A 57517-nucleotide genomic window follows, 5' to 3' on the forward strand; every position below is an offset into this window, starting at 1 on the left:
CGTGCTCATCGTCGTATGCAGATGAAATTCGACCCGCTTCTCCTCCGCCGTATCCTTCGGTTCGGGCGGCGCCGGAATTTCCCGTATGTCGTTCGGGAACATAACCAGCTCGGGGGGATTAAGAAAGCGGTCATACTCGATTTTTCCCCGCATTTTCACCCACTTGCCGTTGGCGAGCAGACTGAGCATCTTGATATCTTCTTTATTTTTGCCGAAGATCTTGATCGACAAGGAATCCGTAAAATCAGTAATATAACATTGGAATAACGTGCTGCCCGTTCGCAGCTCCTTCGTCTCCAACCCGAAAATGACGCCTTGAACCGTTACCTTCTTCTCTTCTTCGCGAATCTCCTGAATCGGCACGGGCGGCTCTTTAATCTCGTAGCCATGCTGCAGCACTTGCGGCGCTTCGCCTTCCTCGACCGCTGGTGCTTCTTCCCGCGCGCTAGCCATAATCTGCTCGATTGCGGCGCGGTTCTCTTCTTCGATCTTCTGCGTAAATTCCGTATACGTGTCCGCCCGCGGTTCGCCGACGGTCAGCTTCACGCGGAACGAACGCCGAAAACACTCTTCGAAATAGTTGGCAGCATGCGTATCGATCTCTTTTTTGCGGGCCAATTCGAGGTTCGTCTCGTTCAACAAAGCAATCGTCAGCACTCCGCTAGAGTAGCCGACATCCGCTTTCGCCAGCCATCCGTTGACCGAAGCGACTTCCTGCTGCAGACGTTCCACGAAAGCCAGCCAATATTCGCGCACGATCGTTTCCGTTGCGACCTCTTGCGAATAATCGACGGCGAGCGAGATATCCGCAATATGTCCGAGCTTCGTTCTGATCCGTTCGTTCAATCCTATGTAAATCGATCTAGGAAGCAGAGCTTTCTTGCCGATATGGATCGTCCACTGTTTGCGGGAACGGCTAATTTCCACCTTCTCGATATGTCCGTCCCGAAAATGCTGCCCCAGCCACTCGGTCGGCAACTCCGCCTGCTGTAGCAGAACCTCGAACCGTTTGCGTCTATCATCCATCGGCTGCACCCCCACATCCCTCTCTTACTTATGTCGCTATGAAATACAAAAGCTTCCGTGAAAAAGGCCGCCGCGGATTCCAATTCCGCATCCGGACACCGTCTTCCATCAGAAGCTGACGCTGCGCTTTCTCTCTATTTTACCTGAACGCTATCGAACCATCAATAGAATCTCCAGCGGAAAAATTGACCGGTTATAGGCCCCCTACGCTTCACGCATCCCAAGTCATTGTGGCAGAATTGTTCGACTTTTTCGAGTTACTCTCTCCGTTTCCCGCTGTCGTGGCAGAATAGTTCGACTTTTTCGAGTTACTCCTTCCGTTTCCCGCTGCGGTGGCAGAATAGTTCGACTTTTTCGAGTTACTCCTTCCGTTTCCCGTTGCCACAGCAGAATAGTTCGACTTTTTCGAGTTACTCTCTCCGTTTCCCGCTGCCGTGGCAGAATAGTTCGACTTTTTCGAGTTACTCTCTCCATTCCCCGTTGCCGCAGCAGAATAGTTCGACTTTTTCGAGCTACTCTCTGCGTTTGCCGTTGCCACGGCAGAATAGTTCGACTTTTTCGAGTTACTCTCTCCATTTCCCTCTGTCGTGGCAGAGTAGTTCGATTTTTTTCGAGTTACTCTCTCCGTTTCCCGCTGCCGTGGCAGAGTAGTTCGACTTTTTCGAGTTACTCTCTCCGTTTCCCGCAGCCGTGGCAGAATAGTTCGACTTTTTCGAGTTACTCCTTCCGTTTCCCGTTGCCGTAGCAGAATACTTCGACTTTTTCGAGTTACTCCTTCCGTTTCCCGCAGCCGTGGCAGAATAGTTCGACTTTTTCGAGTTACTCCCTCCGTTCCCGTAGCTAGCGCGAAAAAAAGCCGCCAACTCCATATGGAGTGGCGGCGTGTGCTTCACGCGCTTAGGTAATATTGTTGCTTAATAAGCTCTTGCGAAAACGACCGTGTGCTCCGCTGCGTCACCGCAGACGAGGCATTTCGTTTTATTCTCCGCAGGCTCGAACGGAATGTTACGGCTTGTCGCGCCGGTTTCTTCCTTCACCTGCTTCTCGCAAGCGTCGGAACCACACCAGCCCGCCAGAGCGAAGCCTCTCTTCTCTTCCATCGCCGCTTTGTACTCGTCAAGCGTATCGACCGAGAAGAAATTGTCTTCGCGGAACGTACGCGCGCGTTCGTACATATCGCCATGGATTTGCTCGAGCAGCGACTGTACTTCGCCGACCAGATTGTCCAAGGCAACCGATTTCTTCTCGCCGGTAACGCGGGAAACGAGCACGCACTGTCCGTTCTCCAAGTCGCGAGGTCCAAGCTCGAGACGAATCGGAATCCCGCGCATTTCGTATTCGTTGAACTTCCAGCCCGGGGAGACGTCCGCACGATCGTCGACGCGAACGCGAATGCCCGCGGCTTTAAGCTGTGCATACAGCTCGTCCGTCTTGCCGATGACGACTTCCCGCGTCTTCGGCGGGCCGATCGGAATCATCACGACTTGGGTCGGCGCGACCTTCGGTGGCATTACAAGCCCGCGATCGTCCCCGTGAACCATGATGAGCGCGCCGATCAGGCGCGTGCTGACGCCCCATGACGTCGTATGGCAAAATTGCTGCACGTTCTCGCGATCCAAGTATTTGATGTCAAACGCAACGGCGAACTTCGTACCCAAGTAATGGGAAGTGCCCGCTTGTACTGCACGCCCGTCTTTCATCATCGCTTCAATCGAATACGTGTCCACCGCACCCGCGAAACGCTCGGAAGGCGTCTTCTGCCCTTTGATGACGGGGATGGCCAGCACGTTTTCCACGAAATCCGTGTAGACGTCGAGCATCTGCATCGTTTCTCTGCGCGCGTCCGCTTCGTCTTCATGCGCGGTATGTCCTTCTTGCCATAGAAACTCGCTAGTCCGTAGGAACGGCAGCGTTCTTTTCTCCCAACGAACGACATTCGCCCACTGGTTGATCAAGAGAGGAAGATCGCGGTAGGAATTAATCCACTTCGCGTACATATGGCCGAACATCGTTTCCGATGTCGGGCGAATCGCCAGCTTCTCTTCAAGCTGCTCGCCACCCGCTTCGGTCACGAAAGGCAGCTCGGGATTAAAGCCTTCGACGTGCTCCTTCTCTTTCGTGAAGAAACTTTCGGGAATAAACAGTGGGAAATACGCGTTACGGTGCCCCGTTTCCTTAAAGCGTCGATCGAGCTCCTTCTGCATATTTTCCCATAGTTCGTACCCGTCCGGCCGAAAAACGATGCAGCCGCGAACCGGCGAATAATCCATTAATTCCGCTTTTTTAATGACGTCGATATACCAGCGGGAGAAATCCTCTCCTTGCGGCGTAATCTCCGTAACGAATCCTTTATCCTTCGACATGACGGTTCTCCAACTCCCAGCTTATGCTTCCGAAGTGCGTTTCTCCCGAAACGCTTGAAGCGGCTTAATTTCTTACCAATCCAACAATATCGTTATACGTGACAACGATCATCAGCAGCATGAGCATCGCGAATCCAACCAAGTGCACCATGCTTTCCCGGTTCGGATCGACCGGCTTGCCCCGTACCGCCTCCAATCCAAGGAACAGAAGACGGCTTCCGTCCAGCGCCGGAATCGGCAGTAGGTTAAAGATTCCCAAGTACAAGCTGAGCACGCCCGCCCACAAAGTCAATTGAGCCAATCCTTGCTTGGCAATCTCCACGGTAACCTGCGTCGTCTTCACCGGCCCGCCGAGATCGTCCAGCTTGAACTCTCCAAAAATAAGCTTGCGGAAGCCCTCAAATATACGCTCGGTCATCTCTACCATCGTCGTGCCGGCAAAGCTGATCGTCTCGCCGACGCCGGGCTTTCGCATCTCTCCGGACGGATAGATGCCGATTTTTCCCGTTGCCGCGTCCGGCGTCACTTTAATCGGCAGTTCCACTCCGCCCCGTTCCACAATGAGACTTAAAGGCTTTCCTGCCGACGCATTAATCTTGTCTACGAAAGTATTCATATTCCCGCCCACGGGCTCGCCGTTAATCGATTTTACCCAATCTCCCTTTTCCAGGCCGGATTGGGCGGCCGGAGCACCGGCCACGACGTCGGAGATGTACACTTTCGAGGAATTCTCGACAGGAACGCCCTGCAGCACCAAATAGAATGCGAAAAGCACGAAGGCCAGCAGAAAGTTCATGACCGGCCCGGCAAAAATCGATAAGGCGCGCTGCCCTACCGTTTTGTGACCGAATTGCCGATCGAGCGGCGCGATCTGCGTATCCCTTCCCCTTGCGATGATAAGCGCTTGGGGATGAACCGGGTAACGTTCGACGTCGCCGTCCAAATCCAAAGCGATGAACAAATCCTTCTCCAAATCAAGCGACTTTACTTCGCCGCGGAGCACGTCCGAGCGTTCATCCAGACGATCCAAGTAAATTCTCGTGACCGCATTGTCTTTCACTCTTACGGCCAAAGTCTGGCCCGGTTGAACTTCGACCACCTCGGGATCTTCGCCCGCCATGCGCACGAAGCCGCCGATCGGGAGCAATCGCAGCGTGTAGCGCGTCTCCCCCCGTTTAATGGAGAAGAGCTTTGGCCCGAAGCCAATCGCGAATTCCCGCACGAGAATACCTGCTCTACGGGCAAAGTAGAAATGACCCCATTCGTGCAAAGAGACGAGCAAAAAGAACATCAGTACGGTCAACAGTGCAACCTGTATGTTTTCCATCCTTCCAACCCCTTTGTAAATCGAAAGACCGGCGACATCCGCCAACATCTCGAAACGGCTGATCTTAGATTAACATTATTCTCCGCGCCGATTCAAGGGAATACTCCTGAGGGAGGTTACCGGTACGACGCCGCTTCGGTTCGCGCCCAGTCATCCGCCTCCAGAATCGCTTCAAGAGTCGGCGACGGAACGGAAGAATGCTTACTTAGCGCCATCTCGATCGTATCTTCGATCGCAAGAAAAGAGATTTCTCCTCGCAGAAAACGGGCGACCGCTACTTCGTTCGCCGCATTGAATACGGTCGTCGCCGTTCCTCCGCTGCGTCCGGCCTCGTATGCGAGTCGCAGGCAAGGATAACGTTCAAGGTTCATCTCCCGGAAATGTAGCGTCCCTTGCTTCAGCAAGTCGAGCGGCGATGCGGGCGAAGCCACCCGCTCCGGATACGTCAGCGCGTATTGGATCGGCACCCGCATGTCGGGGTTGCCTAGCTGCGCCATTACGCTTGTATCGGTGAATTCCACCATCGAATGCACGATGCTTTCCGGATGAAGCACGACGTCGATCTGATCGTAAGGCAGGCCGAACAGCCAATGCGCCTCGATAACCTCTAACCCTTTGTTCGCCATCGTGGCCGAATCGATCGTCACTTTTGCACCCATGCTCCAGTTCGGATGTTTTAAGGCATCTTCCACGGTCACGTTCTTGAGCTGATCCCGACTTAAATCGCGAAAGCTGCCTCCGGATGCCGTCACGATCAACCGTTTAATCGCTTTGGCGTTCTCGCCGTTCAGACACTGGAAGATCGCGGAATGCTCGCTGTCCACCGGCAGGATCGATACGCCTTTCTCCCGGGCTCGCTGCATAACCAGATGTCCGGCAGTGACGAGCGTCTCCTTATTGGCCAGACCGATATCCGCTCCCGCTTCGATCGCGGCAAGCGTAGAGGTAAGGCCCAAGCTCCCGACCAGCGCGCAGACGACGTAGTTCGCGCCCGCTTCGCTTGCGACTTGCTTAAGCCCAGTCTCACCCGAAACGACGATGACATCGGCGGGCACTTCCGAGCGAATTCGATCCTCGAGTGCTCGCTCCTCGACGGAAATCCATTTAGGCTTGAATTGCCTCGCCTGCTCAAGCAGCAAATCCACGTTGCTGCCGGCTGCCAGGCCGACGACTTCATAGCGCTCCGGCTGTCTGGATATGACATCGAGCGTCTGGGTGCCTATTGAACCCGTACTGCCGAGTACGGCGATTTTTTTCATGACTGCTCCTCCGCTTGCTCTTTATCTTTATGTAACCAAGGACGAGTTTATCCTGCCAATAATCCGATTAAATGAACGAAAGGAAACACGATCAGCCAGCTATCCATCCGGTCCAGCACGCCTCCGTGCCCCGGCAGCAGCCGTCCGGAATCTTTCACTCCGCGGAAACGCTTGTAAGCGGATTGCACAAGATCCCCCAATTGCCCTGCGACAGCCGCCGTTAAGCCGATAAGCGCCGCTCTGCCATATCCGACCCATTCCGGTTCGAAAAACGCGAAGATCAAGCCGACGATCACGGCTATGACCAGTCCCCCGAGAGCGCCTTCAATCGTTTTGTTCGGACTGATCGACGGCCAAAGCTTCGTTCTGCCGATCGCTTTGCCTACGAAATAAGCGCCTGCGTCCGAGGCCCAGATACAAGCGAACGTCAGAGCCGACCAGAAAATGCCGTGCTCCAGCTCCCGCGTGACCGCCATGTAGTGAAAACCCGCGCCGACGTAAACCGCTCCAAGGAACAACACGCCTACATGTTCTAATTGAATCCGGTTTTTGCTGAACACCGTTCCGCTAAGCAGAACGAACATCAGAATCCAAACAATCGCCGTGAACGAAGGTAGTTCCCAATCGAAAGGCAATTTCGGCAACGCGATCAGACCCGTCGCCGCGAATCCGACCAACACATCCAGACGTTTCCAGGGCTGTCCGTTGAGACGGACGAACTCCCAATAACCAATCAGCGCCAATAGAAACAGCAGGCATGCATAGTACCAGCCTCCTGCAACGAGCAGGCCGATGAATGCCGCTCCGGCCACGATGCCGGTAATGATCCGTTGACCCATAAGCTACAGCCCTCCGTAACGACGTGCGCGCCGTTGGTATTCTCGAACGGCGTCATATAGATGTTGATCGCTGAATTCCGGCCAATACACTTCTGTAAACCAGAACTCGCTGTAGGCAAGCTGCCAGAGCATAAAGTTGCTTAACCGCAGCTCGCCGCTGGTACGAATCAGCAAATCCGGATTCGGAAGCCCGCCGGAGAGCAGGTGGCGCTCGAAATCTTCCTCTTCGATCTCGTCGGGATTGATCTTGCCAGCTGCCGCCTGCCGGGCTAATTCCTTCGCTGCTTCCAGCATCTCGTGCCGGCTGCCGTAATTCAGCGCGAAATTTAAAATAAGTCCGGTATTATGCGCGGTTTGCCGAACCGCATCTTCGACGGCTGCTATCGTATGGTCCGGGAGAAGGTTCCGGTTCCCCATCATTTTCACTTGTACGTTGTTTTCTATGAGCTCGCCTAGTTCAAGCGACAAAAACTCCTGCGGAAGCTTCATCAAGAAATCGACTTCCGCTTTTGGACGTTTCCAGTTTTCCGTGGAAAACGCGTACAACGTCAACACTTCTACGCCGATGCGATCCGCCGCTTTCGTGATCCGCTTCACGGCTTTCATTCCGCTATGATGCCCTGCGATGCGAGGGAGTCCCCTCTCCTTCGCCCAGCGGCCGTTGCCGTCCATAATAATGGCCACATGCTTTGGGATGTTCTCGCCACTCGGAACCTCGCCGGTTCTCATTTGCTCTATGTCGTTTTTCGTGTAATCTCGGGCACGCAACTTACGGAGCCACTTTCCGAACAAACCCATCGCTCTTCCCCCCAATAGCGGCAACGATACCCTATAGCTTACTAAAAGCGAATAAACCCCACCTTGCGGAGGGGCCTCGCATTTGCGAATTAAACTTCCATGATCTCTTTTTCTTTGGCCGCCAAAATTTTATCCACTTCAGCGACGAAGCGATCCGTCAGCTTCTGCACGTCGTCTTGATGACGACGCGATTCATCTTCGGAAATCTCGCCTTTTTCCTTTTTCTTGATCTCGTCATTGGCGTCGCGGCGAATGTTGCGGATCGCGACTTTCGCCTCTTCCCCGAACTTCTTCGTCTGCTTCGCCAGGTCCGAGCGGCGCTCTTCCGTCAGCGGCGGGATGTTCAAGCGGATAATCGTACCGTCGTTGGCCGGAGTCAGACCAAGATCCGACTTCTGAATCGCCTTCTCGATCGCGGACAAAGCCGTTTTGTCCCACGGCGTAATGATAAGCGTCCGGGAGTCCGGCGTATTGATTGCACCCATCTGGTTGAGAGGCGTCATCGTGCCATAATATTCGGCTTGAACCCGATCCAGCATCGCGGCCGAAGCACGGCCGGCTCTTAACGTTTGTAGGTCGCGTTTTAACGCGCCTAATGCTTTTTCCATGCGCTCTTCGGCGTCTTTCTTAATGGCCTGCGGCATTAGTCAATGCTCCCCTTTACGATCGTGCCGATTTTCTCGCCCATGACGGCACGTTTAATGTTGCCTTTCTCGGTAATCGCGAATACGAGAAGCGGGATATCGTTGTCCATGCATAACGAAGAAGCAGTGGAGTCCATTACGCCTAAGTTTTTGTTAAGTACGTCCAAATAAGTGAGCTGTTCGTATTTCTCGGCATCGGCATCTTTGAACGGATCGGCGCTGTATACGCCATCGACTTTGTTCTTGGCCATCAGGATGACTTCGGCCTCGATCTCCGCCGCGCGCAAAGCCGCGGTCGTATCCGTCGAGAAGAACGGATTGCCCGTTCCCGCCGCGAAAATGACGACGCGCCCTTTCTCCAAATGACGAATCGCGCGTCTGCGGATATAAGGTTCCGCGATCTGTTGCATGGCGATCGAAGTTTGAACGCGGCTAGGCACATCCATTTGCTCCAATGCGTCCTGCAGCGCGAGCGAGTTCATGACCGTTGCCAGCATGCCCATGTAGTCCGCCGTCGCGCGGTCGATGCCCTTCTGGCTTCCTGCGATGCCGCGCCAGATATTGCCACCGCCGCATACGATCGCGACCTCGACGCCGAGCTCGATCACTTCCTTAATCTGTTCAGCGATCGACAGGATTGTCGTCGCGTCGATGCCATAACCGTTGTTGCCCGAAAGAGACTCGCCGCTCACCTTTAATACCACGCGTTTGTAAAATGGACGTTCCAACGTTTTGTACCTCCAACATGCTTTTTTTAACCCGGGAAACCTGTAAATTCTTAAAAAAGAGGGAACACGCCGTGTTCCCGATAGGGTGTTGCTTATTGGTTAACTTGCGCCATAACTTCTTCCGCGAAGTTTTCTGTTTTCTTCTCCAAGCCTTCGCCAAGCTCGAAACGAGCGAATCTGCGGATGGAGATTTTTTCGCCGATCGCGGCGATTTTTTCGTTAAGCAGCTGCGTGATCGTCTTGTCTTGGTCTTTCACGAAGATTTGTTCCAACAAGCAGTTTTCTTCGTAATATTTGTTCATACGGCCTTCGACCATTTTGTCGACGATTTTCTCCGGCTTGCCTTCGTTCAGAGCTTGGTTGCGAAGAATTTCTTTTTCCTTGTCCAATTCGGCTTGGGAAACTTCTTCGCGGCCCAGGAATTTCGGGTTGGCCGCCGCGATTTGCATCGCGATGTCTTTCACGAAAGTACGGAATTGCTCGGTTTTGGCAACGAAGTCGGTTTCACAGTTGACTTCGACGAGTACGCCAATACGGCCGCCTGCGTGGATATAAGATTCAACGACGCCTTCCGTAGCGATACGGTCGCCTTTCTTCGCCGCTGCCGCAAGACCTTTCTCGCGGAGAAGCTCGCTTGCTCTCGTCAGATCGCCGCCTGCTTCCTCCAACGCCTTTTTACAATCCAACATCCCTGCACCGGTTCTTTCGCGAAGTGTTTTAACGTCTGCTGCACTAATTGCCATGAAGACTCCTCCTAAAGGTATGCTCCCCGCGCCTAATCGCGCGAGAGATGCGATTCGATTTTTGGAAAAAAAGGGCGGTGAGAAGTTACCCTTCTGACCACCCTTTGATTGTACTTGTATGAAATTCGCGTCGCTTAAGCCGTCGTTTCTTCGCCTTGACGAGATTCGATAATAGCATCAGCCATTTTCGCCGTCAGAAGCTTAACCGCACGGATCGCGTCATCGTTACCTGGGATGACGTAATCGATTTCGTCCGGATCGCAGTTCGTGTCGACGATGCCGACAATCGGAATACCCAGCTTGCGAGCTTCCGCAACAGCGATACGCTCTTTGCGAGGATCGATGATGAACAGAGCGTCAGGCAATTTGCGCATATGCTTAATGCCGCCGAGGAACTTCTCGAGGCGCTCTTTTTCTTTGCGAAGGATGATAACTTCTTTCTTAGGCAGCACTTCGAAAGTGCCGTCCTGTTCCCATTTGTCCAATTGGTGCAAACGGTCCGTACGCTTCTGAATCGTAGAGAAGTTCGTCAGCGTACCGCCAAGCCAACGTTGATTGATGTAATATTGGCCGCTGCGCTCAGCTTCCTCTTTAACGGAATCTTGAGCTTGTTTTTTCGTTCCGACGAACAGCATCGTACCGCCGTTCTCGCCGAGCTGACGCACGAAGTTGTACGCCTCGTCGACTTTCTTAACCGTTTTCTGCAAATCGATAATGTAAATGCCGTTACGTTCAGTAAAGATGTACTTATCCATTTTCGGGTTCCAACGACGTGTTTGGTGACCGAAATGCACGCCTGCTTCAAGCAGTTGCTTCATGGAAATGACTGCCATCTTCCTGCACCTCCTAGTGGTTTTTGGTGAATCTCCGCCGCTTTTCGCGCCTTCCGCCAAAACTTCACCCGATTTTCGCGGGTCAAGCACCGTTGCCGGAATTGAAAAGCGTGTGTTTTTTACACCGAGAAATAATATACCATATCGACAAGCGTCGCGCAATGGCGCGGGGGCAATATTCTTTCAAAAAAACGTCGACTTTACGAGTTCGGCTTTATTTTTTGCGGGTAAGCTCGTTCATGATCTGCTTATACGTGGGTTTGCTTGTAAAAACGATCGTTCCTACCTTCATTTTTTTGGAGACGTCCCTCGTCTTGTCGATAAAATCGTTCACATCGTCTATAACGCCAAGCTTCTTCAATTCTTTCCCGACTTCGGTTAGCGACATGCCATACTTGACATCCAGCTTAACCGGTTTCTCGTATTTCTCGGGCATCTCCTTAATCGAAGCTTCTTTCTCCTCCGGAGTAGCAGATGTTGCTTTCTCGCCGGATACGGCTTGCTCGCCGACAGCTTCAATGTGTTTAGGCGCTTCGCTTTCCTTCGTTCCGCCGTCAGCTTCTTCTTCGCTTTTCCGGGTTGCTTGATTAACCGCCTCTTCGACCCGCGCGTTCAACTGATCTTCCGTCAGCAATAACAATCCAGCTTTTCTTGCTTCGTCGCTAAGCTCTTCTGCCGTTAACGATTCCCGGGTAGAGATGGTAGAGATGTCCGACTGCTTCAGTCCGATCAAAATCAGTTGCAGCATCGAAGCTCCCAGAATCAAACCGACTCCCAGCCCCATTAACCAGAGGCGATACTTACGCATGCTGCCGTTCCTCCCTGCGAGCAAGCTGCAAAATCAATTGCACCTCGCCTTTGTTCATTCCCGTTGCTTTGGCGATTTGCTCGATTGACTTTCCTTTGTCGTGCAACTCCAACAGCTCGGGATATCTGCCGCGAATCGTAATCTCCGGAACGATCGGTTCTTCTGACTGCTCATCTACCGTTTCTACGTCTAGCGATCCGGATCTGCTCTCCGATTCTGCCGATGTGACGGCCGGATCGCGGCCTTCGTCAGATATAGGGAGCGAAGATTGTTGAAAAATCTGGGGCGTGGCGCTCTCTAGCGCAGCGATCGATGGGGAATGCAAAACCGGAGGGCGAGAATCCATTGCAACTGCAGATGGTTGTTCCGACCATTTCTTCATCTGGTTCTCTAGTTCGACGACACGGCGGCTTAGTTTCCCTGTTGTATCGTCGTGCTCCTGCTTGAACTTGGCGACCGCATCGAACAATTCTCGATTTTCCGCCTCCAAATCCTCCAGCAGTTGAGTATAAGCATCTTCGCTGACGAAATTCGTTTCCTTGTCTTTGCCTTCGTTTCTGGGCAGCATCCACGCGTAAACCGTAATCGCTGCGCCGAGCAGGACAATGTATAACCAAGGTTGTTCCATCCGGATTCCCCCTTCTTGCGATTTAGCCCATAAAATCGATATGTTTCCCTTTGTAGGGGTGCTCGGGAAGCTTGTTTTCTTCTTCGGGAGACTCTTGGTTCTGGTTCTTCGATGGCGACTGCTTATTCCGCCCACGCGGCTGCCGCTCCGAGATCGTGCCGTTCGATGCGGATTCCGCCTTCGTGCTACGGGCGGCGTTATGCTCGGCCTCTTTCATGGACTGTTGCCCGAGCAAGGTTTGTTCCGTCGCTGAACGCTGCTGCTGTTGCTGCTGGAGAGGGGTCAGCTCGACAGAGCGAGGAAGGGATACTTGGAAATCGATCGGTTTATAACTCACGGCATTCACCTCGGATTAGGGATGAAAACGCGTATTCGGAAATGATCGTCTCCGATCAGAAGTACGGAACCATCACGATATCGCCGTCCGAAAAACGGAAGCTTACGCGCTGAGTACTGTCTTTCATAAAACGGGTATACCGGCCGATGACGATTTTCGTGCCGCCCCATAACGTATGAACCGCGTCTACCCTGGCCGTCGTAGCATCCTCGAGCGTTTTCTCGATCTCTAGCGCACGCTCTTTGGTCTCTTGCAGTTCATCCTGCGTCTGGCGTTTCGTCGACGTTAGTTTAATCCGAAGGGCAAGCTTATCGCCGGTCAATTGACCAACGGAAGCCATCTGATCCAAAAGGGACAGTGCTTTCTCGGATTTGTCCAAGCTGTCTGCCAGTTGTCGTATGGAGGCACGAAGCTCGCCGAGCTCATGGCGGAGCTCCGGACGTACGCCGACCTCGATGACCGTCGCGGTGGACATCGAATTGCCGATCATTCTAGCCGTTACGCGTTCTCCGGCTTGAATGCTTCCTCCGACGATCAACCCTTTTGTTCCGACGCATTTTACCGTTTTTCCGGCTCTGATGTTCGAATGCATAATACTTTGGTTCACGAGAATATCTTCGCCCGCGATCACGTTCCCTTCCTGGATGAAGGAGCAGCGAACGTTGCATCCTGCTTTGACGTGACCTTTGTTGCTGCCGATGATCCCGCCGGAAACTTCAATCGAGCCCTCGGATTCCACCTCGGCTCCCTCGATTCCTCCCGTTACGCGGATATCGCCCGACGCCTTTACGCGAAACCCCGTGAGAATATTGCCTCTAACGACGACGGTCCCGACAAAATCGATGTTTCCGATCTTATAGTCGACATCTCCGTTCACCTCGTATACGGGAAAGACGTTCAGTTTGTCTTTATCGGTTTTAGTCACGAGTCCGTCGATGGCCGCGTACATGCCGATTTTTTCGGGATTGATGACGACGTTTTTCCCGATTTTGAAGTGAACGTCTTTGCCGTCCTTCGCGCCGATCTCATCTCCTGTGACGGCTTTCCCCGGGATTCCCGGCTCGGCGGGAATCCTAGTCGCAATGAGTTGCCCTGCTTTTACATTGTCGAGTTTGGCTACTTGCTTGTAATCTACGCTGCCGTCTTCCCTTTCCGCCGGACGCTTCTCCTCGTCGTCCGAATTACCGATCAACACGTTGATAAAACCGTCTTTACCGGCGACGGGCGGGGTTCCAACCGCGACGATGTTCTGTGTAAAGTAGAAATCTTGAGGTCTTTGCGCGATTAAATACAACGTGTCCGATTGCAGGCCAAACCTAATTCCTTGCGACAGCAAATATTGCTCTAGGTCGCGAGAAGTCAATTTCAGATCGTCCTCTACCTGTCTAAAGATCAGGTAGGCTTGCATCTTATCGTCGGAAATCGTTACTTGTAAACATTCCGCCAATGGCAAGCTCGCACTGTCAGACATGATTAGCGCCTCCTATTATCCTTTTTGAAGCAACTGTTCCTTTTGCTTTGCGAGCGCCCCGCGAAGTCTAAGAATCGCTTTGGAATGCAACTGTGATATTCTCGAAGGCGACAGGCACATGACTTCCGCAATTTCGCTCAAAGACAAATCCTCGTAATAAAACAGCGAGATCACGGTCCGTTCCTTCGCCGTCAACTTGTCGATGCCGAACTTCAAAGACTCCTTCAAGAAAGTTTCATGAACTTTGGATTCCGGGCTCACCGCTTTGTCATCTACGAGCAAGGTCAGGCGCGTCTCCGATTCTTCCTCGCGGATCGGATCCTCGAGCGAAAATACGGCCGCGACCGCCACTTCCTGAAGCATCTGCTGAAATTCCTTGTTGCTAATATTCAAATAGTCGCATATTTCGTCATCCGAAGCAGACCGCAAATTTTGCTGCTCCAATACCGCATAAGCGTCCTCGATTTTTTTCGCTTTATCACGAACCGATCGGGGTACCCAGTCTCCTTGGCGAAGTCCGTCGATAATCGCTCCGCGGATTCTCCAAGAAGCGTAGGTTTCGAATTGAAGCCCCCGTCGGTAGTCGAATTTCTCAATCGCATCAATAAGGCCCATGGCCCCGTTGCTTGCCAAATCGTCTTTCGTAACGTTCTTGGGTAAGCCTACTGCCATCCGGCTTGAGACATAATCCACGAGCGGCAAATACTGTTCGATCAGTTGCTTTCTCGCATCCGGATCCTCGTCTTCTTTCCAGCGTTGCCATAAATCTTGATGGGATAACCGGGAACGTGTTTGATCGACCATTCTAGCCTCACCATCCTTATTCGTCCGTCAGGCGGCGTATCGCCTGAACCACTTCCTCCGGATTGGGATTGTCAAGCGATACCAATCTCTTGGGCTGCAAGGGCTGAAAGCCTTTGATCGCTTCCCCTTTGCCGTCCGTCCATTGTTCCTTCATCATCTCCGATAACGAATCGCCATCATCCGGAGTCGATATATCCAATACACTTCCGCGTTCTTCGTGGCTGTCCGGAAGTTCAATCTCGGGCTGACGGCCCGGAATCATCAAATTTCGCAGAACGAAGCCGACGAAGAAAGCCAGAAACGCGAATGCGGTAAATGCGTAAAAGCTTCGGATCAGCGTCGTCTCCAGCGGATTGCTCGATAAGGAAAACAAAAAAGTCAGAATCGCGCCGAATCCGCCGAACCCGATATTAAAACGCCAGGAACCCTTCATTCTAAATCTCCTTTACTCCGAACTGCACGCTGCGAATCACGAATATGCCCGAATCGCTGTTCAATTCCACCGTTCGGCCGTAGTTCCCTCCCGTATCTTCGGAGAGAAGACGGATGGAGAACGTCTCCAGCACCTGTTTCGTCGCTTCCACGTTGCGAGGCCCGATTCTCATCGTATCCGATCCCCCCATGAACGCGAACATTTGCGCTCCGCCGGCCATTTTAGCGACCATGCGCTCGACCAAAGCCCCTTTGGCCTTCATTCTCTCAATGAGCTCGGGCACGGCTGTATCGGCGTATTTGGCGATGTTTAGTTGGCCTTCGCGGGCAATATCCGAGGACGGCAGCATAATATGCGCCATGCCTCCGAGCCGCAGAGCGGGATCGAACAAGGTCAATCCGACGCAAGACCCCAACCCCGTCGTCTTAAGCACCGCTCCCGCGTCTCCGATGTTCAAATCTGCCATCCCGATTTTAATTAAGGTGCCTTCGGTCATTAGATCGGCACTCCTAACGCACGGAACAGTTTCTCGAACGAATCGGGATCTGGGATCAGGAAGAAGTGACCCTCAGAATCTTGTTGACCTTCGATAAATGCCGTTTCGATTAGCAACGCATCGTCTCCCATCGTGCCGAATTGAAGAAGACCGTAGCTTAATATTGCTCCCGCCATATCAACGGCTAACGAAGGGACCGTCGGGGCCAAGTTGAGCCCCGTAAAGTCGGCAAGAGAGGATAGATATGAGCCTGCAAGAATATTGCCGATCTCGTTTAGCGCCGACAACTCCAGCTCGCTGTATGCATCGTTCTCGGCGGCGTTAAAACCTAACAAGCCTTGCAGAATCCGACGCGCCGGTTCGCGATTGATAATAAAAAACATATTGCCCGGCGCATCTCCCTCGACGCGAAGAAAGATCGCGACGACTACGGCCTCGGAACCGCCGACGCGTTCGGCGATTTCTTCGAACGGCAGCAAATTGACGGTAGGCACAGCCATGTCTACGGGTTTGTTAAGCAGCGTCGACAATGCCGTCGCCGCGTTGCCTGCGCCGATATTCCCTACTTCCCGGAGAACGTCCAACTTGAAGTCCGCGTTGTTCCTGAATAGTTTCACGACTTAGTCTCCGAACTGTTCCAGTTGAATGATTTCGCTCCGGTTCAGCACTTCCGCCAAATGGAGCAGTATGAGCAGACGGCTCTCGGAGATTTTGGCCACGCCGCTAATATATTTGGCCTTAATGCCACCGACGACTTCCGGAGGATTCTCGATGGCATCGCTCATCACATCGATGACGTCGTTGGCCGAATCTACGATAAAGCCGACTTCCAGATCGTTCGCAGCGACGATAATAATCCGGGAATTCTCGGTATATTCGCTTTCAACGAGCCCGAAACGTCCGCGCAGGTCGATCACCGGGATGACCACTCCGCGCAAATTGATGACGCCTTTTACGAACGCAGGCGTTTTCGGCACCCGCGTAATCGGAACCATCCGTTCGATCGTGCGCACTTTGTCGACCTCAATGCCGTACTCTTCATGCGCGAGCGTGAAAACGATAACCTTCATTTCCTCTGCCATAAAATGTTTCCTCCCTTGGAGTCCGGTTTATTATTTGATAATCGTGTTTGGATCTACGATCAAAGCCACTTGCCCATCCCCGAGAATGGTCGCACCCGAGACGACGCTTCGATGGCCGGACAAATATTTGCCGAGCGGCTTCAGCACGATCTCGCTCTGACCGATAAATTCGTCCACCAGAATGGCGGCCAGCTTGTCCCCTTTGCGGATCACCAGCATTTCCGTTTCCGTCTCTTCGTCGTCGCGGTAATCCGGCGACTCTACCAATTCTGCAAGCGAGATGACCGGAATAATAGACTGGCGGTAATCTACCATTCGATTGCCGTGCAGCGTTCGAATGTCTGTTCTCTTGAGCGCTCCCGTCTCCACGATGGAGGATAGCGGGAATGCGTACTTCTCGGAGCCCAGCTTGATAAGCATAGCCGCAATAATAGAAAGCGTAAGCGGCAGTTGAATCGAGAACTTCGTTCCGGATCCCGGCTCGGATTGGACGGTGACGTTGCCGCCAAGGGAAGTAATCTTCGACTTCACCACGTCAAGCCCGACGCCCCGGCCGGAAATGTCCGACACGACGTCAGCGGTGCTGAACCCCGGCGCGAAGAGCAGCATATTAATTTCATCGTCGCTAAGCTTCTTCGCGTCTTCGGGAGTAACGACGCCGCGTTTAATGGCCGTCTCGAGCACTTTCGGACGATTGATGCCTTTACCGTCATCTTCAATCTCGATAAAGACGTGGTTCCCGCTGTGGAAGGCGCGCAATACGACGGTTCCTGTCTCCGACTTACCCGCACCGACGCGGTCTGCAATCGATTCGACGCCATGGTCTACCGAGTTACGAATCAAGTGAACGAGCGGATCTCCGATTTCATCGATGACCGTACGATCCAATTCCGTCTCGGCGCCGACGATAACGAGGTCGACTTTTTTGTCCAACGACTTGGCCAAATCCCGCACCATACGAGGGAAGCGATTAAACACGCTTTCGACGGGCACCATCCGCAGCTTCAGAACGATGTTTTGCAGATCCGCGCTTACGCGAGCCATATGTTCGACCGTCTCCGACAGATCGTTGCGCCTGATTTCGGACGCAAGCTGTTCCAAGCGGACCCGATCGATCAACATCTCGCTGAACAGATTCATCAGCGAATCGAGACGTTCGATGTCGACTCTGATCGTACGAGGAGCAGCCCCGCCTGACGATGCAGCAGCCGGAGCCGTGCGAGCGGCGGGTTTGTCGGCAGCCGGTGCCGCTGGAGCGGCCGGTGCATTGGGGATTGCAGGCGCAGCCGCGGCCGCCGTTTCTTTAACCGCAGCCTTCTGATCGGAGGCTCCGCGAGCTTTTTCCATTTCCTCCAAAGAGGCTTTGTCCACCGCGTTCATCGTAACGGACTCGATTTCGGAAACCCGAGACAATTGGTCTTGCAGGGTTTCTCCAGGTGTTTGGGTTATGTAGTATACCGAGAAGCTGCGGTCGAATTGCTCCTGTTCGATCTCCTGAACAGACGGATAAGACTTCACGACCTCTCCGTTCCTTTCCAGGACATCGAATACCATATAGGCTCGAGCCGCTTTAAGCAGACAGTCGTCGCGCACTTTGACTTCGATGTAATAAGCAAGATGTCCGGCTTCGATCGATTGACCCAATATCGACATTTGGTATTGGTCGAGAATCAACGATGCGGGCAAGTCCTGGTCCGCGTCGGACGATATTGAGGCATCGCCGCCGACGTCTCCTTTAACGATCGCCTTCAACCGTTGAACGAGATCGTCAACGTCGCCTTTCCCCGTACCGCCGTTGATCACGTCTTGGACCATCGCTTCGAGCGCATCCAGACACTTGAACAACGTATCGAAAATATGGCCATTCATGCTAAGCTTCTCGTTGCGTACGAGATCGAGCACGTTTTCCATTTCGTGAGTCAACGACGCAAGATCCTCGAATCCCATCGTCGCGGACATTCCCTTGAGCGTATGGGCAGAACGGAAAATCACCTGAACGATGCCGATATCCTCCGGCGTCTGCTCCAGCCGAAGCATATTCTCGTTCAACGCTTGCAAGTGATCATTGGACTCGTCGATAAACATGGACATATACTGATTCATTTCCATGGGCCGGACACCTCCTTGTTGGCTGAGCTTTCAACGACAATATTTGGTCTTGCGGATTTCACATCCTGTACGAGAGCCTGCGCGATGGTTTGAAGCGGGAGCTGGCGCGTCGCGGCGCCAAGTTCGACCGCCGATCGAGGCATTCCGTATACGACGCAGGTCTCTTCCGCTTCGGCGATCGTGTTCGTTGCTCCGTCTTCAAGCAGCGCCTTCATCCCTTTGGCGCCATCACTGCCCATCCCGGTCATCAGTACGATGTGCCGCTTTAATTGATGATGGCCGACCAGCGATTCGAACAACATGTCTACAGAAGGCATATGACCGCTTCTCGGACCTTCGTTCGACAGCTTTATCCGATACTTTCCGGCGTCGTCTTTCGCTAGATTCATATGCCAGCCGCCGGGTGCGATGTAGGCGGTTGCGGTCTCCACAAGTTCTCCGTCCGTCGCTTCCCGTACATGAATGTCGCAGAAGTTGTCGAGCCGCTGCGCGAGCGAATGCGTGAACTTAGGCGGCATGTGCTGAACAACGAGAATCGGAGCCGGAAAATCCGCCGGAATGCCGGTCAGCACTTCATGCAACGCTCGAGGGCCTCCCGTAGAAGTGCCAATCGCAACCAGTTGGGTAAAATGCGTCGACGTCTTCGGGTTTTCCGTTGCAGGAGGAGTCTCTGCCGCCGGGCGGCGCTCGGCTCTCGCGGCCGATTTCGGCGTCTTCTTGCCGATCGTCTTCGGGTCGCCGGGTGCTGTCGGAAGCTTGGCCCCCGTCTTGCGCAAGATCTCTTTAACCTCCTGGGAATCAGGCGGTTTCTGTTTTCTTGCCGCTATCGGATTTAACGTATCCGGCAAAGCAGGAGCGGGCTTTCTTTTGATCTCCGCAGACGGCGTCGCCCGCGGGGGACTCGCGCTCTTGGCGGAGACGGGGGCAAGCGGCGTTTGGCTACTCGCGGAACCCGGGCGTGAAAGCGCTTCGTCAGATGCATGCGTCTCCTTCTCCTCTTCCTTGAGCGGCGCGACATCGCGATTTGCCTTTATCGGAGGAGGAAGGAGCGATTCCGCTCTTTCCTCTACGGCCGGAAGCATTCGCCAGGAACCGCCGTTCATCGACTCCATCGCAATATGGAGCTTCTCGATGAGTTGCTCTTTCACTTGGCGGATGTCCAGATTGACAGCTCCGTCCGGCTTCCGAATAAAATCAAACGCTCCGTATTGAAGCGCGCGGATCGTATCTCTAGTCCCGTGATCCGTAACCGCCGATAACATAATGATCGGAGTCGGCTGTATCGACATGATCTTCTTGAGCGCCTCGATTCCGTTCATCCGCGGCATTTCCAGATCCATCGTTATGATATCGGGTTTAAGTTCGATCGCGAGCCTTACGGCCTCTTCCCCGTTGGCCGCAGTAGCCAATACTTTGAAGGCGGCGTCCGTGTCGACTACGTCGCTGAACACTTTGCGCATAAATGGGGAATCATCTACGATTAGTACGTTTAATTCCGGCATTCGGCGGCCCTCCCCGTTCGTCTAGTTGTATTCGTGGCTTTGCGCCTTCTTAGCGCCCCGGCTGCATCAGCTCCACAATCTCTTCATTCGCTGCATAAAGCCCGATAAGCTGCGGGTTGGCGCGGACGTGCGTTCCTCCAGTAAAAACTTTGAAGCGATCCGATCGATTCCTCGCGTCGCAATGCTGTTCGGAAAAGCGGTCGACAGCGGCGTTTGGCGTCTGACTGCTTTCATCACGTTAACGTCGTCCGGTATAAATCCCAAGACTGGAATTTCAACCCCTAAATATTTGCTAGCCACTTGGCGAATATTCTCCGCCGTTTGGCCGCCTTCCCGGTCGTCGATCACCCGGTTTACGACAAGTCGGAAAGATACGCTGTGCCCCATGGAGTGGATCATTTTGATCAAGGCGTACGCGTCCGTAATCGACGTTGGCTCCGGTGTCGTAATCACGATAGTCTCCTCCGCGGCGGTAATAAATTTTACCGTCTCCTTCGAGAGACCCGCGCCGGTATCGAACAAGATGAAATCAACATGTCCGTGCAGCTTTCCGATCTCTTCCGCGAAATAATCCAATTCCTTGTCGCTTAAGCGAACTAAATCCTGAAAGCCTGAACCTCCGGCGATGACCTGCAAGCCGCTGGGTCCTACCTGGATGATCTCCCAGATCGACTTCTCGCCCTTTAATAGATGGATCAGATTATACTTAGCTGGCGTTCCCATCAGGACATCAATGTTCGCAAAGCTGATGTCCGCATCGAACAGAAGTACGCTGTAGCCCCGATTTTGCAGAGCTAAGGCAAAGTTCAGACTGAAGTTGGATTTTCCTACGCCGCCTTTGCCGCTTGTCACCGTGATGACTCTAGTGAAGCGAGAGGACCGAAGCTCCTTCGAATGAACCAAGTGCCGAAGCGCCTGAGCTTGATCAATCATCGGTTCCATCCCCCAGAATTCGTCTCACCAAATCCTCCGGCTCGAACGGTCTGATGTCATCCGGCACCGTCTGACCGCAAGTGATGTACGAAATTCGAAAATCGAACTGTTTGATCAGATTCAAGACAGCCCCGAAAGAATCAGTTTCGTCGAATTTGGTTAGCAGGAGCTGTTTGACGCCGTATTTGGCGAATTGCGAGGCGACCATTTTCATATCCCCGAATTTGCTGGTCATGCTCAGAACGAGTACCGTCTCCGATTGCTCCCAGGGCGAGAGCAAACTTTTCACTTCGGATACGAATAACTCGTTGCGGTAATTTCTTCCCGCCGTATCCATAAATAATAAATCGCATTCTTCGAGTTTTTTGTATGCTCTTGAAAGCTCCGCGGGGGAAAAGACGACTTCAAGCGGGATGTTCAAGATATCCGCGTACGTTCTGAGCTGATCCACTGCGGCTATCCGATACGTATCCGCCGTAATGAATCCGACTTTCCTGCTTTCTGAGTACGATTGATCCGCCGCAAGTTTGGCGATCGTGGTCGTTTTACCGACACCGGTCGGCCCAACGAAATGAACGATTCGGGTCGATGGGGCGATACCGCCCCCTGCGGCGTTCGAGAGCCAGGAATGAAGAATACCGCAAGCCGTTGCGTACGCTTCTTCCGGGGAATCGGCGCGATCGCCAAGAATGGTATTCATCTCTTCCGCGAATTGCTCGACGTATGCCGGCTCGACACCTTGTTCCGCCAACCGTTTGCTCCATTTCAAGACAGAATCGGGCATGCTGCGATACGTTTGTTGTTTGCTCATCTTGGCCATCATTTCTTTGAGGGAACGCAATTCTTGAAGCAAGTGAGAGTGCTCTTCTCCTTCAACCTTAAACGGTCGGGAATCCATAGTCTGGAAGGATTCTGCGACCGGCGCAGCCGACGCATTCACAGGAGGCCATTCCGCTCGTTCGGACAAATTATCGGACTCGTTCGGGCGTGTTGCGGATACCGCCGTTTCTTTTTCCGTAAGCAACAAACTCTGTTCCGGCACCGGAATATCCAACAACGGCGATCTTGGGACGGACGTTGCCGCTGTCCTCCCGCTGTCCGCAAACGGAGTCTGCGTATACCTATCCCGAATCGCGCTCGAAGGCAGTACAGCAGGAGCGCTCGGTTCCTCAGGCGGAGGAGCCGGAGCCTTCCTTTCCGGAGTCCTTAGCGGCAGCGACGGGCGAGCGGGCTGTCTCATGGAGGCTTCGTCTATCGCCGCGATCACTTCCATACGTTTTTTGCGGAACATGCCAAGAAATCCGCCTACGCGGATTTCTTTCGTATTGAGAATAACTGCATCCGATCCAAGTTCGCTGCGGATCTTCTGTACTGCCTCGGGCAGTTCGTCGACGATATAGCGTTTTACCTTCATGCACTCACCACCCCAACGCTCTGTACTTCAATGCTTGGTTCCAATTCGCTGTACGAGATGACGGGCACGTCTTGTAAGCTGCGCTCAAGCAACTGGCGCAAATACATCCGGATCGTCGGAGACGTTAAAATGATCGGCTGTTGTCCCGATTGTACCAACCGGTTGATCTGCTCCGTCAAGCGTTGATAGATCGCCTGGGACGAAGCCGGATCCAAAGCCAAATAGCTGCCTTGCTCGGATTGCTGCACCGCGTCCGCGATTTTTTTCTCGACGTTAGGACTGACGGTGATAACCTTAAGAGGTTCCGAGGAATTGGCGTATTGCTGGGTGATTTGCCTGGACAAGCTTTGACGAACGTATTCCGTCAGCACGTCCGGGTCTTTCGTGTATTTGCCGTAATCGGCCAGCGTCTCGAAGATCGTAACCAGATCGCGAATCGAAATTTTTTCTTTCAGCAATTTCGATAACACTTTCTGCACGTCTCCGACGCCGAGAATCGAAGGAATCAGCTCCTCGACAAGCGCAGGATACGTCTCTTTGACACTCTCGACAAGCGACTTCGTTTCTTGGCGGCCGATGAGCTCATGGGCGTATTTCTTGATGACTTCAGTAAGATGCGTAGCTACGACCGACGGCGGATCCACAACTGTATATCCCGCCATCTCTGCGCGTTCCTTCGTCGCTTCGTCGATCCACAGCGCCGGCAATCCGAACGCAGGTTCCTGCGTTTCGATCCCCGTAACGGAATCGTCGTCGAATCCTGGGCTCATAGCCAAATAATGATGTATCAGTAATTCGCCGCGCGCTACCGTATTTCCTTTCATTTTTATGACATATTCATTCGGTTTTAGTTGAATATTGTCGCGAATTCGGATAACGGGGACGATCAGGCCCATTTCAAGCGCGCATTGACGCCGAATCATAATAATTCTGTCGAGCAAGTCTCCGCCCTGTTGCGCATCCGCAAGCGGAATTAATCCGTAGCCGAACTCGAATTCGATCGGATCGACCTGGAGCAAGCTGATGACGCTCTCCGGGCTGCGGACTTCCTCGATCTCTTTTTCTTCGACGAGGAGTTCTTCTTCTTGCTGTTGGCGGTTCAGATTCGATTGCAGCCTGTATCCGGCAACCGCTAGTATGATCGCATACGGGAATGTACTGAGTAACGGAATCGGAGTCGCGATGCCCAGCAACGCTACCGTTCCCGCTACGATATAGAGCAGTTTTGGGTATCGGAGCAATTGTTTGCTTACGTCGTCGGCCATATTGCCGTCCGAAGCCGCTCTCGTGACGATGATGCCCGCTGCGGTACTGATCAGAAGCGCCGGAATTTGGCTGACGAGACCGTCCCCGATCGTCAGGATCGAATACGTCTCCAATGCAGTCATGACGTCCATTCCATGGATCGCCATCCCGATAATGAAACCCGCGATCAGGTTGATCAGGACGATGATAATCGAAGCGATGGCGTCTCCTTTGACGAACTTGCTCGCACCGTCCATGGCGCCATAGAAATCCGCTTCTTTCTCGATTTTCTCGCGCCGCTCGCGAGCTTGCTGCTCGTTGATCAGTCCCGCGTTCAGGTCGGCGTCAATACTCATTTGCTTACCCGGCATTGCGTCGAGGGTAAATCTTGCCCCGACCTCTGCGACGCGCTCGGAACCTTTCGTGATGACGATAAACTGTACGACAACCAGAATGAGGAAGACGACGAACCCGATCGCGACCTGGCCGCCCGCAACGAAACGTCCGAACGTCTCAACCACATGGCCGGCGTCGCCTTTCGACAAAATGAGCCGAGTCGTGGACACGTTCAGGGCGAGCCGGAAAACGGTCGTGATCAGCAATAACGTCGGGAAGATCGAGAAATGCAACGCATCTTTCGTGTTCATTGCAATGAGCAGAATCATCAGGGCTATGGAAATATTGATAATGAGCAGAACGTCCAATAACCCTTTGGGAATTGGAACGACCATCATCAGGACGATGCCGATGACGCCGACTAAAATGCTTAAGTCCCGAATTTTCATGAACCGTTCCTCCCCTCTCCAAACATCCTCTTATGCATCCGGGACTCCGGATAAGGATCGCCACTCCGCCGCTTGTTAAAATCAAGTTTCTTGCGATTCCATTAATAAGGAAGAAACTCGATTTTAAAGGCGGACGTAAACTCTCCGTGGCGATTCCTTTCCTCTGTCCCTTCATAAGCCGGCTAATCTCGCCTAATACCCTAATTACCTCCGGCCTTTGAGCCGGTATACGTATGCCAGCACTTCCGCGACGGCTTGGAAGAGGTCGGCAGGGACGCTTTGTCCCACATCCGTTCTCTCGAACAACGCGCGGGCGAGCGGCTTGTTTTCCATTGTTATGACGTTATTTTGTTTCGCGATTTCCCGAATTCTCAATGCCATGTAATCTTGGCCCTTGGCAACGACGGTCGGCGCGTCCATTTTAGTCGAATCATACTTAAGCGCGACCGCGAAGTGAGTCGGGTTCGTGATGATGACGTCCGCTTTGGGCACCTCCTGCATCATCCGCATAAGCGCCATCCTGCGTTGGCGTTCCTTGATCTTTGCCTTGATCAACGGATCGCCTTCGATGTTCTTGTACTCGTCTTTAACATCTTGCTTGCTCATTCTCAACTTTTTCTCGTACTCGTAACGTTGATAAATGTAATCGCCAATGGCGAGAATAAACAAAAGAGCTGCGATAAAAATGCCAAGCCTAACCGTTAAGGTCGTAACGAAAGCGAAAATATCCTGGACGGGCAAATGGGCCAAATCCAGCAGCCGACTTTTCTCGGACCATAGAACCGTAAATACGATCAATGCGACCGAAGTCAATTTCAAGGAGCTTTTCAGAAATTCCACAAGCGAGCGGGGTCCGAAAATATTTTTGGCGCCGTTGATCGGATTCAGCTTGTCGAACTTGGGCTTAAGAGGCTCAAGCGTGAATAACCATCCAATCTGCACGTAGTTGCTCGCGAACGCGATGACGACGACGATCAAAAAAATGGGCGATAGCAGGATCAGCATTCGTAACGCGTAATGAGTAAACAACGCAAGAACGTTCTGATCGGTCACTTCCATGTTCAGCCGATTCAAGAAAGCATCCCCTACCAGAGATAGAAGCTGCTTTTCCAGAAACGGGCCTAACATGACCAAAAAGGAAATACAGGCCAGAAGAATTAACGTGCTCGGAATTTCCGCGCTTTTGGCGACCTGGCCTTTATCGCGGCTTTCCTTGCGCTTCTTGGGCGTTGCCTTCTCCGTTTTCTCGCCGGCAAACAATTGCAGGTCCATCCTTAGGCGATAACGGGGCATGACACCACCTCCAGAACATTCCGTCTTGCACTTACGATCGCATAATGGTAAACAGCTTTTCCAAAGCCAGGAACATTCGGTCAAAGACCATTTGGAACAAGGCTCCGAAGCCTGGAAGGAGAAGCACGAGCAATGCCAAGCCAATCAACATCTTCAGCGGAATTCCGATGACGAATACGTTATACTGCGGAGCGGCCCGCGCAAGCAGTGCCAATCCGAAATCCGTCAGGAACATCGCCACGACGATCGGGGCAGCGACTTGCAGCGCCAACAGAAAAGTGTCGGCGAACGTACGAGTCAGAAACTCCGTAACGTTGCCCTCGTAATAGATTTGGAACAGCTTATTGTCCAAAGGCAACCACTTATAACTGTCCATGATCGCAGCCAATAAATAGTGATGGCCGTTAATCCCCAAAAACACGAGGGTCATTAGCATGAACTTCAAGTTGCCGAGCATCGGGGCCGAAGCACCGGTAATGGGATCGACGATATTGGCCATACCGTATCCCATCTGCATATCCATTAAGGCGCCGGCGGTCTGAACGATCGAAAAAAAGATATAAGCCACGTACCCGATAAGCAGTCCGGCGAAAACTTCGCGAATAATGGCCAGTATGTATGTAGCGTCGGCAGTCACTTTCGTATCGAAGCCTACGTTCAGAAAGACGATCACGGAAATAAAAAAAGCTAATCCGATTTTGACCGTTTGCGGAATGTTCCTCGATGAAAAGAATGGCGCGACTACAAAAAACGCTGAAATTCGACAAAGAACAAGCAGAAAGGCAGGAAAAAACTGCATGATCAGTTCCATTCATCGTCACCCAATGTACTTCTCAAGATTTCCTAGCAGATGCGTCGCGAAATCGACCAGAATGTTTAAGATCCATGGGCCGAAAATGAGCAATGCGAGGAAAACGGCGATGATCTTGGGAACGAAGGCCAGCGTCTGTTCCTGAATCTGGGTCGTCGCCTGAAAGATACTGACGAGCAACCCGACGGACAAGGCGATCACGAGCATCGGCGCGCTTACCTTTAGTACGGTGAACAACGCTTGTCCCGCTAATCCGATAATAAATTCGGAAGTCATCTTCCTTCCCCTCCATTACATTCGCGCCCTTTAAGGGCTAAAGCTGGTCAACAGCGACTTCACGACAAGATACCAACCGTCGACAAGCACGAATAGCAAGATCTTGAAAGGAAGCGAAATCATAACGGGCGGAAGCATCATCATCCCCATGGCCATAAGCGTACTCGCAACGACCATATCGATGATGAGAAAAGGCACGAAGATCATGAAACCCATCTGGAAAGCCGTTTTCAATTCGCTTATCGCGTAGGCCGGAACAAGAACGGTTATCGGAATGTCCTGATAAGTCGCCGGTTTCTCGGTCTTCGTGTACTTCATGAATAGCAGCAAATCCTTCTCGCGGGTATGCTTGTACATGAATTCCTTCATCGGCACGGATGCTTTCTGCAAGGCGTCCGTCTGACTGATTTCGCCCGCCAAATAAGGCTTCAACGCCGTTTCGTTCACTTGCGAGAACGTCGGCGCCATCACGAACAATGTCATGAACAGCGCTAAACCGATTAACACCTGGTTTGGCGGCATTTGCTGCGTGCCGAGCGAGGTCCGCACGAATCCGAGGACGATTACGATCCTCGTAAAGCTTGTCATAAGCACGAGAATAGCCGGAGCCAGACTCAGTACGGTAATGAGAAGCATCAAGGATAGAGCGGACGCCCCAACGGGCTCCGATCCGTCTCCGAGAGTTACCCCGACGATCGGATCGGCGTATGCGGATGCCTGAAAACCAATCCATAACGTTTGCAGCATTAGAAAGCTGAATAGTATTTTTTTTCTCATCGCTCATCTGTCCGATCTTCAGAACGGTTTTCCTCTAGCAAATGCCCCACCTTCTGCCTTCTTTCCGAAAGCTGACGGAGACGGTTCTCTAGCGACTTCTCGAAGCTTATGCCGGAGCCTGACTGCTGAGAGGAAAGCTCCTCGCTCTGCGGATTGTTGCGCTGAGTCCATTTGCGAAGCCATTCTGGCATTCCGGCCCCCGAGTTAGCGAGGTTGATTTCGTGCTCCGCAAGCAGAGCGTCGACGATCTCCGGCTCCGTGATCGCTTCCAGCAACGTCACGTCGTCCCCCACGCCAAGCACGTAAATTCGACCGTTCCATTCTACGATCTGCATCGACTTGTTCGTTCCGAGAGGAAATCCCCCCAAAGAACGAAGCGATCGATTCATCCCCCAACCGCGATTGCGTTTGGCGACGAAGCGCAGGACCAGAACGATCAGCCCGACAATAACCGCAAGGACGAACAATACCCAGATCAGTTCCCAGACCGATCCTAACGACGAAACTGGCATATCTTCGGTTAGCCCATATGCTCGCATGAATCTTCAACGCTCCTGACTATGGCTTAACCCAATGTTTTCTTGATCGCTTCGATAACGCGATCCGCTTGGAACGGCTTGACGATAAAATCTTTTGCTCCCGCTTGGATGGCATCGATAACCATCGCTTGTTGACCCATGGCGGAACACATAATGACTTTCGCGTTCGAATCAAGCTTGCGGATCTCTTTCAGGGCCGCAATTCCGTCCATCTCTGGCATCGTAATGTCCATCGTGATGAGATCCGGATTCAGATCCTTGTATTTTTCGATCGCTTGCGCGCCGTCTTGCGCTTCCCCTACGACCTCGTACCCATTTTTCGTTAGAATATCGCGGATCATCATGCGCATGAATGCTGCGTCGTCTACGATGAGAATGCGGTTTGCCATTACTATTTCCTCCCGGTTAACTTATTGGATTTTTTGGACACGGTCCCATTGACTGACGATATCGGTTACGCGTACGCCGAAATTCTCGTCAATAACGACGACCTCGCCTTTGGCGATCAATTTGTTATTTACTAAGATGTCGACAGGTTCGCCGGCCAGTTTGTCCAGCTCGATGATCGAGCCTTGGGACAATTCCAAAATATCCTTAATCTGCTTCTGCGTACGACCCAACTCTACAGTCACTTTAAGCGGAATGTCGAGCAGCAGATTAAGATTCGTTTCGTCCCCTTGCGGGTACCCGGCGCCTTGGAAATTCGCAAACTGTACCGGATTCACGTTGACGTTCCGGTTCCCCGCCCCGCCCAAAGTCTGCGGGTAGCCCGGCATCGGCGCTCCATAACCCGGAGGCACTGCCGCCATTGGAGGCGTCTGAGGCGCGACCGGCGGAGTCGGAGCCGAATAGGCTGGCTGAGCGGGAGCCTGTGGAGCCGGTTGGGCTTGCGGAGCAGGCGCGGACGCCGTTTGTTCGGCAGGTGCGGCTTGATCTTCCGAAGCTCCTCCCATCAGGGAGCGAACCAGTTCCTTCGCGAAAGGCACCGTAAGCAGTTGCATAATCGACGAATCGATCAAATCCCCGATTTTAAGCCGGAAAGAGATTTTAACGAAGATATTTTCAGCCGGAAGATTGCTCACCCCGGAGTTGTTCTTGACGTCCATGATGTCAATACCCGGAGGCGAAATGTTAACCATCCGGTTAAAAATCGTCGACATGGAAGTCGCGGACGACCCCATCATCTGATTCATGGCCTCTTGAACGGCGCTAATATGTATTTCGTTGAGCTCCTCGGTCGTAACGTTTCCTTCGCCCCCGAGCATTAAATCCGCGATCACTTGCGCGTCATGGGATTTAATGACAAGAGAGTTAATGCCCTCGAATCCTTCCACGTAGCTGACGTGAACTGCGACGTGAGGTATAGGAAACTCCGCTTCGAAATGATCCCTCGGAATCGTTGATACGGTCGGCGTCGTGATATCAACTTTCTTGCCGAGCAGCGTGGACAATGCCGTTGCTGCGCTTCCGAACGTAATATTACCGATTTCGCCGAGTGCATCTTGTTCCAGAGGAGTCAATAATTCTTCAACTGATTGTCCGCCGCTTGCCGAAGCGTCGTCTTCTCCCCCGGAGGATTGATTCAATAGAGCGTCAATCTCTTCCTGTGATAAGTAATCTTTACTCGTCATTGATTTCATCCACTCCTTCACTGACGATCTGCTGAATCTGTATCGCCATTTTGTCTCGAAGCGTACCCGGACTTGCGATGTATTTCACCTTGTCCCCAACCTTGACCTCAAGGCCATCGGCCGTCTCTCTGTGCAGTGCGATGACATCTCCCACCGCCAAGTTCAGGAATTCCTGAACGGAAATTTGCGAGGAACCGAGTTCGGCGATAATCGGCAGCTTAGCTTTGTTCACTCTCATTTCCAGCATTTGCTGCTCTTCAGGAGCCCTCGTCTTTTTCTGGGAAACAAACCAGTGGTGAACGGACAATCTCGGCATGATCGGTTCGATAACGACATGTGGAATACATAAGTTGATCATCCCCGTCGTTTCTCCGATTTTCGTGCTTAGCGAGATGAGCGCGATCGTCTCGTTAGGAGAGACGATTTGCATGAATTGCGGATTCGTCTCGAGCGCTTCGAGTCGCGGCTGCGTATCGATAATCGTTCTCCAAGCTTCCTGAAGGCTTTCAAGCGCCCGGCTGAAGATTTTCTCCATAATGATTGTCTCGATCTCGGTTAGACTGCCGATCTTGCTAGGAGCGTTGCCTCCTCCGCCAAGCAATCTGTCGAGCATCGCGAAGGCGACGTTGGGATGCACCTCCAGAACCATTCGCCCTTCAAGCGGTTCCGCTTCGAAAATGTTCAGGATCGTCATCTTGGGAATGGAGCGGATGAATTCATCGTAAGGCAATTGTTCGACTTGAACGACGTTAATCTGCACGAAGGTACGAAGCTGAGCAGAAAAATAAGTCGTTAAAAATCTCGCGAAGTTCTCATGAATTCGGGTCAAGCTGCGAATGTGATCCTTGGAAAAACGGGTCGCTCGTTTGAAGTCGTAAGCGCGCACCTTTTTCTGCGTTTCTTCTTTTTTGAGCTCTTCCGCATCCATTTCGCCCGACGAGAGCGCCGCTAGCAGCGCATCGATCTCATTCTGCGAAAGTACATCTACCACATCTCTCACCCCTTTCTCGAGTCGCTGACGTTCTCGCCGTCGACCGGAATGTTCATGCCGTTTTCAACGCTAGGTTTTCTATTAGATAGGTGTCATTACAAACCCTTTGATTCCGACTTTAAGCAGCTTCCCTTCGGTCATCACTTCGTTGATCGCGTTGATCAGGCCCGCGGTCAGCTGATCCTTGCCTTTCGTCCCTTTCATATCTTCAGGGGACATGACCCATAAAGCGCGGTTAACGATCGGCTTGATCTGGTTTTCTTTAAGCTTCTCGAACTCGTCCTTGGTTTTTTCGTTCTCGAATTGGAACGAGAAGCTGATCTTGACGACATAATCCGTATCCGCCAGATTGGTGCTGATATCAATTAATTCGGATGTGACCTTGACCATTTCATCCGCAGAAATTGGCTCGAGTTGCACGCTTCCGGCCGCTTCTTTAGCCGCCAGTTCCGGATTGCCCGATTTCTTATCCCCGAACAAGCTGTTCCAGAAAAAAGCAGCGGCAACGACAATCAACGTAATCGCCAATAATAGCGAAACGAGCCAGGGCAACAATTTTTTCATGACGTAGCTCCCTCCGATTGCGGGTCTGCGGGACTTGGAATCGCCGCCAACACGCCGATACTGCGTAAGTAATGCCGGATTGCCCGGATTACATCCGAAGAATTTTCGATTACAATAAATTTCTTTCCAGTCGTAAGCGTAATGATCGTGTCCGGCGTTTCTTCTACCGTCTCGATCAATAAAGCATTGATGTGAAACTTGGTTCCATTCAGGCGAGTAACGCCGATCATGACAGGGCCTCCCCCAGACTGCCAGGGGGAGAGCCGAGACTCTCCCGCGGCAGGAAATCAATTACCGTTTCAGATTGACGACTTCTTGCAGAATTTCGTCCGATGTCGTAATGATTCTGGAGTTCGCTTGGAAACCGCGCTGCGCGACGATCATTTCCGTGAACTCGTTCGTCAGGTCGACGTTCGACATTTCCAACTGACCGGCGATGATGGCACCGGAGCCAGTGTCTACGTTTGAAGCAAATCCGACAATCAATTCACTATCAGGATTGGCGTTCGGAGTCATCCGATACAGGTTGCCTCCGACTTTCTCCAGACCTCCAGGGTTAGCGACTATCGCAACGCCGATGAAAATACCCGTCGGTTCGGCCCGTCCGTCCGCTCCGATCGCGATGATCTCGCCCGTTTGTGAGATCGAGAATGCAGTTACTCCTTCATCTAACTGAATAGGAGCTCCATCTCCATCATCACCTGCCAGAACAAACATCCCGTCAGCATTGACCAATTGACGGTTTGCATCTAAATCGAAATTACCTGCGCGAGTCAAGTATCTCGGACCGCCATCGGCCGGACTAACAACGAAAAATCCGTCGCCGTCGAGACGCAGGTCCGTCGATTTGCCCGTCGTCATCGCGCTGCCGCCCATGTGCAGCGTATCGATGGACGCCACGCTTACTCCCAAGCCGACTTGCTTGGCGTTGACACCGCCCTGTTCGCCATCGACCGGAGGCGTAACGCCGGACATCGTCTGGCTGAGGATATCCTTGAACATGACACGTCCGGCCTTAAAGCCTACCGTGTTGACGTTGGCGATATTATTGCCGATAACGTCAAGCTTTGTTTGGAAACCGCGCATACCTGAAACCCCGGAATACATAGAACGCAACATGTAATGTCTACCTCCAATATCATGTGATTTTAGCCGCTTCAATCGGTCCGCGGCCATGGGCTCCCTTGGCAGGACCAGCCCGTTAATGGTTAGCTGACGACGACGGCGCTATCGATTTGCGTGAAAATATGCTCTTTCATCGAGCTGCCGTCCATCGCGGTGACGACCGTACGATTCGGTACGTTCACGATCATGGCAATGTCGTGGAATAAAACCAACGAATCTCTGGCGCCCTTAGCAGCCGCCTGATCCACCGCGCTTGCGATACGCGAGATCTGTTCCGGTAGCAGTTCAATGCCTCGTTGCTGCAAGCGTTGCTCCGCATGATGGCTGAACTTTAATTGCTCCCGGCTGAGCACTTCGCGAAATGAAATGCTGTCAGAGCCTGTTTGTTTATTCCGATCAAGCACTGGATTGCCTTGAATCGGCCCCGTACGCCCCGTCGTCAAATGTCCGACGAGCATCGGGTTATTCATTCCCCGTCACCTCCGTTTGCTCTTCTCCGGAAGAACCTTCTTCGGGAGAACTCTCTTCGGTAGGGTTTGAAATCGAGATGATTTCGTCGATCGGTATCCCGATCGTTCCGACTTGGGCGTATTGAATGCCTTTCGTCCAGATGATCGAATCGACGATTCCCCTTTTCACGACGCTTTCCGCGGTAGGGTCGGTTTCGTCATACCATTCGATCTGTTTGCCGATTAATCCCGTAGCCATTCCAGCGGATTGTTTCAGCGCGGTGATTTCTTTGGTCATGTTCAGCATCTGTTCCAAGGACGAGAATTGCGCCATTTGCGCGATAAATTCCTTATCCTGCATCGGCTGCAACGGGTCCTGGTTGCGAAGCTGCGTGACCAAAATTTGCAAAAACTCGTCTTTGCCGAGCTGCTTGATAGGTTCCCTTGCCTTGGCCTGAACGTTTTCCTTCGCATAGTTAGGCCATATATTCTTCGTGCTGATGGCGTCAGCCATAGTCCTCACCTCCTTGTAACGAAACTACGCGGTGACGTTGATCGAGCTTCCGTATCCGATTTCCTTGAGCGACGAATTACGCTCCATTTCGTCCGCGAATGCGGTCGGATCCTCAAAAGCGTTGTCGCTTCTGCCGTTCGACCCATTGCCGTTGCCGGAATTCGAATGACGCTGCTCCTGGTGCATCAACGACGTACCCGCGGAAGAAGGCGGTTGTTGTACGACTTCAAGCCTTTCGACTTGCAGCCCTTGACCGTTAAGCGCGGCTCTTAATTGCGCCATCTGATTCTCAAGCATTTCGCGAGCCGCAGGGTTCCCGGCGATAAACTGAGCGGTCAGTTGGCCGTTATGCATCACGATTCGGATGTCAACTTGACCCAGATGTTCGGGAGTCAGCGAAAGTTTCGCTTCCGTTGTGCCGTTGCCTTGCGTCAATTGAAATTGCTTCACAAGGAACTTGCCCATCTGCTCCGCGAATTGCTGTACCGGCACTTGTGCCGGCAAAGTAGCTTTGGCCGTCGCCGGTTCCGAATTCGCCAACGAATCGTTCTGCATGAATGTCCATGCAGGCTGCGAATCCGACGCGTTCGATTGGTCGGCGGACGATGTTCCGGATACCGCTGCAACGTTCTGTCCGTTAACGGAAGAAGTGTCCGAATTCGCGGTCATTTGAAAACGCCAAGCAGGATCTCTGAACGCTTGCGCCGGACGACGCGTTTCCTGAATCGAAACGTTCTCGGCAATCGAATCCTTCGGGATCGCCGTACCGTTCTCTATCGCGACTTCGGCTTTAGCGGCTGAAGCCGCTCGGTAAACGGTGTCGGAGACCGCTTGTTTGGCTGCATTCGAAACATCGGACTGAGTCGCATTTAACGCAGTCAACAACTCTTTAAGCTGCCCGGCGAAAGCCGATGTTTGTTCTGCGTCCTTCGCCCCTGAGGCAATTGCGGAAGAGATCGTCTGCAGCGTCTCGCGCAGGGCTCTAACAACCGTTTTTCCCTCTTCGGAAATTTGTACGATTGGTACCGTCTGCGAATTCTGCGTCGATGTGGCTTGTTCCGAAGAATCAGACTTCGTTTGGCCGAGGTTGATTTGCTCCAGCAATCCTTGGAAAGCGGCCAACAAACCAGCCAATTGATCCTGCAATTCAGGAGACAGCTCAACATCGTCTTCCTCCGCCTGTTGCAATTGATCGACCAGATTTGACAGCAGCGCCAACAAATCTTGGGACTCTTCGCTTGTCATATCCAGTTTCCCAAGCAAACCCGTCATCGCGACCGGTAAGGACAATCCGCTGTTTACAGAACCGGAAGTATTCCCTCCATCGATCGCTTGCACCAGCGCGCTTGTGAACCCGCTGCCTGACGCCGCGCCTGACGCAGATCCCGCTGCCGGCATAGCTGCCGATTTTCCAGATGCTGTCGGAGCCGAGTTAATCGCCATGTTCATTTTTGTCACCTCCTTTCATTAATATTGAATGATTTGCCCTTACGGATTGGCCGGCATGAGCTTGCTGACCAAATTTGCCGTCGCTTTCTTGTCTTGCGCGGACATCTCATCCAAAATTTTGGAACGGGCTCCGTTATCCAATACCGACAAAACGCGCAGAACTTTGGTTTGGTTGGTCGAAGCCATCTGTAGCAGCAGTTCTGCGGCTTTGATCGGCTTCATTCCGGAGAATGTCCGGTTCAGTTCCGCGGTGTCCAATGCGTTCGATGTCTTCTCGGCGCTGAGCTCCAGCTCTTTAATGCGAGATTGCAATGCGGCGATCTCCCGATCGGCGACGGATTCCGAATCTTTGAGCTTCATCGTGACGTCCGCCGCTTTCTTAGGAGTCATCCGTTCGAGTACGCGGCCGCGTTCGGTAACCGACATTGCTCCGAGCACAAGCGCGGATTCCTCGCCGGTCATGCTCTCGAGAATCGGCGCCGCTTTGCTCGGCGTCATCTTGCCGTACATACTCGCAAGCGAAGCGATTCGAGCGTGGTACTCATCGCCCGTGATCGTCTTCTCCTCCGAATCTTTGGTAAGCTCGTCCAGCTTGCCTTTCAATTCTTCGATCTGTTTTTTCTGTTGCGTCGTTAGCTCCGTTGCTTGTTTAAGCGCCGTCTCGCGATCGGTGAGAAGCGCGTTGAGCTCCTCCACCTTGCTCTTCGCGTTGTTGACCGTCAGCGTTTCGTCCGATTGGGCTTCCGGGCCGACCGGTTTGGACGGCGCCGGCAAAATCGACTTGATGACGGGAATTTTATTCCCGAACTCAAGCGCCGAATTGCGCCAATCGGAATTGAACATAAGCACCAGCACGCCAAGCAGCACGGCCGTAAACAAGATCGGGGTTACAAAAAAGAGAAATCGTTCGAAGCCGCTGTAACTGCTTTTCTCGACATCCGCGCTCGCCACGATTTGCCCCTCCATTCTCCTGCGACATCAGTCGGCCGCTGCGTTATCTTCGGGCAGCAGCCGCTCTTACGATCGCGATTTCATCCAATTCGTTTTGTTCCTTCGCCAGCCTCTCGCTTCTGAATCGCTCAAGCGCGCGATCCCTTGCGTTCAGCCACACCTTCTCGTCTACCATTTTGTCCGTTAGATGGCCTTGGCGCTTGCGAACCAATACCTCCGCGGACCGGACGCCTTCGCGTTGCTTGCGAATTCGGTCGTCCACGACCTCTATATATCGTTGTGTTTCCATCAAGCGCGTTAAAGGCGTAGGTTTGTCGGAGGCAGACATCAAGGCTCTCTCCAAACGACTTCGCTCATCGTGCAGCTTCTCCAAATGCTCTTCTTCTTTGCGCAATTCGCCGAGCGATGCGGCGTATTCCCATTCCGCCATCGACTTCTCGCTGCCCTTAAGATCTACGATTTTCTGCAAAGGATATCGGAATGACATAATCGCTTATTCTCATCTCCTGTAAAAATCGATGATCAACCGCTCCTGGGCTTCCTGCAACGAAACCTTCTCGTCTGTCCTTTGCTGGGTAAAGGCTCGGATTAATTCGTAGAATTTGATCGCTTTATCGATCTCGGCGTTAGAGCCATGCTGGTAAGCGCCGATGTTGATCAGATCCTCTGAATCCCGGTATACAGCCAGCAGTCTCTTCAATTGTTCCGCCGCTCCTCGCTGCTCTTCGCTTACGATGTCCTTCATGACCCGGCTGACGCTCGACAATACGTCTATCGCCGGGAAATGACCCTTGTTCGCTAAGTTGCGATGGAGCACGATGTGCCCATCCAGGATGCCGCGTACGGCGTCCGCGATTGGTTCGTTCATATCGTCGCCGTCTACTAGCACGGTATAGAATGCCGTAATCGAACCGCTGGGGCCTGTCCCTGCGCGTTCTAGCAATTTCGGCAAAGCCGCGAATACCGAAGGCGTATACCCTCTCGTTGCCGGCGGTTCACCGATAGCGAGCCCCACTTCCCGCAGCGCCATGGCGTATCGGGTAACCGAGTCCATCATCAACATGACGTTCATGCCGCGGTCGCGAAAATATTCCGCGATCGTCGTCGCGATTAGCGCGCCCTTCATCCGAACCAACGCCGGTTGATCGGATGTCGCCACGATCACGACAGATCTGGCCAAACCTTCCGGTCCTAGATCCTTCTCGACAAATTCGAGAACCTCGCGGCCACGTTCTCCGATTAACGCAATTACGTTTACATCGGCGGATGTATTTCTCGCGATCATGCCTAGCAGCGTGCTTTTCCCGACACCGGAACCCGCGAAGATGCCGACGCGCTGCCCTTGTCCGACAGTGAGCAACCCGTCGATCGCTTTGACCCCGACGCCCAAGGGAATGGTTACTCTCGGTCTATCAAGCGGATTGCCTGGAACATTGTTCGTTGAATAATGCGGCATTCGAACCGACAATCGCGAACCGTCGAGAGGCCTGCCCAGACCGTCAAGCACTTTGCCCAGCAATTCGGACCCCGCCTGAACCGTCAACGGTCCTCCCGTGGCAACGACGTCGCATCCCGGACCGATGGCATGCAGCTCCCCTAGGGGCATGAGCAGCACGCGATTGTTCCGGAAACCAACAACCTCGGCTAGAACCGGTTTGCCGCCCTTCATTGGATGAATATAGCAAACGTCTCCGATGCTTGCGTCCGGCCCCTCGGATTCGACGGTGAGACCGATGATCTGAATGACTTTGCCGTTCACCTTAACGGATTCGATCTCGCGAAGAGTGTCCTTATAGCGGCCAACGTCAACTAGGGACATCACGATCGCCCTCCTCGGCTCGATGGGCAGCCACTTTAAGCAATTGCTCGCGAATCTCTTCCAATTGGGTATCGATTCTCGCGTCTATGCTGCCGAAAGCGGATCGGACGACGCATCCGCCTTCCTGAATGGAAGCGTCGGGAACGATCTGCAGCTCCGCTTGCGCATCCAAGACGAGGGAAAGCTCGTCCTTGGCTGCCTGCACGAAAGCGAATTGCGATGGCGCGACACAGAGTACGATAACCCCCTGCTCCTTCCTTCTTGCCAAAGCATTCTCGAACAGCTTCATCGACATTTCGGGAGCTTTGGCCAACTTTTGCTGAACGATTTTCTCCGCGACTGCGACGCTTAGCTCAACCAGGAACGACTCGCCTTCCGTAATGATCTTTTCTTTTGTCTCGTAAGCTTGCTTCACGATCGCTTGCGCTTCCTGAAGCTTATCTTCGTACTGCTTGACGAGCTGCTCCTCGGCTTGAATCTCGCCATTGCGATAACCTTCGTCGTAGCCTTGACGATTCGCTTCTTCGCGCGTCTCGCCGTCTTCCTCTCTACGGAATTGCCACCAAGCTTCCACTTCGCGCTCGGCCGCCCCTCGAATTTCCTCCGCATCCGCCTTCGCTTGTTGTACGATTTCTTCTGCCGTGCGCTCTGCTTCGGCAATGATGCGTTCCTTTATCGATTGAGTTTCGACATCAATCTCCTGATTTCCTTCGCGTTCGGAAGCAGAAGAGGAAATATTTTGATGCATAGGCGCGATTTTCTGGATAAATTCCAATCTTCTCAGATCTTCAAGCGACACAACATGGGAGGACTTGATGAGATTAGACAATAATATCGTCTCCTCCGCCGCGAGCTATGATGATCTCTCCGGCCTCTTCCAATCTGCGAATCGTCGCTACGATGCGCGTTTGCGCCTCTTCGACATCGCGAAGTCGCACGGGACCCATGTACTCCATCTCTTCCCTGAACGTATCGGCCATCCGTTTCGACATATTCCTGAAAATCGATTCCCGGACTTCCTCGCTGGCCACTTTGAGCGCCAACTGAAGGTCCGCATTTTCGATATCGCGAATAATGCGCTGGATAGAGCGATTGTCCAGATTGACGATGTCTTCGAAAACGAACATCCGCTTCTTGATTTCTTCCGCCAATTCCGGATCTTGAATTTCCAAGGAATCCAGGATCGTCCGTTCCGTCCCGCGATCGACGCCGTTCAAGATTTGAACGATGGACTCGATGCCGCCCGCGTTCGTATAATCCTGGGTTACGGTAGACGATAATTTCTGCTCCAGCACTCTTTCTACTTGAGCAATTACATCCGGAGACGTGCTGTCCATGAGCGCGATTCTGCGGGCAACCTCGGCCTGCTTCTCTTGCGGCAAGGACGACAGCACCGCCGAAGATTGGTCCGGTTGCAAATAGGACAAGACCAAAGCGATCGTCTGCGAATTCTCGTTCTGAATGAAGTTGAGAATTTGCGACGGCTCCGCCTTCCTCGCGAAATCGAATGGCCGAACCTGCAGCGTTGCTGTCAACCGATTCAGAATGTCCAGCGCTTTCTGCGAACCTAGCGCTTTCTCCAAAATTTCCTTCGCGTATGTAATGCCGCCTTGCGTAATATACTCCTGCGCTACGCAAATTTGATGAAACTCGCTGAGTATCATATCCTTCTCGCCAGCGTCCACCTTGCGAACGTTGGCAATCTCGAGCGTCAATTGCTCGATCTCCTCATCGCGCAAGTGCTTAAACACTTGCGCGGATACTTCCGGTCCGAGAGTTATGAGCAGAATGGCTGCTTTTTGTCTTCCGGACAATTGTATTCCTTTAGCCACCGCTGCCACCTCTATTCATCCACTAGCCAAGTGCGGAGCAGATTAACAAACTCATCCGGTTTCCGCTTGGCCAAACCTTCCAATTGTTTGCGTACTTGACTTTCGTTCGTTACGCTGTCGATATCGATTGTCGGCATTTGCGCGATCGGCGCCTCTTCGAGTTCCAAGGCTTCCTGTGCCGCTTTCCGACGGCGGAATATATAGTAACCTCCGCCTCCAAGCAGAGCCAGTGCAAGCAGGCCCGCGCCAGCCAGCCAGAGTGCCGACGTCTTTGCTCCCCCGCTCGACGCGTCGAAACCTTCGAACGATTGCGACAGCACGGATACCCTTTGCGTCAAAGCTTCGTCCGTAAGATCCAAACCGGACTCAGCCAGTAGGACTCTTGCGCTCCGCAATAGAACGCCCTTGATCTCGTCTAACTTCTCGGGAGACATGTTTGCGGAATTTACGCCAACATTTATCGACAAGTCCTTCACTTTATAAGGACCGTAGTCGATATTATTAGTAATGCGGTTTACATCGTAATTAACGGTACTCGAAACCTTCTCGGATGAAGACGACCCCGAGCTGCCGGCAGCGGGATAATTGGAAACGTCCGTTTCCCCCGTTCCAACCACTCCACCTGCTTGCCCGTCTTGCCCTTGGTAAGTCTCGCTGCTGTCCTGGCGATTGATTTCAATGCCTTTGTTGTCGTTATCCGGAAGCGGCTGCACGAGCTGCTCCAGCGACGATTTCTTATCGAAATTCAGCGAGGACACGACGCTAACGACCATGTTGTCCATTCCGACGATCGGCGACAAGAAACCTTGAATGTTTCTCCTCAGCGTATTCTCGAATTCGTTCTGGATCGCGAACTGGGTTTCGTAAAGCGCCCCCCCTGCTCCGGCTCCTCCGCCAAGCTGACTAGACGGGGTCAAGTCGCCAGTGCTGCTGCTGATTGTAATGTCCTTGATATCCAGTTTCGGAACAGCGGATTTGACGAGATTGTAGTAGCTGTCGATCTCTTCCTGCTTCGGCCTAAAGCCCGGCTTGAAAGTAATGACGACCGCCGCAATCGCCTTCTCCTTGTCGGACGCGTTCAGGAACACCGATTCTTCCGGTAAGGTCACAATGGCTTTAACTTTCGCTATTCCTTGTTTATTCTGCAACAATTGCTGAACTTCACCGTTTAAAGCATTGCGGAACTTTACGTTGAACTCTTGATCCGTCGTTCCGATCGCGGAGGAAGATTTGCTTAATTCCGGAAAACCGATGGAACCGTTCTGTACGAGCCCCTTCGATCCAACTTCCACTTTTACCCTTGATGCGGAAGCACTAGGCACGTAGATACTCGTTCCGGCGTCGCTCAGCTTATAATTGATGTTATTGCCGTCCAAGTATTCCATAATGCCCGCTGCATCCGTACTGTCTAAATTTTGAAACGCAAGTTCATATTCGGTTTTAGTAAATAAATAGGTCAATAAAATGATGGCAAATAATAATAAGGCCGCCGTTGAAGCAAGCACCCATTTTTGCGTTTTGCTGTACTGGTTCCAGAAACCGAGCAATTTTTCTCGAACCTGTGCCCACTTCTCGTTCACGATTACACCCCACAGGCTGTTAGTTTCAAACCGCGCATCCCTTCCGAATGCGATTTGATGACTCTAAACTCAGCTTCGTCTCTAGATTTGCATCCGCATGATTTCTTGATAGGCTTCGACAACTTTATTGCGGATTTGGCCGGTAAGGGAGAGGCTGAGCTCCGCCTGCATCGCAGCGATGACGACTTTATTCTCGTCGACTTCTCCGATCAGAAACTGATCGTTCACGTTATGTACGTTCTGTTCTTGCGCCGCCACTCCATCGATAGCGGTCTTAAGAAACGACGCGAAGCTTTCCGTAGCTTCGGCGGGCGTCGCCTTCGGTTGAACGGTGTTCATGTTAGAAACAAGATTTACGGGGGAAATCATCGAATTCGTAATCACGTCAACACTCCTTAGTTAAAGTGCAATTCCTCGCCTTTTGATCGCTTTATGAATTCTAGGGCTTAGCGCCCCATTTCCAACGCTCTCATGAACATCGATTTCCTGGCGGTAAGTGCGGTTACGTTCGCCTCGTACGACCGCGACGCGGCCAAGAGGTCGACTTGTTCCTTCAGCATGTCTACGTTAGGCATATATACCATGCCGTTCGCATCCGCATCCGGGTGCGTCGGATTGTACACTTGTTTGAACGGGGCGGAGTCTTCCCGGATGGAGGTTGCTCGGACGCCTTGCGCCGACATGCCGTTCATCTGCTGGCCGAGTATGTCCTGGAACTTGGGCTGAACCGCTTCCATCGTGACGACCTTGCGCCGGTAAGGCACGAACTTGCCGTTCACGTAACCTGCGCGCGTCGTTTCCGCATTGGCAATATTCGCGGATATGACGTCCATCCTAAGCCGTTGCGCCGTCAGGGCCGACGCGCTGATGTCGAATCCTCCGAGCTTCATCTATTACACGCTCCCTTGTATTCCGATTCTCATCATCTTGACTTCGTGGCTAACCTGTTGGCTAAGCAGGTTATATCGCAATTGGTTCTCCGCGAGCATCGCCATTTCTTTGTCTATGTCTACGTTGTTCTTATTGTTATTAATGGCCGTCGATTCGTCGGTCACGACTCTGGGAGATGGAGTCGGGTACGAACCGTTAATCGGGATATGCCGGGGATCCGTCGTTTTACCAACAAGTTGCCGAGTTCCTTGCGACCCGATGGCTTGCGTTAGCAATTCTTCGAATACGACGTCTGACCTTTTGAAATAAGGCGTATCGGCATTCGCGATATTGTTGGATAGTACGCGATGTCTAATCGTCGAGGCATGAATGGCATTCTCCAAGCGCTGGAATGCAGCGCCTCCTAATATTTCCATCGTTGTCGCTCCTCTTCGCATGTTCATGAAAAATTTTTCATGATTCGTACCAGAAAATATTACCACGCACTGTATTTCCACGTTAAACCCACAAATTCCTGCTTGATACGACATTACTTTCACTTAAACTACAAAAAAAATTACACATTACGACATATTAGAATTTTCTAAGATCAATCATCTACGACATCGGTTCGCGTGACAATAAGAAAAAAGCCCTAATCTTACAACAGATAGAGGGCTTTTCCTAAAAAGTGTATGCTCGTATTTAGTTTTTGCGATATTCCAGCTCCTGGAGGAGCTGCGAATTCAGAATGCGAATATAGGTGCCTTTCATGCCGAGAGAGCGAGTCTCGATGACTCCGGCGCTCTCCAATTTACGCAATGCATTGACGATTACGGATCGGGTGATACCCGCTCTGTCGGCAATTTTGGATGCCACCAGCAAGCCTTCTTTCCCTTCCAGTTCGACGAAAATATGCTCCACGGCTTCCATCTCGCTGAAGGAAAGAGAGTTCACGGCGACGGAAACGATCGCTTTGCTTCGCGCCTCCGCTTCCCGTTCATCGATCCGCTCTCGCAAAATTTCCATGCCGATAATCGTGGATCCGTACTCGGCCAATATTAAATCATCGTCACCAAAAGCTTCGCCCTCTCTGGATAGGACTAAAGTTCCAAGTCTATCGTTTCCGCCGATAATCGGAACGATCGTGACGATTCCATTTTCGAAAGCCGCGTCTATCGGGGTTAAAATCTCCTCATTCGAGGTAATGTTTGCAGCAGTCTCGGAAATCCGCAAAAGGCGTTCGTTGGTCTCCGTCGGGAATCTCAATTCGTCTGCTTGCTCCCGGCGCAGCCACATCTCGGGAAACCTCGCCGAATGTGCGGACCCGAGCACTTTGCCCTTTCGACTTACAACGAAGACATCGCCCTGGATCGTTTCTCTCAGCACCTCCGCCATCTGACGGAAATTTAGCGGTTTGCCCGCCGCCTCCTGCAACAGCCGGTTAAGCGTTCGGGTCTTCATTAACAGCGTCATGTTTCTACTTCCTCCTATAATACGACAAACAAGTAAAACGGCTGCGCCGTCCTTTGACGGCGGTATACGTTTGTATCGAGCAATCAGATAGGTAATATGGATGTACAAAACATATAACTTCTGATTGTTCAAGTAAAACGGCTGCGCCGTCTTGCTGATAACCCTGCGAGCGCACACGGCGCCATTCGGGTTATCGCGCGGGAGACGGCGAGTTACGGCTTATAAAATATATTGACTCAAATCGCGATTGCTTGCAATCATGGACAATTTCTCCCGCACATACTCCGGAGTAATGCGCATCTCTTCAAGCTGGAGCTCGGGTGCTTCGAAACTCAGATCCTCGAGCAGCTTTTCAAGCAGAGTATGCAGCCTGCGGGCTCCGATATTTTCCGTATTGCGATTAACGTCTTGCGCCATTCTCGCTAGCTCGGATATCGCCTCGTCGGTGAAAATCACGTTGATGCCTTCCGTCTGCAGCAATGCCGTATATTGTTTCGTCAAGGCGTTCTCGGGTTCCGTCAAGATTCGCACGAAGTCCTCGTCCGTTAAGCTGCTCAGCTCCACGCGGATCGGAAACCGGCCCTGAAGCTCAGGAATAAGGTCCGAAGGCTTGGCGATATGGAACGCGCCTGCGGCGACGAACAGAATGTAGTCTGTCTTCACAGGACCGTATTTGGTGACGACGGTCGAGCCTTCGACAATCGGCAGAATGTCCCGTTGCACGCCTTCGCGCGAAACGTCCGGGCCTTGGCCACGGCCTTGGCTGGCGATCTTGTCGATCTCGTCGATAAAGATGATGCCGGATTGCTCGGCTCTACGCACCGATTCGGAAATGACGTCATCCATATCGATCAGCTTATTCGCTTCTTCGACGATTAACACCTTGCGGGCTTCCTTGACGGTTAAGCGGCGCTTTTTCCGGCGCTTGGGCAGGAATTGCCCCAGCATTTCCTGCATGTTCCCGAGTTGTTCCTGACCGGGTCCACCCATCATATCGAGCATGGTCGGCGCATTGTCTTCCACTTCGATCTCGATCATATCGTTTTCCAGCAACCCGGCTTCCAATCTCGCTTTTGTATCGCGTCTCTTATCCTGCAAGCCTGGATCGACCGGCTCCGGTTCGTCGCTTGGCGTGCTGATGCCACCGAACAGCATCTCCAGCGGGTTTTTCTGGGATTTGGGTTTCGCAGGCGCTGGTACGAGCATTGCCGCAAGACGTTCGTTGGCGGCTTTCTCCGCTTTGTCCTTGACTTTCTCCGTGCGCTCCTCTTTCACCATGCGAATGGCCGTTTCCACCAGGTCCCTCACCATCGACTCGACGTCTCTGCCGACATAACCGACTTCCGTAAACTTCGTAGCCTCGACTTTAATGAACGGAGCGTGAACGAGCTTAGCCAGCCTCCGAGCGATTTCCGTTTTGCCGACACCCGTAGGCCCGATCATAAGAATGTTCTTGGGCACGACTTCGTCACGAATCTCTTCCGGCAGGCGGCTGCGGCGATACCGATTGCGCAACGCGACGGCGACGGATCGTTTGGCCGATTTTTGTCCGACGATATATTTGTCAAGTTCCGCTACGATCTGGCGGGGCGTCAGTGAATCGTTCATAGGAACCTCTCCCTTATGTTTGTCGAAAGTAATCATTCTATTTCCTCGACGACCAAGTTGTTGTTGGTGAACACGCAAATCTCAGCAGCTGTCTCCAGCGCCGCTCTCGCAATCTCCTTCGCTTCCATGCCGGGGGCATGGCGCTTCAACGCTCTAGCTGCCGCAAGCGCGAAACTGCCACCCGAACCGATGGCCAGAATGCCGTCATCGGGTTCGATCACTTCTCCGTTCCCGGATAGCAGCAGCATTCCCGTCGCGTCCACGACGATCATCATCGCTTCGAGCCTGCGCAATACCCGGTCCGATCGCCAATCTTTGGCTAATTCGACAGCAGCCCGCTGCAAGTTGCCGTGATGTTCTTCGAGTTTGCCTTCGAACTTCTCAAACAAGGTGATCGCGTCGGCGACAGATCCCGCAAAACCGGCTAGCACCTGATTGCGATAAAGCCGGCGCACTTTCTTGGCCGTGTTTTTCATAACCATGCTGTTCCCGAATGTCACCTGTCCGTCTCCTGCAATTGCGCCTTTGCCATTATGGCGAATCGCGCAGATCGTCGTCGCGTGAAAACTCATATCCATGGGCTGATCCTCCCTGATCTATCGATATATTAAAGCCGGAAAAGCAGCGGCATAGCTCATATACGCTGCCGCTGCTTATTCGGTTACAAAACGGTAGCTTGGTTCAACTCCGACTTGAGCTCCTCTATTCCTTGCAATGCCCTATCGGCGATCGCTTCGTACTTCTCCTTCTTGCTCTTCGCACGGTACCCGAGCGGTGGGAACAAGCCGAAATTAGCGTTCATCGGTTGGAAATGTTTGAAGTCTGCCGTCGTTATATAATTCGCCATGCTGCCGAGCGTCGTATGCTCCGGCAAAACAAGAGGCTCCATTCCTTTTGCCAGACGTCCGGCGTTCAGTCCCGACACAAGCCCCGAAGCCGCAGATTCCACGTAGCCTTCCACGCCCGTCATCTGGCCGGCGAAGAACAGCGTCTCCCGATCCTTGAATTGGTACGTCGGACGCATCAGCTTCGGCGAATTGATAAACGTATTGCGGTGCATAACCCCGTAGCGAACGAATTCCGCGTTCTCGAGTCCCGGAATGAGCGAGAAGACGCGCTTCTGCTCGCCCCACTTCAGATGGGTTTGAAACCCGACGATGTTAAACAACGTGCCGGCGGCGTTATCTTGACGCAATTGGATGACCGCATGGGATTTGACCCCCGTGCGCGGATCGACCAGTCCGACCGGCTTCATCGGGCCGAACAGAACCGTTTGCTTGCCGCGCTTGGCCATCACTTCGATCGGCATGCAGCCTTCGAAATACATATCTTTCTCGAAATCTTTGACTGCCGCCGTTTCCGCGGTGACTAGCGCTTCGTGGAAGACCTCGAACTCGGCCTCGGTCATCGGACAGTTCAAATAAGCGGCTTCGCCTTTGTCGTATCGGGACGCCAGGAACACCTTGTCGAAATCGATCGAGTCTTTCTCGATGATCGGCGCGGCCGCATCGAAGAAATAGAAATACTCTTCTCCCAGCAGCTGCTTGATGCTATCCGAAAGCTCGGGAGATGTAAGCGGACCGGTCGCCACGACGACGATGCCGTCTTGCGGAACGGCCGTCACTTCCTCGTTCTTCACCGTAATGAGCGGATGTTCCCTTAACCTTCTGGTTACTTCCTCCGAGAAACCTTCGCGATCTACCGCGAGCGCTCCGCCCGCCGGCACGGCGTGCAAATCCGCGCAGGCGAGAATCAGCGAATCGAGCCGCCTCATCTCCTCCTTCAGCACACCTACCGCGTTCGTTAAGCCGTTGGCCCTCAAGCTGTTGCTGCATACCAATTCGGCAAAGCTGCTTGTATGATGCGCCGGCGTTTGTTTGACCGGACGCATCTCGTATAAAGTGACTGGCACACCTTGCGAGGCGATCTGCCAGGCGGCTTCGCTGCCTGCCAGACCCGCGCCGATGACCGTCACGGATGGATACTCTTTCAATGCCGTAAACCTCCTAAAATCAATCCCGCTCCGATTACTCCGCGGCTTCTCCCGCTTCCTCGACGTTCTCCGAATGGCTGCACACCGTGCAATTCAACTGGATCTCGCCTTTTACGCGCTTCTCGACCATCATGCCGCCGCAGCTCGGACAAGGTTTTGCCGACGGTTTATCCCAGGAGACGTAATCACAGCCCGGATACAGATTGCAGCCGTAGAATATACGACCCTTCTTGCTCCTGCGTTCGACGATTTGACCTTCGGAGCATTTCGGGCAGCGTACACCGGTATCTTTAATGATCGGTTTCGTATTCCGGCAGTTCGGGAAGCCCGAGCAAGCCAGAAACTTGCCGAAGCGCCCCATCTTATAGACCATAGGACTTCCGCATTTGTCGCAAATCTCGTCCGAAGGCTCGTCTTTGATCTCGATTTCCTTCATTTCTTCTTCCGCGAAGTTTAATCGGACCTCGAACGATTTGTAGAAATCGCCGATTACGTTCACCCAATCCTGCGTACCTTCCTCCACATGGTCCAGATCGCCTTCCATGTGGGCGGTGAACTCGACGTCCAGAATCTCCGGGAAAAACTCCTCCATCAGTTGAATGACGAGCTCCCCGAGTTCGGTCGGAATGAATTTCTTCTCTTCCAGCGCCACGTAATTTCTTTTCTGGATCGTTTCCAGCGTCGGCGCGTACGTGCTCGGACGCCCGATTCCGAGTTCCTCGAGCGCTCTGACCAATCTGGCTTCCGTAAAGCGAGGCGGCGGTTGGGTAAAATGCTGCTTCGGCTCGATATCCGAGGAAGCGACTTGATCCCCCGCAGCCATTGCCGGAAGCAAACGCTCTTCGTCCGGCGCGGTCCCGTCGTCGTTGCCTTCGACGTATACTTTCATGAATCCGGGGAATTTCAGCTTGGAGCCGTTCGCCCTGAACATGACCGGTCCGCTCGTCAAATCAACGGTCATCGTATCCAATACGGCCGATGCCATCTGGCTGGAAACAAACCGTTCCCAGATTAGTTTGTACAGGCGCAGTTGATCTTTGGAAGTAAATGCTTTGACCGATTCCGGATCTCGGAGAACGGACGTCGGACGAATCGCTTCGTGCGCGTCTTGGGCGCTGGCGTTTTTCTTCGTATACACTCGCGGGGTTTCAGGCACGTATTCGCTGCCGAATTTGCCGCCGATGAATTCCCTTGCTTCTTCCTGCGCAATCGGAGAAATTCGTGTGGAATCGGTACGCATATACGTAATGAGACCGACTGTGCCTTCCTTGCCCAGATCAACTCCTTCGTAGAGCTGCTGAGCGATTTGCATCGTTTTGGAAGCGCGGAAATTCAGCTTGCGGGCGGCTTCTTGCTGCAAGGAGCTTGTAATGAACGGCGGAGACGGATTGCGCTGGCGTTCCTTCTCCTTCACTTCGCCCACGACGAACGGATCGCTGTCCATAAGCGCAAGTACTTCCTTGACGTCGGCCTCGTTATTCAATTCCTTTTTCTCTCCTCGAACGGAGTGGAATTTCGCCTCGAAGCTCGACTTTCCTTTGGCCAAATGGGCGGTAATGCTCCAATATTCCTCCGGCACGAAATCGTTGATCTCGTTCTCGCGGTCGTTGATCAGCTTGACGGCGACGGATTGAACGCGTCCGGCGCTGAGTCCCTTTTTTACTTTCTTCCATAGTAGCGGGCTGATCTTATAGCCAACGAGCCGATCCAGCACCCTTCTGGCCTGCTGGGCGTTCACCAGATCCATATCGATCGGCCGCGGATTTTTGAATGCGTCCTTCACCGCTTGTTTTGTAATTTCGTTAAATACAACGCGACATGCATCCTTCTCGTCAAGCTCCAGATAATGCGCCAAATGCCACGCGATCGCTTCGCCCTCTCTGTCGGGGTCAGCCGCCAGATAAACATTTTTAACCTTTTTTCTGGCGTCGCGCAGTTCCTTCAGAACGTTACCCTTGCCGCGAATCGTAATGTACTTCGGTTGGAAATCGTTCTCCACCTCGACTCCGATCTGGCTTTTGGGCAAATCACGAATGTGCCCCATGGACGCTTTAACGATAAATTTGCTTCCCAAATACTTTCCGATCGTCTTTGCCTTAGCCGGCGATTCGACGATCACGAGCGAGTCCGCCACGTCCATTCCTCCTCTCCTACGGTCGACAAGTCCTCGTGCCTATGATCTTATGCCTTCATTTAAAGGACATGATATACAGAACCGGGTTGTTGTTGAATTCGTCGTTTTATTAGTAAAGATAGCAGAACGGAGTGTAAAAGTCCAAATGTCATCCCCGAACGCACCGCCAATTCGTCGACGGAGCAAGGCTGATCAAGTATAAATTGGTAAATTCGAAGCTCATCGGCGCTTAAGACCACATTCTCAGTCATCTCCTTTTTCCCGGTATCTTTGTCGTCCTTCTCGCGGGAAGAGAAGGCGGGCAAGCGATGATGATACGCCTGGAAAATATCGTTCGCATCCAGCGCCGGATGAGCTCCCTTCCTGAAATATTCAAGAGCTCCCAGACTCTTCGGGGAAGACACCTGGCCGGGAACGACGAAGACGTCGCGGTTGTAGTCGAGGGCCAGATCGGCCGTAATGAGCGCGCCGCTTCTGCGCGCTGCTTCCACGACGATCACGCCGAAAGACAAACCTGCGATGATCCGATTGCGCAACGGGAATAATCCCGGTCTGAGAATCGTATCCGGAGGGCTCTCGGAAACGATCAGACCACGATCGGCCATCTCCGCGTATAACGCCTTGTTCTCGGGAGGGTAGATCGCATCCACTCCGCCCGCAACGACCGCTATCGTCCCGTATTCGGTCCGTAGCGCTCCTGAATGGGCGGCAGCGTCAATTCCCCTCGCCAGCCCGCTGACGACCGTCATTCGGCTCCCGCAGCCTTCTGCGAGCGTTCCTGCCGCATTCCGGCCGTATGCCGTAGCCACTCTCGTGCCGACGATCGCGATAGCCGGATTTCGAAGCAGCTCCAACCTCCCCCGATAATAAAGCACCCAAGGAGGATCGGATATTTGATAAAGCAGCTCCGGGTACTCATCATCCAAATAGGTGACGATTTTCATCTTCCCCGCCGCGTGGCGTATCCGTCTTCGTTCCGCAGATTCTGGCCGCATATTATGTTCGACCGCCGCGGCTTGCCTTGGCGTCATACCCCGCTCGCGCCAATCCCCTGCCCTGAAATCGGCCGAATGCCTGAGAGAACCCGGACGTTGCCCAGCACCATGCAGCAGAGCCTTCGCGATCGTAACTCTCCCTACGCCTTCCGTCTCATGCAGCGCGATGAGCACCTCCCGGGAGATCCCCGTCGATAACGCTTCTACTTTCGTTACCGCTCTTACCGATTCACTGTCGCCGTTCTTACGTCTATCGGTCATTTACCCTCGCTCTCCTCTCGCTCATATGACGGCAAACGCGAAAAAGCCTTCCACGCCCTCAAGGGAGGGGGCGGAAGGCTGCTTGCCTTGCCGATTCGTCCGGGAGACCGTTCGGGTATCCGTTCGAATTCACTCATATAAAGCTAATGTACCATTAACCTTTGCACTTTTCCAGCAAACCTTTTTCCTCGAGCACGGCGACAAGAGTCGCGCCCATGTCGGAAGGCGTCGGAGCGACGCGAATTCCGTTGGCTTCGAGCACGGCGATCTTCTCGGCTGCCGTTCCTTTGCCGCCGGAGATGATCGCGCCCGCATGGCCCATCCGTTTCCCCGGAGGCGCCGTTGCGCCGCCGATGAAACCGACGACAGGTTTTGTCATGTTGGCTTTGATCCATTCCGCCGCTTCTTCTTCCGCCGTTCCGCCGATCTCGCCGATCATGATGACCGCATACGTATCCGGATCTTCATTGAACAGCTTCAGAATGTCGATGAACTCGGAACCTTTAACCGGGTCACCGCCGATGCCGACAGCCGAAGATTGGCCGATGCCGCGAGTCGTCAGTTGATGCACGGCTTCGTAAGTGAGCGTACCGCTGCGGGATACGACGCCTACATGGCCCTTCTTATGGATATAACCCGGCATGATGCCGATTTTGATTTCTTCCGGCGTAATGACGCCCGGGCAGTTCGGTCCGATCAGGCGCGTTTTCTTGCCTTCCATGAACCGTGTAACTTTGACCATGTCGAGCACCGGAATGCCTTCCGTGATGCAGATGACAAGATCAAGCTCCGCGTCGACCGCTTCCATGATGGAGTCGGCCGCGAACGGAGGCGCGACATAAATAACGGATGCCGTTGCGCCCGTAGCCGCTACCGCTTCCTTGACCGTATTGAAGATCGGAAGAGTCACTTTCGTGCCGTTCTCCAGATCGAAATCGATCGTTTGGCCGCCTTTGCCCGGCGTAACGCCGCCGACCATCTGCGTGCCGTATTCCAAAGCACCTTTGGCATGGAAAGATCCCGTTGCGCCCGTGATGCCTTGGGTGATGACCTTGGTATTTTTATCGATTAAAATACTCATGATTATACACTCCCCGGTATGTTTCCCCTTGTCATTTCACAAGCGAAACGATTTTTTGAGCGCCGTCGGACATCGAATCCGCGGCCACGATGTTCAGGCCGGATCCATTCAGAATTTCTTTGCCCAGATTGACGTTCGTTCCTTCCAAACGCACGACGAGCGGTTTGTCGAGGCCAAGTTCGCGTGCAGCCGCAACAACGCCTTCCGCGATGACGTCACACTTCATGATGCCGCCGAAAATGTTGACGAAAATCCCTTTGACGTTCGCATCGGAAAGAATGATCTTGAACGCTTCGGTGACTTTCTCTTTCGTCGCGCCGCCGCCTACGTCCAGGAAGTTCGCAGGAGAACCGCCGAAATATTTGATAATGTCCATCGTAGCCATCGCCAGGCCGGCGCCGTTAACCATGCAGCCGATGTTGCCGTCGAGGGCGATATAGCTCAGATCGAACTTGGAAGCTTGAATTTCCTTCTCGTCTTCTTCGTCCAGGTCGCGAAGCTCGACAATGTCCTTATGACGGAACAGCGCGTTGGAATCGAAGTTCAGCTTCGCGTCCAGTGCCATAACGTCTCCGGAGCCGGTCACGACGAGCGGGTTGATCTCCGCGATGGAGCAATCCTTTTCTTCGAACGCTTTGTACAGAGCGAGCATGAATTTGATCGCTTTATTCGCAAGCTCGACTGGAATGTTGATGTCGAGTGCCAATTGGCGAGCTTGGAAAGTTTGCAATCCGACTGCCGGATCGATAACCACTTTAATGATTTTCTCAGGGGAATTAGCGGCGACTTCTTCGATATCCATGCCGCCTTCTTCCGAACCCATCATGACGACGCGGCCCGTTCCGCGATCGACAACGACTCCAAGATAATATTCTTTCTTGATGTCGCAGCCTTCTTCGATCAGAAGACGCTTGATTTCTTTGCCTTCAGGTCCCGTCTGATGCGTGACCAGCACTTTGCCTAGCAATTCTTTCGCGTAGTTCGCGACATCGTCCAAGTTTTTGGCGATTTTGACCCCGCCCGCTTTACCGCGTCCGCCCGCGTGAATCTGGGCTTTGACTACGGTTACAGGGCTTCCGAGTTCTTTCGCGGCGCTGACGGCTTCGTCGACGGTAAACGCCACTTTGCCGCGAGGCACGTTAACGCCATACTGCCTCAAGACTTCCTTGCCTTGATACTCATGAATATTCATGATCTGGCATCCTCCCGTTGTGCGCAATAATATCTGGTGCGGCTGATCGGTAGGCGCAAACGCCGAGATCAGCCTTCACAGCTTGCCTCATGCAGCGATGCAAGCAAGCATCGCGAATAGCCGTTACATAGATTAATAAATCGATTATGTAACAAAACCTTCATCATTGTATCACTATTTGATGTTCGCTTCCTCATTTTTTCATCAAATTATTAGTCTGATTTGGCAATGGTTTCATCTCATTTTGATATGGAAACACCCCAAACATATCTATATTTTGTGATAAGTACGATTTTTATTCCCCTGCTGGACGGCTTTCCGGATAGTGTATCCTGAATCGGAAGACATAACCTCCATTATCGAGCCGTTTGTTTGCCATCGTTCTTGCGACGGTTACGTCCAGTTCGCGAGTTGTTTTATTTCGAGTCATTCCTCTGCCGATGTCCCTCAGTCCGCGAGTTGTACGATTTTTTCGAGTTATTCCACTGCTGAAGCCCCTCAGTGAGCGAGTTGTACGATTTTTTCGAGTAATTCCACTGCTTGAAGCCCCTCAGTGAGCGAGTTGTACGATTATTTCGAGTAATTCCTGCGCTGATGCCCAATAGTCCGCGAGTTATACGTTTTTTTCGAGTTATTCCACTGCTGAAGCCCCTCAGTGAGCGAGTTGTACGATTTTTTCGAGTAATTCCTGCACTGATGCCCAATAGTCCGCGAGCTGTACGATTATACAACGGCGACCGCCGTTGACAGCGCCGTCTCGTCCTTGTATGCTTGAGTCAATAGAAGTGCCGGAGAGGAAGCACCTTCCGCGTCTAACGAATCGTTGACGGAGGAAGGTGTTTTTTTTGTATGCCAAAATCATGAGCGCTAGCGTTTTCGGAATTGAAGGCCGCTTGATCGAGGTCGAAGTCAATATCAGCTCCGGCTTGCCGCAAGTCAGTGTTGTCGGGCTGCCCGATTCCGCGGTGCGCGAATCTGTCGAGCGGGTAAGGGCAGCCATTCAGAACGGGGGCATGAAGTTTCCGCTGGACCGGATTACAATCAATCTCGCGCCTGCGGATTTGCGCAAGGAAGGCAGCGCCTTCGATCTGGCCATCGCCGCCGGCATATTGTGCGCGAGCGGGCAAGTCGATAATCTTTTGCTGGAAAACACGCTGTTCATCGGAGAATTGGCGCTGAACGGCACGGTTCGCAACGTGCCCGGCGTCCTGCCGATGACCGAGCTGGCGCGCCGGATCGGCGCCGCCAAAGTCGTCGTTCCGGATACGGCCGTTGACGAAGCCTCGTTGATTCCGGGAATCGAAGTATTCGGGGTTTCTTCGCTGTCGCAGTGGATTCGCGGCACGTCGGCGGAAGAATCGGCCGAGACGCCGCCTGGCGAGATTCCCGGCTTTAAGGATGAGCGGGTTCGCCGCTTCGGCCGTTCCGTTAGCGGAACAAAGGCGGAAGGAACAAAGGAGGCGGAAGTCGATCTCTCCGACGTCGTCGGCCAAGAGCAAGGCAAGAGAGCTCTGATCATCGCGGCCAGCGGCATGCATAACTTGCTGTACGTCGGACCTCCCGGCACCGGCAAAACGATGCTCTGCCGGAGATTGCCCACGATCTTGCCGGAGCTCGGCGACGAAGAAGCGCTGGCCGTCACGAAAATCATGAGCGTTAGCGGCAAATTGGACCGCAGTTATAACGGTCTCGTTCGCGCTAGGCCGTTCCGAACGCCGCATCACTCGATCTCGGCAGCCGGCCTGATCGGCGGCGGTTCGATCCCCAAGCCGGGGGAAGCGACGCTTGCTCATCACGGCATTCTGTTCCTGGACGAGATGCCGGAATTTTCTCGCGTATGTCTGGAGGCGCTGCGTCAACCGCTCGAGGACCGCGCAGTGACGATCGGCCGCGCCCGCGGCGTTTGCCGTTTCCCGGCAAGCTTCATGCTGGCTGCATCGATGAATCCGTGTCCTTGTGGTTTTAACGGAGGCGGCGTGACTGACCGTCCGTGCATTTGCACGCCGACAGCGGTCTCCAGATACCGGGCGCGCATGTCCGGACCGCTCTCCGACCGCATCGATCTGCAAGTCGAATTGCCTCGCCAATCGGTACCGACTTCCTCGACCAAAGGCATGTCGTCCGCCCAAGCCAGGGAGATCGTCTGCGACGCTGCGGCAAGACAAGCCAGACGGTATGCGAGGCACGGCATTCAATGGAATAGCCAACTGCAAGGGCCGCTTCTTAGAAAATACGCGAAGCTGCCGTCCGATGCCGAAATGCTCCTTCAGGACGTTTACGATCAGCTCGGCCTCAGTTTTCGCGCGCACGATCGCATTCTGAAAATATCCCGCACGATCGCGGACTTGGCCGGACGCGAATCCATCCGAGCGGAAGACGTGGCCGAAGCGATCAGTTATCGTTGCTTGGATCAGGCGAATTAATCAATCGGGTAGGAGGCTGCATCGACCGTAGTCTCCCTGCTTCGCGACGTGGAAGCCGGGGAATTGTCGGTGCGTCCCGGCAGCACGAAAAAGAGGTCTACGCATTACGTGGCGATTGTGTACCTTCTCGTACGTGCAGGGCTTCGCGTATCGGAACTTTTAGCGTTAGACATTGACGACGTAACGATAACGCCTAGAAGCGGACTCGTCAACGATAAGGGCGCAGCTATTACGGCGGTCGCTGAACTACTGGTACATAGCAACATTACCGTTACGAACCGATACAGTAAGCCGAGGTTCGATCAGCTTACACAACTAATTGACCGGGATTAAATCCAAGTGTCACAACGTACAGAAACAGCGCGACATAACGTCTTAGAAATCGGCGGAGTAGCCACCGTCCTTTCCTCGCGTTGTTCATTCGCGGAATTCTTCCAAGTGGGGCATCGATCGAAGCGAAGCGATCAGCGTCTGTTTCGTGTTGTTTTTGAATCTTGAAATTCAAATGATTAAAACGTAAACCTTTTTGTTAAAAACCAAATACACAACTAATAAGAAATACGAAAATTTTCCATAATTGTATTTACAATAATACACTAAAAAGGTACGATGAAGTAGAAAAAACAAAAATTAGAGGAGATGATTTATTTATGAAAAAAATTACTTTCACTGTATTAGGGGCTATTTGTATACTTTTCGCAAGTATTACCCCCGTTTTTGCTGCTACTGTGAATGAATCTGAGCCTAACAACACATTTGCGACCGCTAATACTTTTAATTTGGGAGATACCCTCGTAGGTGCCATCAGTTCAGGTACCGATACTGACCATTTTTATGTTTCCATTCCAACCGATAAATACCTTGCGTATAATATTAACTTTAAGATGTCTGGCGGAGATTCAAGTGTAACTTATAAAGTTTCCGTTTATAAAAGTACTGATACAACCACAGCGGTTGATTCCTTTACTTTCACTGGCGGGGGTCCCTACTCAACACGATTGGTTAGTATGAAAACAGACGCTTCGTACTACGTGAAAATTTCTTCTAATGACGGTACTAGTTCTTCAACGACTAAATATAATGTTTATATTTACAAATAACATGATTTAAAGGATGGGGCGAGACCTGAAGTAAGCACCTTTTCCGTCAGTATCGATTATGACGGTGAATGGTGCTTATTTCATTTCACGGTAGGTTTTGAACGAGTTGCCTTCAGAATTAAAAGCAATTATTGGAAGGTCGGCGATCGTGTGCGACATTCACAGGATGCGATCTTGAGCGCGAAAGCTAAGAAAATACCGGGCGCGCATGTCCGGACCGCTCCCCGACCGTATCGATATGCAAGTCGAATTGCCTCGCCAATCGATACCGTCTTCCTCGACCAAAGGCATGTCGTCCGCCCAAGCCAGGGAGATCGTCTGCGACGCTGCGGCAAGACAATCCAGACGGTATGCGAGGCACGGCATTCAATGGAATAGCCAACTGCAAGGACCGCTTCTTAGAAAATACGCGAAGCTGCCGTCCGATGCCGAAATGCTTCTTCAGGACGTTTACGATCAACTGGGCTTAAGCTTTCGAGCTCACGATCGCATTCTGAAAATATCCCGCACGATCGCGGACTTGGCCGGACGCGAATCCATCCGAGCGGAAGACGTGGCCGAAGCGATCAGTTATCGTTGCTTGGATCAGGCGAATTAATCAAAAAAAAACAAGGAAACTAAACGTTTCCTTGTCCGGCATCGATCAGATCGAGCAGCGCTGCGGGAATATGAAATTCTTGGTCGCGGATAATGATCCGCTTCGATCCCGTTTTCTCGTGTTCCATATTATGTTCTTTAATCTCGGAAATCTCGTTGTGCAGCCTTTCCATCTGCTTATCCAAAGCCGCGGCGGAATCCGCCGCTCCCTTGAGTTCCTGCAGTAATCTCGGAGGAACGGCCTCGTTGTATTTGTAGAAAATCTTATGCTCCAGGCTCGCCCAGAAATCCATCGCGATCGTCCGGATTTGCACTTCGACGCACACCTGCTCCTGCCGATCGGACATGTAGACGGGAACTTCAACGATCAAATGCAAGCTTTGATAACCGTTCGGCTTCGGATTTTGGATGTAGTCCTTCGATTCCACGATCTTCAAGTCGCTTTGATTCCGCAGCATGTCATTGATCCGATAGATGTCGGAAACGAAGGAACAGGTGATGCGCAAACCCGCGATATCCTTGATGTTCTGCCGAATGCTTGGAAACGAAAGATCGCAGCGCTTGCGCTGGATTTTGTTG

60 protein-coding genes and 1 pseudogene (2 of these 61 only partly in view) are annotated in these 57517 nt (G+C 52.7%); 5 read left to right on the top strand and 56 right to left on the bottom strand.

The window, feature by feature from the left end; all coding sequences use genetic code 11:
- The 55 genes from FPZ45_RS17790 to sucC form a co-directional block, all read right to left on the bottom strand.
- Window positions 1-1026 carry the 5' end (the start) of a PolC-type DNA polymerase III gene (locus FPZ45_RS17790; RefSeq protein ID WP_425457018.1) on the bottom strand. The gene continues 3279 nt to the left of window position 1, outside the view, so only the first 1026 of its 4305 coding nucleotides appear in the window; its start codon is at window positions 1024-1026; its stop codon lies off the left edge, out of view.
- A 914-nt stretch (window positions 1027-1940) separates the two neighbouring features.
- Window positions 1941-3389, bottom strand: a complete 1449-nt coding sequence (gene proS / locus FPZ45_RS17795) for a proline--tRNA ligase (RefSeq protein ID WP_144704878.1) — start codon at window positions 3387-3389, stop codon at window positions 1941-1943.
- Between the two features lie 64 nt (window positions 3390-3453).
- Window positions 3454-4716 (bottom strand): RIP metalloprotease RseP, encoded by a 1263-nt coding sequence (rseP, locus tag FPZ45_RS17800; RefSeq protein ID WP_144704881.1) that lies wholly within the window; start codon window positions 4714-4716, stop codon window positions 3454-3456.
- 116 nt (window positions 4717-4832) lie between these two features.
- Window positions 4833-5975 carry a 1-deoxy-D-xylulose-5-phosphate reductoisomerase gene (locus FPZ45_RS17805; protein ID WP_144704884.1) on the bottom strand — a complete coding sequence of 381 codons (1143 nt, stop codon included), beginning with the start codon at window positions 5973-5975 and terminating at the stop codon, window positions 4833-4835.
- A gap of 47 nt (window positions 5976-6022) precedes the next feature.
- Window positions 6023-6814, bottom strand: a complete 792-nt coding sequence (locus FPZ45_RS17810; protein ID WP_144704887.1) for a phosphatidate cytidylyltransferase — start codon at window positions 6812-6814, stop codon at window positions 6023-6025.
- 3 nt (window positions 6815-6817) lie between these two features.
- Window positions 6818-7543 (bottom strand): undecaprenyl pyrophosphate synthase, encoded by a 726-nt coding sequence (locus FPZ45_RS17815; RefSeq protein ID WP_246120493.1) that lies wholly within the window; start codon window positions 7541-7543, stop codon window positions 6818-6820.
- 158 nt (window positions 7544-7701) lie between these two features.
- Window positions 7702-8256: a ribosome recycling factor gene (gene frr, locus FPZ45_RS17820; protein ID WP_144704893.1), complete on the bottom strand. Its 555-nt coding sequence runs from the start codon at window positions 8254-8256 to the stop codon at window positions 7702-7704.
- Complete coding sequence (pyrH, locus tag FPZ45_RS17825) at window positions 8256-8984, bottom strand: UMP kinase (RefSeq protein ID WP_144704896.1); 729 nt, start codon at window positions 8982-8984, stop codon at window positions 8256-8258. The genes frr and pyrH overlap by 1 nt, the downstream gene beginning before the upstream one ends.
- A 92-nt stretch (window positions 8985-9076) precedes the next feature.
- Window positions 9077-9727, bottom strand: coding sequence for a translation elongation factor Ts (gene tsf, locus FPZ45_RS17830; RefSeq protein WP_144704899.1), 651 nt, complete (start codon window positions 9725-9727; stop codon window positions 9077-9079).
- Between the two features lie 134 nt (window positions 9728-9861).
- Entirely contained in the window at window positions 9862-10560 is a 699-nt protein-coding gene (rpsB, locus tag FPZ45_RS17835; protein WP_144704902.1) for a 30S ribosomal protein S2, read from the bottom strand.
- Window positions 10561-10774: 214 nt separating this feature from the next.
- Window positions 10775-11368 carry a hypothetical protein gene (locus FPZ45_RS17840; RefSeq protein WP_144704905.1) on the bottom strand — a complete coding sequence of 198 codons (594 nt, stop codon included), beginning with the start codon at window positions 11366-11368 and terminating at the stop codon, window positions 10775-10777.
- Window positions 11361-11996: a hypothetical protein gene (locus tag FPZ45_RS17845; protein WP_144704907.1), complete on the bottom strand. Its 636-nt coding sequence runs from the start codon at window positions 11994-11996 to the stop codon at window positions 11361-11363. The genes FPZ45_RS17840 and FPZ45_RS17845 overlap by 8 nt, the downstream gene beginning before the upstream one ends.
- A 22-nt stretch (window positions 11997-12018) precedes the next feature.
- Window positions 12019-12333: a hypothetical protein gene (locus tag FPZ45_RS17850; RefSeq protein ID WP_144704910.1), complete on the bottom strand. Its 315-nt coding sequence runs from the start codon at window positions 12331-12333 to the stop codon at window positions 12019-12021.
- A 55-nt stretch (window positions 12334-12388) separates the two neighbouring features.
- Entirely contained in the window at window positions 12389-13804 is a 1416-nt protein-coding gene (locus FPZ45_RS17855) for a flagellar assembly protein A (RefSeq protein ID WP_144704913.1), read from the bottom strand.
- A gap of 15 nt (window positions 13805-13819) precedes the next feature.
- Entirely contained in the window at window positions 13820-14608 is a 789-nt protein-coding gene (locus FPZ45_RS17860) for a FliA/WhiG family RNA polymerase sigma factor (protein WP_144704916.1), read from the bottom strand.
- A gap of 16 nt (window positions 14609-14624) precedes the next feature.
- Entirely contained in the window at window positions 14625-15041 is a 417-nt protein-coding gene (locus tag FPZ45_RS17865) for a hypothetical protein (RefSeq protein WP_144704919.1), read from the bottom strand.
- Window position 15042: 1 nt separating this feature from the next.
- Window positions 15043-15537, bottom strand: coding sequence for a chemotaxis protein CheD (locus FPZ45_RS17870; protein ID WP_144704921.1), 495 nt, complete (start codon window positions 15535-15537; stop codon window positions 15043-15045).
- Complete coding sequence (locus FPZ45_RS17875) at window positions 15537-16154, bottom strand: chemotaxis protein CheC (protein ID WP_144704924.1); 618 nt, start codon at window positions 16152-16154, stop codon at window positions 15537-15539. The genes FPZ45_RS17870 and FPZ45_RS17875 overlap by 1 nt, the downstream gene beginning before the upstream one ends.
- A 3-nt stretch (window positions 16155-16157) precedes the next feature.
- Window positions 16158-16619 carry a chemotaxis protein CheW gene (locus tag FPZ45_RS17880; RefSeq protein ID WP_144704926.1) on the bottom strand — a complete coding sequence of 154 codons (462 nt, stop codon included), beginning with the start codon at window positions 16617-16619 and terminating at the stop codon, window positions 16158-16160.
- A 30-nt stretch (window positions 16620-16649) separates the two neighbouring features.
- A complete protein-coding gene (locus FPZ45_RS17885) occupies window positions 16650-18728 on the bottom strand; it encodes a chemotaxis protein CheA (protein ID WP_144704929.1) in 2079 nt (692 codons plus the stop codon).
- Entirely contained in the window at window positions 18719-20230 is a 1512-nt protein-coding gene (locus FPZ45_RS17890; RefSeq protein ID WP_144704931.1) for a protein-glutamate methylesterase/protein-glutamine glutaminase, read from the bottom strand. The genes FPZ45_RS17885 and FPZ45_RS17890 overlap by 10 nt, the downstream gene beginning before the upstream one ends.
- A 66-nt stretch (window positions 20231-20296) precedes the next feature.
- Complete coding sequence (locus FPZ45_RS17895; protein ID WP_144704934.1) at window positions 20297-21163, bottom strand: MinD/ParA family protein; 867 nt, start codon at window positions 21161-21163, stop codon at window positions 20297-20299.
- Window positions 21156-22577 (bottom strand): flagellar biosynthesis GTPase FlhF, encoded by a 1422-nt coding sequence (gene flhF, locus FPZ45_RS17900; RefSeq protein WP_144704937.1) that lies wholly within the window; start codon window positions 22575-22577, stop codon window positions 21156-21158. Before flhF ends, FPZ45_RS17895 begins: the two co-directional genes overlap by 8 nt.
- Window positions 22574-24607 carry a flagellar biosynthesis protein FlhA gene (gene flhA / locus FPZ45_RS17905; protein WP_144704940.1) on the bottom strand — a complete coding sequence of 678 codons (2034 nt, stop codon included), beginning with the start codon at window positions 24605-24607 and terminating at the stop codon, window positions 22574-22576. Before flhA ends, flhF begins: the two co-directional genes overlap by 4 nt.
- Window positions 24608-24811: 204 nt before the next feature.
- Window positions 24812-25900 (bottom strand): flagellar biosynthesis protein FlhB, encoded by a 1089-nt coding sequence (gene flhB, locus FPZ45_RS17910; RefSeq protein WP_144704943.1) that lies wholly within the window; start codon window positions 25898-25900, stop codon window positions 24812-24814.
- 31 nt (window positions 25901-25931) lie between these two features.
- Window positions 25932-26711: a flagellar biosynthetic protein FliR gene (fliR, locus tag FPZ45_RS17915; protein ID WP_144704946.1), complete on the bottom strand. Its 780-nt coding sequence runs from the start codon at window positions 26709-26711 to the stop codon at window positions 25932-25934.
- Window positions 26712-26717: 6 nt separating this feature from the next.
- Window positions 26718-26987, bottom strand: a complete 270-nt coding sequence (fliQ, locus tag FPZ45_RS17920) for a flagellar biosynthesis protein FliQ (protein ID WP_144704949.1) — start codon at window positions 26985-26987, stop codon at window positions 26718-26720.
- 30 nt (window positions 26988-27017) lie between these two features.
- On the bottom strand, window positions 27018-27764 hold the full coding sequence (gene fliP, locus FPZ45_RS17925) for a flagellar type III secretion system pore protein FliP (protein ID WP_144704951.1): 747 nt from the start codon (window positions 27762-27764) through the stop codon (window positions 27018-27020).
- The gene (locus FPZ45_RS17930; protein WP_144704954.1) at window positions 27761-28303 is read right to left on the bottom strand and encodes a flagellar biosynthetic protein FliO; all 543 of its coding nucleotides are present in this window, start codon (window positions 28301-28303) and stop codon (window positions 27761-27763) included. Before FPZ45_RS17930 ends, fliP begins: the two co-directional genes overlap by 4 nt.
- A 26-nt stretch (window positions 28304-28329) precedes the next feature.
- Window positions 28330-28692: a response regulator gene (locus tag FPZ45_RS17935; RefSeq protein ID WP_094043389.1), complete on the bottom strand. Its 363-nt coding sequence runs from the start codon at window positions 28690-28692 to the stop codon at window positions 28330-28332.
- 21 nt (window positions 28693-28713) lie between these two features.
- Window positions 28714-29934 carry a flagellar motor switch phosphatase FliY gene (gene fliY / locus FPZ45_RS17940; RefSeq protein WP_144704957.1) on the bottom strand — a complete coding sequence of 407 codons (1221 nt, stop codon included), beginning with the start codon at window positions 29932-29934 and terminating at the stop codon, window positions 28714-28716.
- Entirely contained in the window at window positions 29924-30925 is a 1002-nt protein-coding gene (gene fliM / locus FPZ45_RS17945; RefSeq protein ID WP_144704960.1) for a flagellar motor switch protein FliM, read from the bottom strand. The genes fliY and fliM overlap by 11 nt, the downstream gene beginning before the upstream one ends.
- Window positions 30926-31006: 81 nt before the next feature.
- Complete coding sequence (locus FPZ45_RS17950; protein ID WP_144704963.1) at window positions 31007-31489, bottom strand: flagellar basal body-associated FliL family protein; 483 nt, start codon at window positions 31487-31489, stop codon at window positions 31007-31009.
- Entirely contained in the window at window positions 31486-31719 is a 234-nt protein-coding gene (locus tag FPZ45_RS17955) for a flagellar FlbD family protein (RefSeq protein ID WP_144704966.1), read from the bottom strand. Before FPZ45_RS17955 ends, FPZ45_RS17950 begins: the two co-directional genes overlap by 4 nt.
- A gap of 61 nt (window positions 31720-31780) precedes the next feature.
- Complete coding sequence (locus FPZ45_RS17960) at window positions 31781-32608, bottom strand: flagellar hook-basal body complex protein (RefSeq protein ID WP_144704969.1); 828 nt, start codon at window positions 32606-32608, stop codon at window positions 31781-31783.
- An 89-nt stretch (window positions 32609-32697) separates the two neighbouring features.
- On the bottom strand, window positions 32698-33084 hold the full coding sequence (locus FPZ45_RS17965) for a TIGR02530 family flagellar biosynthesis protein (protein WP_144704973.1): 387 nt from the start codon (window positions 33082-33084) through the stop codon (window positions 32698-32700).
- Complete coding sequence (locus FPZ45_RS17970) at window positions 33077-33577, bottom strand: flagellar hook capping FlgD N-terminal domain-containing protein (protein ID WP_144704976.1); 501 nt, start codon at window positions 33575-33577, stop codon at window positions 33077-33079. The genes FPZ45_RS17965 and FPZ45_RS17970 overlap by 8 nt, the downstream gene beginning before the upstream one ends.
- Before the next feature lie 24 nt (window positions 33578-33601).
- Window positions 33602-35026: a flagellar hook-length control protein FliK gene (locus FPZ45_RS17975; RefSeq protein ID WP_144704980.1), complete on the bottom strand. Its 1425-nt coding sequence runs from the start codon at window positions 35024-35026 to the stop codon at window positions 33602-33604.
- A 39-nt stretch (window positions 35027-35065) separates the two neighbouring features.
- A complete protein-coding gene (locus FPZ45_RS17980) occupies window positions 35066-35977 on the bottom strand; it encodes a MotE family protein (RefSeq protein WP_144704983.1) in 912 nt (303 codons plus the stop codon).
- Window positions 35978-36020: 43 nt separating this feature from the next.
- Window positions 36021-36464, bottom strand: a complete 444-nt coding sequence (gene fliJ / locus FPZ45_RS17985) for a flagellar export protein FliJ (RefSeq protein WP_144704986.1) — start codon at window positions 36462-36464, stop codon at window positions 36021-36023.
- Window positions 36465-36476: 12 nt separating this feature from the next.
- The gene (gene fliI, locus FPZ45_RS17990) at window positions 36477-37796 is read right to left on the bottom strand and encodes a flagellar protein export ATPase FliI (RefSeq protein WP_144705143.1); all 1320 of its coding nucleotides are present in this window, start codon (window positions 37794-37796) and stop codon (window positions 36477-36479) included.
- Window positions 37783-38625, bottom strand: a complete 843-nt coding sequence (gene fliH / locus FPZ45_RS17995; protein WP_144704989.1) for a flagellar assembly protein FliH — start codon at window positions 38623-38625, stop codon at window positions 37783-37785. The genes fliI and fliH overlap by 14 nt, the downstream gene beginning before the upstream one ends.
- Complete coding sequence (fliG, locus tag FPZ45_RS18000) at window positions 38618-39628, bottom strand: flagellar motor switch protein FliG (RefSeq protein ID WP_144704992.1); 1011 nt, start codon at window positions 39626-39628, stop codon at window positions 38618-38620. Before fliG ends, fliH begins: the two co-directional genes overlap by 8 nt.
- 11 nt (window positions 39629-39639) lie before the next feature.
- Entirely contained in the window at window positions 39640-41208 is a 1569-nt protein-coding gene (gene fliF / locus FPZ45_RS18005) for a flagellar basal-body MS-ring/collar protein FliF (RefSeq protein WP_144704995.1), read from the bottom strand.
- Window positions 41209-41289: 81 nt separating this feature from the next.
- Window positions 41290-41592, bottom strand: a complete 303-nt coding sequence (gene fliE, locus FPZ45_RS18010) for a flagellar hook-basal body complex protein FliE (protein WP_342780074.1) — start codon at window positions 41590-41592, stop codon at window positions 41290-41292.
- 62 nt (window positions 41593-41654) lie between these two features.
- Entirely contained in the window at window positions 41655-42098 is a 444-nt protein-coding gene (gene flgC, locus FPZ45_RS18015; RefSeq protein ID WP_144704998.1) for a flagellar basal body rod protein FlgC, read from the bottom strand.
- 3 nt (window positions 42099-42101) lie between these two features.
- A complete protein-coding gene (gene flgB / locus FPZ45_RS18020) occupies window positions 42102-42515 on the bottom strand; it encodes a flagellar basal body rod protein FlgB (RefSeq protein ID WP_144705001.1) in 414 nt (137 codons plus the stop codon).
- A 268-nt stretch (window positions 42516-42783) separates the two neighbouring features.
- Window positions 42784-43554 (bottom strand): GTP-sensing pleiotropic transcriptional regulator CodY, encoded by a 771-nt coding sequence (codY, locus tag FPZ45_RS18025; protein ID WP_144705004.1) that lies wholly within the window; start codon window positions 43552-43554, stop codon window positions 42784-42786.
- 219 nt (window positions 43555-43773) lie between these two features.
- Window positions 43774-45162, bottom strand: coding sequence for an ATP-dependent protease ATPase subunit HslU (gene hslU, locus FPZ45_RS18030; protein ID WP_144705007.1), 1389 nt, complete (start codon window positions 45160-45162; stop codon window positions 43774-43776).
- A 32-nt stretch (window positions 45163-45194) separates the two neighbouring features.
- Window positions 45195-45740 carry an ATP-dependent protease subunit HslV gene (hslV, locus tag FPZ45_RS18035; RefSeq protein ID WP_144705010.1) on the bottom strand — a complete coding sequence of 182 codons (546 nt, stop codon included), beginning with the start codon at window positions 45738-45740 and terminating at the stop codon, window positions 45195-45197.
- A gap of 83 nt (window positions 45741-45823) precedes the next feature.
- Window positions 45824-47155 carry an FADH(2)-oxidizing methylenetetrahydrofolate--tRNA-(uracil(54)-C(5))-methyltransferase TrmFO gene (gene trmFO / locus FPZ45_RS18040; protein WP_144705013.1) on the bottom strand — a complete coding sequence of 444 codons (1332 nt, stop codon included), beginning with the start codon at window positions 47153-47155 and terminating at the stop codon, window positions 45824-45826.
- 34 nt (window positions 47156-47189) lie between these two features.
- Complete coding sequence (topA, locus tag FPZ45_RS18045; RefSeq protein WP_144705147.1) at window positions 47190-49289, bottom strand: type I DNA topoisomerase; 2100 nt, start codon at window positions 49287-49289, stop codon at window positions 47190-47192.
- Window positions 49290-49348: 59 nt separating this feature from the next.
- On the bottom strand, window positions 49349-50545 hold the full coding sequence (dprA, locus tag FPZ45_RS18050) for a DNA-processing protein DprA (protein ID WP_144705016.1): 1197 nt from the start codon (window positions 50543-50545) through the stop codon (window positions 49349-49351).
- Window positions 50546-50699: 154 nt separating this feature from the next.
- Complete coding sequence (gene sucD, locus FPZ45_RS18055; protein ID WP_144705019.1) at window positions 50700-51626, bottom strand: succinate--CoA ligase subunit alpha; 927 nt, start codon at window positions 51624-51626, stop codon at window positions 50700-50702.
- A gap of 31 nt (window positions 51627-51657) precedes the next feature.
- Window positions 51658-52818 carry an ADP-forming succinate--CoA ligase subunit beta gene (gene sucC / locus FPZ45_RS18060; RefSeq protein WP_144705022.1) on the bottom strand — a complete coding sequence of 387 codons (1161 nt, stop codon included), beginning with the start codon at window positions 52816-52818 and terminating at the stop codon, window positions 51658-51660.
- 845 nt (window positions 52819-53663) lie between these two features.
- On the opposite strand from sucC, the gene FPZ45_RS18065 reads away from it, so the two are divergent.
- From FPZ45_RS18065 to FPZ45_RS18080, 5 genes and pseudogenes are all read left to right on the top strand, one after another.
- On the top strand, window positions 53664-55241 hold the full coding sequence (locus FPZ45_RS18065) for a YifB family Mg chelatase-like AAA ATPase (RefSeq protein ID WP_144705025.1): 1578 nt from the start codon (window positions 53664-53666) through the stop codon (window positions 55239-55241).
- Window positions 55242-55349: 108 nt separating this feature from the next.
- Entirely contained in the window at window positions 55350-55574 is a 225-nt protein-coding gene (locus FPZ45_RS18070; RefSeq protein WP_144705028.1) for a hypothetical protein, read from the top strand.
- Window positions 55575-55891: 317 nt separating this feature from the next.
- Window positions 55892-56341, top strand: a complete 450-nt coding sequence (locus FPZ45_RS18075) for a hypothetical protein (protein WP_144705031.1) — start codon at window positions 55892-55894, stop codon at window positions 56339-56341.
- A 193-nt stretch (window positions 56342-56534) separates the two neighbouring features.
- Window positions 56535-56594: pseudogene (locus tag FPZ45_RS25960) on the top strand (hypothetical protein); the annotation flags it as partial.
- 36 nt (window positions 56595-56630) lie between these two features.
- The gene (locus FPZ45_RS18080; protein ID WP_342780076.1) at window positions 56631-56939 is read left to right on the top strand and encodes a magnesium chelatase subunit ChlI family protein; all 309 of its coding nucleotides are present in this window, start codon (window positions 56631-56633) and stop codon (window positions 56937-56939) included.
- 19 nt (window positions 56940-56958) lie between these two features.
- On the opposite strand, the gene FPZ45_RS18085 is transcribed toward FPZ45_RS18080, so the two are convergent.
- Window positions 56959-57517, bottom strand: the 3' portion of a protein-coding gene (locus FPZ45_RS18085) for a GTP pyrophosphokinase (protein ID WP_246120489.1). It continues 134 nt past the right edge of the window; the window shows 559 of its 693 coding nt (coding positions 135-693); its start codon lies beyond the right edge, outside the window; its stop codon occupies window positions 56959-56961.

Source organism: Cohnella terricola, assembly GCF_007786475.1.
GTDB lineage: Bacteria > Bacillota > Bacilli > Paenibacillales > Paenibacillaceae > Cohnella > Cohnella terricola.

Bases quoted from the DNA above. Each gene is read 5' to 3' on its own strand.
- proS (WP_144704878.1), bottom strand. From the start codon at position 3,389: ATGTCGAAGGATAAAGGATTCGTTACGGAGATTACGCCGCAAGGAGAG.
- rseP (WP_144704881.1), bottom strand. From the start codon at position 4,716: ATGGAAAACATACAGGTTGCACTGTTGACCGTACTGATGTTCTTTTTG.
- FPZ45_RS17805 (WP_144704884.1), bottom strand. From the start codon at position 5,975: ATGAAAAAAATCGCCGTACTCGGCAGTACGGGTTCAATAGGCACCCAG.
- FPZ45_RS17810 (WP_144704887.1), bottom strand. From the start codon at position 6,814: ATGGGTCAACGGATCATTACCGGCATCGTGGCCGGAGCGGCATTCATC.
- FPZ45_RS17815 (WP_246120493.1), bottom strand. From the start codon at position 7,543: ATGAGAACCGGCGAGGTTCCGAGTGGCGAGAACATCCCAAAGCATGTG.
- frr (WP_144704893.1), bottom strand. From the start codon at position 8,256: ATGCCGCAGGCCATTAAGAAAGACGCCGAAGAGCGCATGGAAAAAGCA.
- tsf (WP_144704899.1), bottom strand. From the start codon at position 9,727: ATGGCAATTAGTGCAGCAGACGTTAAAACACTTCGCGAAAGAACCGGT.
- rpsB (WP_144704902.1), bottom strand. From the start codon at position 10,560: ATGGCAGTCATTTCCATGAAGCAACTGCTTGAAGCAGGCGTGCATTTC.
- FPZ45_RS17840 (WP_144704905.1), bottom strand. From the start codon at position 11,368: ATGCGTAAGTATCGCCTCTGGTTAATGGGGCTGGGAGTCGGTTTGATT.
- FPZ45_RS17845 (WP_144704907.1), bottom strand. From the start codon at position 11,996: ATGGAACAACCTTGGTTATACATTGTCCTGCTCGGCGCAGCGATTACG.
- FPZ45_RS17855 (WP_144704913.1), bottom strand. From the start codon at position 13,804: ATGTCTGACAGTGCGAGCTTGCCATTGGCGGAATGTTTACAAGTAACG.
- FPZ45_RS17860 (WP_144704916.1), bottom strand. From the start codon at position 14,608: ATGGTCGATCAAACACGTTCCCGGTTATCCCATCAAGATTTATGGCAA.
- FPZ45_RS17865 (WP_144704919.1), bottom strand. From the start codon at position 15,041: ATGAAGGGTTCCTGGCGTTTTAATATCGGGTTCGGCGGATTCGGCGCG.
- FPZ45_RS17870 (WP_144704921.1), bottom strand. From the start codon at position 15,537: ATGACCGAAGGCACCTTAATTAAAATCGGGATGGCAGATTTGAACATC.
- FPZ45_RS17880 (WP_144704926.1), bottom strand. From the start codon at position 16,619: ATGGCAGAGGAAATGAAGGTTATCGTTTTCACGCTCGCGCATGAAGAG.
- FPZ45_RS17885 (WP_144704929.1), bottom strand. From the start codon at position 18,728: ATGGAAATGAATCAGTATATGTCCATGTTTATCGACGAGTCCAATGAT.
- FPZ45_RS17890 (WP_144704931.1), bottom strand. From the start codon at position 20,230: ATGCCGGAATTAAACGTACTAATCGTAGATGATTCCCCATTTATGCGC.
- FPZ45_RS17895 (WP_144704934.1), bottom strand. From the start codon at position 21,163: ATGATTGATCAAGCTCAGGCGCTTCGGCACTTGGTTCATTCGAAGGAG.
- flhF (WP_144704937.1), bottom strand. From the start codon at position 22,577: ATGAAGGTAAAACGCTATATCGTCGACGAACTGCCCGAGGCAGTACAG.
- flhA (WP_144704940.1), bottom strand. From the start codon at position 24,607: ATGAAAATTCGGGACTTAAGCATTTTAGTCGGCGTCATCGGCATCGTC.
- flhB (WP_144704943.1), bottom strand. From the start codon at position 25,900: ATGCCCCGTTATCGCCTAAGGATGGACCTGCAATTGTTTGCCGGCGAG.
- fliR (WP_144704946.1), bottom strand. From the start codon at position 26,711: ATGGAACTGATCATGCAGTTTTTTCCTGCCTTTCTGCTTGTTCTTTGT.
- fliQ (WP_144704949.1), bottom strand. From the start codon at position 26,987: ATGACTTCCGAATTTATTATCGGATTAGCGGGACAAGCGTTGTTCACC.
- fliP (WP_144704951.1), bottom strand. From the start codon at position 27,764: ATGAGAAAAAAAATACTATTCAGCTTTCTAATGCTGCAAACGTTATGG.
- FPZ45_RS17930 (WP_144704954.1), bottom strand. From the start codon at position 28,303: ATGCGAGCATATGGGCTAACCGAAGATATGCCAGTTTCGTCGTTAGGA.
- FPZ45_RS17935 (WP_094043389.1), bottom strand. From the start codon at position 28,692: ATGGCAAACCGCATTCTCATCGTAGACGACGCAGCATTCATGCGCATG.
- fliY (WP_144704957.1), bottom strand. From the start codon at position 29,934: ATGACGAGTAAAGATTACTTATCACAGGAAGAGATTGACGCTCTATTG.
- FPZ45_RS17950 (WP_144704963.1), bottom strand. From the start codon at position 31,489: ATGAAAAAATTGTTGCCCTGGCTCGTTTCGCTATTATTGGCGATTACG.
- FPZ45_RS17955 (WP_144704966.1), bottom strand. From the start codon at position 31,719: ATGATCGGCGTTACTCGCCTGAATGGAACCAAGTTTCACATCAATGCT.
- FPZ45_RS17960 (WP_144704969.1), bottom strand. From the start codon at position 32,608: ATGTTGCGTTCTATGTATTCCGGGGTTTCAGGTATGCGCGGTTTCCAA.
- FPZ45_RS17965 (WP_144704973.1), bottom strand. From the start codon at position 33,084: ATGAATAACCCGATGCTCGTCGGACATTTGACGACGGGGCGTACGGGG.
- FPZ45_RS17970 (WP_144704976.1), bottom strand. From the start codon at position 33,577: ATGGCTGACGCCATCAGCACGAAGAATATATGGCCTAACTATGCGAAG.
- FPZ45_RS17975 (WP_144704980.1), bottom strand. From the start codon at position 35,026: ATGAACATGGCGATTAACTCGGCTCCGACAGCATCTGGAAAATCGGCA.
- fliJ (WP_144704986.1), bottom strand. From the start codon at position 36,464: ATGTCATTCCGATATCCTTTGCAGAAAATCGTAGATCTTAAGGGCAGC.
- fliI (WP_144705143.1), bottom strand. From the start codon at position 37,796: ATGTCCCTAGTTGACGTTGGCCGCTATAAGGACACTCTTCGCGAGATC.
- flgC (WP_144704998.1), bottom strand. From the start codon at position 42,098: ATGAAGCTCGGAGGATTCGACATCAGCGCGTCGGCCCTGACGGCGCAA.
- flgB (WP_144705001.1), bottom strand. From the start codon at position 42,515: ATGGAAATATTAGGAGGCGCTGCATTCCAGCGCTTGGAGAATGCCATT.
- codY (WP_144705004.1), bottom strand. From the start codon at position 43,554: ATGACGCTGTTAATGAAGACCCGAACGCTTAACCGGCTGTTGCAGGAG.
- hslU (WP_144705007.1), bottom strand. From the start codon at position 45,162: ATGAACGATTCACTGACGCCCCGCCAGATCGTAGCGGAACTTGACAAA.
- hslV (WP_144705010.1), bottom strand. From the start codon at position 45,740: ATGGATATGAGTTTTCACGCGACGACGATCTGCGCGATTCGCCATAAT.
- dprA (WP_144705016.1), bottom strand. From the start codon at position 50,545: ATGACCGATAGACGTAAGAACGGCGACAGTGAATCGGTAAGAGCGGTA.
- sucD (WP_144705019.1), bottom strand. From the start codon at position 51,626: ATGAGTATTTTAATCGATAAAAATACCAAGGTCATCACCCAAGGCATC.
- sucC (WP_144705022.1), bottom strand. From the start codon at position 52,818: ATGAATATTCATGAGTATCAAGGCAAGGAAGTCTTGAGGCAGTATGGC.
- FPZ45_RS18075 (WP_144705031.1), top strand. From the start codon at position 55,892: ATGAAAAAAATTACTTTCACTGTATTAGGGGCTATTTGTATACTTTTC.
- FPZ45_RS18080 (WP_342780076.1), top strand. From the start codon at position 56,631: ATGTCGTCCGCCCAAGCCAGGGAGATCGTCTGCGACGCTGCGGCAAGA.